At 56.0% G+C, this 57,671-nt stretch carries 49 protein-coding genes and 3 pseudogenes (1 of these 52 running past the window's edge); 32 read left to right on the forward strand and 20 right to left on the reverse strand.

The features are described from left to right. From ACOTYB_RS13590 to ACOTYB_RS13600, 3 genes and pseudogenes are all read left to right on the forward strand, one after another. Window positions 1–7,590, forward strand: a 7,590-nt coding sequence (locus tag ACOTYB_RS13590) for a beta strand repeat-containing protein (RefSeq protein WP_421765824.1), incomplete at its 5' end; no start/stop codon positions are given. A 176-nt stretch (window positions 7,591–7,766) separates the two neighbouring features. Then, window positions 7,767–9,931, forward strand: a pseudogene (locus ACOTYB_RS13595) (type I secretion system permease/ATPase). After that, window positions 9,928–11,103: an HlyD family type I secretion periplasmic adaptor subunit gene (locus ACOTYB_RS13600; protein WP_022651165.1), complete on the forward strand. Its 1,176-nt coding sequence runs from the start codon at window positions 9,928–9,930 to the stop codon at window positions 11,101–11,103. Before ACOTYB_RS13595 ends, ACOTYB_RS13600 begins: the two are co-directional and overlap by 4 nt. A 33-nt stretch (window positions 11,104–11,136) precedes the next feature. Here the strand turns inward: ACOTYB_RS13600 and ACOTYB_RS13605 are convergent, their stop codons facing one another. After that, window positions 11,137–12,021 carry a hypothetical protein gene (locus ACOTYB_RS13605; RefSeq protein WP_048210551.1) on the reverse strand — a complete coding sequence of 295 codons (885 nt, stop codon included), beginning with the start codon at window positions 12,019–12,021 and terminating at the stop codon, window positions 11,137–11,139. A gap of 285 nt (window positions 12,022–12,306) precedes the next feature. Here ACOTYB_RS13605 and ACOTYB_RS13610 point away from each other — a divergent pair, with 285 nt between their 5' ends. After that, entirely contained in the window at window positions 12,307–13,764 is a 1,458-nt protein-coding gene (locus ACOTYB_RS13610; RefSeq protein ID WP_409248913.1) for an EAL domain-containing protein, read from the forward strand. Between the two features lie 83 nt (window positions 13,765–13,847). Here the strand turns inward: ACOTYB_RS13610 and ACOTYB_RS13615 are convergent, their stop codons facing one another. The 6 genes from ACOTYB_RS13615 to ACOTYB_RS13640 form a co-directional block, all read right to left on the reverse strand. After that, complete coding sequence (locus ACOTYB_RS13615; protein ID WP_220153823.1) at window positions 13,848–14,126, reverse strand: biofilm development regulator YmgB/AriR family protein; 279 nt, start codon at window positions 14,124–14,126, stop codon at window positions 13,848–13,850. Window positions 14,127–14,149: 23 nt separating this feature from the next. Then, window positions 14,150–14,449: a hypothetical protein gene (locus ACOTYB_RS13620; RefSeq protein ID WP_003857266.1), complete on the reverse strand. Its 300-nt coding sequence runs from the start codon at window positions 14,447–14,449 to the stop codon at window positions 14,150–14,152. 118 nt (window positions 14,450–14,567) lie between these two features. Then, window positions 14,568–14,807, reverse strand: coding sequence for a regulatory protein YcgZ (gene ycgZ / locus ACOTYB_RS13625; protein WP_003857265.1), 240 nt, complete (start codon window positions 14,805–14,807; stop codon window positions 14,568–14,570). A 187-nt stretch (window positions 14,808–14,994) separates the two neighbouring features. Beyond that, window positions 14,995–15,267, reverse strand: a complete 273-nt coding sequence (locus tag ACOTYB_RS13630) for a DUF883 family protein (protein ID WP_003857263.1) — start codon at window positions 15,265–15,267, stop codon at window positions 14,995–14,997. A 184-nt stretch (window positions 15,268–15,451) separates the two neighbouring features. Further along, window positions 15,452–16,057, reverse strand: a complete 606-nt coding sequence (locus ACOTYB_RS13635) for a transporter (RefSeq protein WP_409248912.1) — start codon at window positions 16,055–16,057, stop codon at window positions 15,452–15,454. A 342-nt stretch (window positions 16,058–16,399) separates the two neighbouring features. Next, window positions 16,400–16,711, reverse strand: coding sequence for a hypothetical protein (locus ACOTYB_RS13640; RefSeq protein ID WP_045333020.1), 312 nt, complete (start codon window positions 16,709–16,711; stop codon window positions 16,400–16,402). Window positions 16,712–17,003: 292 nt separating this feature from the next. Here ACOTYB_RS13640 and ACOTYB_RS13645 point away from each other — a divergent pair, with 292 nt between their 5' ends. The 4 genes from ACOTYB_RS13645 to ACOTYB_RS13660 all read left to right on the forward strand — a co-directional run bounded on the left by ACOTYB_RS13645 (window position 17,004) and on the right by ACOTYB_RS13660 (window position 21,290). Then, window positions 17,004–17,792, forward strand: coding sequence for a phosphotransferase family protein (locus ACOTYB_RS13645; RefSeq protein WP_213761050.1), 789 nt, complete (start codon window positions 17,004–17,006; stop codon window positions 17,790–17,792). Between the two features lie 220 nt (window positions 17,793–18,012). After that, entirely contained in the window at window positions 18,013–18,288 is a 276-nt protein-coding gene (locus ACOTYB_RS13650; protein WP_032104106.1) for a metal/formaldehyde-sensitive transcriptional repressor, read from the forward strand. Window positions 18,289–18,320: 32 nt separating this feature from the next. After that, window positions 18,321–19,439: an S-(hydroxymethyl)glutathione dehydrogenase/class III alcohol dehydrogenase gene (locus tag ACOTYB_RS13655; RefSeq protein ID WP_003857251.1), complete on the forward strand. Its 1,119-nt coding sequence runs from the start codon at window positions 18,321–18,323 to the stop codon at window positions 19,437–19,439. Between the two features lie 159 nt (window positions 19,440–19,598). Next, the gene (locus ACOTYB_RS13660; RefSeq protein ID WP_023314123.1) at window positions 19,599–21,290 is read left to right on the forward strand and encodes a methyl-accepting chemotaxis protein; all 1,692 of its coding nucleotides are present in this window, start codon (window positions 19,599–19,601) and stop codon (window positions 21,288–21,290) included. 41 nt (window positions 21,291–21,331) lie between these two features. On the opposite strand, the gene ACOTYB_RS13665 is transcribed toward ACOTYB_RS13660, so the two are convergent. Continuing rightward, window positions 21,332–22,255: a LysR substrate-binding domain-containing protein gene (locus ACOTYB_RS13665; RefSeq protein ID WP_003857247.1), complete on the reverse strand. Its 924-nt coding sequence runs from the start codon at window positions 22,253–22,255 to the stop codon at window positions 21,332–21,334. 227 nt (window positions 22,256–22,482) lie between these two features. On the opposite strand from ACOTYB_RS13665, the gene hglS reads away from it, so the two are divergent. Together hglS and ACOTYB_RS13675 are read left to right on the forward strand one after the other, a co-directional pair. Further along, window positions 22,483–23,826 (forward strand): 2-oxoadipate dioxygenase/decarboxylase HglS, encoded by a 1,344-nt coding sequence (gene hglS, locus ACOTYB_RS13670; RefSeq protein ID WP_003857245.1) that lies wholly within the window; start codon window positions 22,483–22,485, stop codon window positions 23,824–23,826. A 42-nt stretch (window positions 23,827–23,868) separates the two neighbouring features. Next, a complete protein-coding gene (locus ACOTYB_RS13675) occupies window positions 23,869–25,374 on the forward strand; it encodes a carboxylesterase/lipase family protein (RefSeq protein ID WP_421765825.1) in 1,506 nt (501 codons plus the stop codon). On the opposite strand, the gene ACOTYB_RS13680 is transcribed toward ACOTYB_RS13675, so the two are convergent. After that, window positions 25,361–26,203, reverse strand: coding sequence for a LysR family transcriptional regulator (locus tag ACOTYB_RS13680; protein ID WP_022651173.1), 843 nt, complete (start codon window positions 26,201–26,203; stop codon window positions 25,361–25,363). The two genes, ACOTYB_RS13675 and ACOTYB_RS13680, sit on opposite strands and share 14 nt — an antisense overlap. A gap of 113 nt (window positions 26,204–26,316) precedes the next feature. Between ACOTYB_RS13680 and ACOTYB_RS13685 the strand changes: the two genes are divergently transcribed. The 4 genes from ACOTYB_RS13685 to rimL all read left to right on the forward strand — a co-directional run bounded on the left by ACOTYB_RS13685 (window position 26,317) and on the right by rimL (window position 30,801). After that, a complete protein-coding gene (locus ACOTYB_RS13685) occupies window positions 26,317–27,486 on the forward strand; it encodes a pyridoxal phosphate-dependent aminotransferase (RefSeq protein WP_058663397.1) in 1,170 nt (389 codons plus the stop codon). A 10-nt stretch (window positions 27,487–27,496) separates the two neighbouring features. After that, window positions 27,497–28,270, forward strand: a complete 774-nt coding sequence (locus tag ACOTYB_RS13690) for an ABC transporter substrate-binding protein (protein ID WP_409248910.1) — start codon at window positions 27,497–27,499, stop codon at window positions 28,268–28,270. Between the two features lie 230 nt (window positions 28,271–28,500). Continuing rightward, the gene (locus ACOTYB_RS13695; RefSeq protein WP_032645623.1) at window positions 28,501–30,156 is read left to right on the forward strand and encodes a glucan biosynthesis protein D; all 1,656 of its coding nucleotides are present in this window, start codon (window positions 28,501–28,503) and stop codon (window positions 30,154–30,156) included. Window positions 30,157–30,261: 105 nt separating this feature from the next. Beyond that, a complete protein-coding gene (gene rimL, locus ACOTYB_RS13700; RefSeq protein ID WP_220153825.1) occupies window positions 30,262–30,801 on the forward strand; it encodes a 50S ribosomal protein L7/L12-serine acetyltransferase in 540 nt (179 codons plus the stop codon). On the opposite strand, the gene ydcK is transcribed toward rimL, so the two are convergent. Continuing rightward, entirely contained in the window at window positions 30,796–31,776 is a 981-nt protein-coding gene (ydcK, locus tag ACOTYB_RS13705; protein WP_032658366.1) for a YdcK family protein, read from the reverse strand. The two genes, rimL and ydcK, sit on opposite strands and share 6 nt — an antisense overlap. A 121-nt stretch (window positions 31,777–31,897) precedes the next feature. Between ydcK and tehA the strand changes: the two genes are divergently transcribed. Together tehA and tehB are read left to right on the forward strand one after the other, a co-directional pair. After that, entirely contained in the window at window positions 31,898–32,893 is a 996-nt protein-coding gene (tehA, locus tag ACOTYB_RS13710) for a dicarboxylate transporter/tellurite-resistance protein TehA (RefSeq protein WP_409248909.1), read from the forward strand. Continuing rightward, window positions 32,893–33,486: a tellurite resistance methyltransferase TehB gene (gene tehB / locus ACOTYB_RS13715; protein WP_063979190.1), complete on the forward strand. Its 594-nt coding sequence runs from the start codon at window positions 32,893–32,895 to the stop codon at window positions 33,484–33,486. Before tehA ends, tehB begins: the two co-directional genes overlap by 1 nt. Here tehB and pepT read toward each other — a convergent pair. Then, window positions 33,483–34,712, reverse strand: a complete 1,230-nt coding sequence (gene pepT / locus ACOTYB_RS13720; RefSeq protein WP_048208673.1) for a peptidase T — start codon at window positions 34,710–34,712, stop codon at window positions 33,483–33,485. The two genes, tehB and pepT, sit on opposite strands and share 4 nt — an antisense overlap. 111 nt (window positions 34,713–34,823) lie before the next feature. On the opposite strand from pepT, the gene ACOTYB_RS13725 reads away from it, so the two are divergent. After that, the gene (locus ACOTYB_RS13725) at window positions 34,824–36,419 is read left to right on the forward strand and encodes an ABC transporter substrate-binding protein (RefSeq protein ID WP_220153872.1); all 1,596 of its coding nucleotides are present in this window, start codon (window positions 34,824–34,826) and stop codon (window positions 36,417–36,419) included. A gap of 133 nt (window positions 36,420–36,552) precedes the next feature. Continuing rightward, window positions 36,553–37,227, forward strand: a complete 675-nt coding sequence (locus tag ACOTYB_RS13730; RefSeq protein WP_003857221.1) for a DUF3313 domain-containing protein — start codon at window positions 36,553–36,555, stop codon at window positions 37,225–37,227. Window positions 37,228–37,261: 34 nt separating this feature from the next. On the opposite strand, the gene ACOTYB_RS13735 is transcribed toward ACOTYB_RS13730, so the two are convergent. Beyond that, the gene (locus ACOTYB_RS13735; protein ID WP_003857219.1) at window positions 37,262–38,158 is read right to left on the reverse strand and encodes a DMT family transporter; all 897 of its coding nucleotides are present in this window, start codon (window positions 38,156–38,158) and stop codon (window positions 37,262–37,264) included. A 174-nt stretch (window positions 38,159–38,332) separates the two neighbouring features. Here ACOTYB_RS13735 and ACOTYB_RS13740 point away from each other — a divergent pair, with 174 nt between their 5' ends. After that, complete coding sequence (locus tag ACOTYB_RS13740) at window positions 38,333–39,205, forward strand: helix-turn-helix domain-containing protein (RefSeq protein ID WP_003857218.1); 873 nt, start codon at window positions 38,333–38,335, stop codon at window positions 39,203–39,205. On the opposite strand, the gene ACOTYB_RS13745 is transcribed toward ACOTYB_RS13740, so the two are convergent. Further along, window positions 39,185–40,351, reverse strand: a complete 1,167-nt coding sequence (locus ACOTYB_RS13745) for a benzoate/H(+) symporter BenE family transporter (RefSeq protein WP_220153828.1) — start codon at window positions 40,349–40,351, stop codon at window positions 39,185–39,187. The two genes, ACOTYB_RS13740 and ACOTYB_RS13745, sit on opposite strands and share 21 nt — an antisense overlap. A gap of 92 nt (window positions 40,352–40,443) precedes the next feature. Between ACOTYB_RS13745 and ACOTYB_RS13750 the strand changes: the two genes are divergently transcribed. Next, window positions 40,444–40,971, forward strand: a complete 528-nt coding sequence (locus tag ACOTYB_RS13750) for a helix-turn-helix domain-containing protein (RefSeq protein ID WP_045336245.1) — start codon at window positions 40,444–40,446, stop codon at window positions 40,969–40,971. 80 nt (window positions 40,972–41,051) lie between these two features. Then, window positions 41,052–43,016 (forward strand): peptidase U32 family protein, encoded by a 1,965-nt coding sequence (locus tag ACOTYB_RS13755; RefSeq protein WP_409248908.1) that lies wholly within the window; start codon window positions 41,052–41,054, stop codon window positions 43,014–43,016. Here ACOTYB_RS13755 and ACOTYB_RS13760 read toward each other — a convergent pair. Continuing rightward, a complete protein-coding gene (locus tag ACOTYB_RS13760; RefSeq protein ID WP_045342933.1) occupies window positions 43,013–43,246 on the reverse strand; it encodes a DUF2554 family protein in 234 nt (77 codons plus the stop codon). The two genes, ACOTYB_RS13755 and ACOTYB_RS13760, sit on opposite strands and share 4 nt — an antisense overlap. A 243-nt stretch (window positions 43,247–43,489) precedes the next feature. Between ACOTYB_RS13760 and ACOTYB_RS13765 the strand changes: the two genes are divergently transcribed. Next, a complete protein-coding gene (locus ACOTYB_RS13765) occupies window positions 43,490–43,852 on the forward strand; it encodes a hypothetical protein (protein ID WP_003857209.1) in 363 nt (120 codons plus the stop codon). A 148-nt stretch (window positions 43,853–44,000) separates the two neighbouring features. Here the strand turns inward: ACOTYB_RS13765 and ftrA are convergent, their stop codons facing one another. Then, window positions 44,001–44,999: a transcriptional regulator FtrA gene (gene ftrA, locus ACOTYB_RS13770; protein WP_409248907.1), complete on the reverse strand. Its 999-nt coding sequence runs from the start codon at window positions 44,997–44,999 to the stop codon at window positions 44,001–44,003. 73 nt (window positions 45,000–45,072) lie between these two features. On the opposite strand from ftrA, the gene ACOTYB_RS13775 reads away from it, so the two are divergent. The 8 genes from ACOTYB_RS13775 (at window position 45,073) to zinT (ending at window position 53,081) form a co-directional block, all read left to right on the forward strand. After that, entirely contained in the window at window positions 45,073–45,483 is a 411-nt protein-coding gene (locus tag ACOTYB_RS13775) for a rhodanese-like domain-containing protein (protein WP_003857206.1), read from the forward strand. Between the two features lie 156 nt (window positions 45,484–45,639). Then, window positions 45,640–46,743, forward strand: a complete 1,104-nt coding sequence (locus ACOTYB_RS13780) for a cobalamin-independent methionine synthase II family protein (RefSeq protein WP_023314139.1) — start codon at window positions 45,640–45,642, stop codon at window positions 46,741–46,743. A 200-nt stretch (window positions 46,744–46,943) separates the two neighbouring features. Next, complete coding sequence (gene urtA, locus ACOTYB_RS13785; RefSeq protein ID WP_220153829.1) at window positions 46,944–48,215, forward strand: urea ABC transporter substrate-binding protein; 1,272 nt, start codon at window positions 46,944–46,946, stop codon at window positions 48,213–48,215. Window positions 48,216–48,237: 22 nt separating this feature from the next. After that, on the forward strand, window positions 48,238–49,812 hold the full coding sequence (gene urtB / locus ACOTYB_RS13790) for an urea ABC transporter permease subunit UrtB (RefSeq protein WP_220153830.1): 1,575 nt from the start codon (window positions 48,238–48,240) through the stop codon (window positions 49,810–49,812). Beyond that, window positions 49,812–50,885, forward strand: coding sequence for an urea ABC transporter permease subunit UrtC (gene urtC / locus ACOTYB_RS13795; RefSeq protein ID WP_220153831.1), 1,074 nt, complete (start codon window positions 49,812–49,814; stop codon window positions 50,883–50,885). Before urtB ends, urtC begins: the two co-directional genes overlap by 1 nt. Then, on the forward strand, window positions 50,885–51,682 hold the full coding sequence (gene urtD, locus ACOTYB_RS13800) for an urea ABC transporter ATP-binding protein UrtD (protein WP_015570541.1): 798 nt from the start codon (window positions 50,885–50,887) through the stop codon (window positions 51,680–51,682). The genes urtC and urtD overlap by 1 nt, the downstream gene beginning before the upstream one ends. A gap of 9 nt (window positions 51,683–51,691) precedes the next feature. Then, complete coding sequence (urtE, locus tag ACOTYB_RS13805) at window positions 51,692–52,390, forward strand: urea ABC transporter ATP-binding subunit UrtE (RefSeq protein ID WP_220153833.1); 699 nt, start codon at window positions 51,692–51,694, stop codon at window positions 52,388–52,390. A 52-nt stretch (window positions 52,391–52,442) separates the two neighbouring features. Further along, complete coding sequence (gene zinT / locus ACOTYB_RS13810; RefSeq protein WP_003857190.1) at window positions 52,443–53,081, forward strand: metal-binding protein ZinT; 639 nt, start codon at window positions 52,443–52,445, stop codon at window positions 53,079–53,081. A gap of 46 nt (window positions 53,082–53,127) precedes the next feature. On the opposite strand, the pseudogene ydeE reads toward zinT, so the two are convergent. Continuing rightward, a pseudogene (gene ydeE / locus ACOTYB_RS13815) lies at window positions 53,128–54,343 on the reverse strand (efflux MFS transporter YdeE). Window positions 54,344–54,535: 192 nt separating this feature from the next. Between ydeE and eamA the strand changes: the two are divergent. Next, window positions 54,536–55,435, forward strand: coding sequence for an O-acetylserine/cysteine exporter (gene eamA / locus ACOTYB_RS13820; protein ID WP_045349922.1), 900 nt, complete (start codon window positions 54,536–54,538; stop codon window positions 55,433–55,435). Window positions 55,436–55,473: 38 nt separating this feature from the next. Here eamA and marB read toward each other — a convergent pair whose 3' ends face one another. Genes marB through marR form a run of 3 tightly spaced genes read right to left on the reverse strand, consistent with a single transcriptional unit; the run spans window position 55,474 to window position 56,557 of the window. Further along, window positions 55,474–55,689, reverse strand: a complete 216-nt coding sequence (gene marB / locus ACOTYB_RS13825) for a multiple antibiotic resistance protein MarB (protein ID WP_003857184.1) — start codon at window positions 55,687–55,689, stop codon at window positions 55,474–55,476. Window positions 55,690–55,721: 32 nt separating this feature from the next. Next, window positions 55,722–56,102, reverse strand: a complete 381-nt coding sequence (marA, locus tag ACOTYB_RS13830) for an MDR efflux pump AcrAB transcriptional activator MarA (RefSeq protein WP_001303241.1) — start codon at window positions 56,100–56,102, stop codon at window positions 55,722–55,724. A 20-nt stretch (window positions 56,103–56,122) separates the two neighbouring features. Further along, entirely contained in the window at window positions 56,123–56,557 is a 435-nt protein-coding gene (marR, locus tag ACOTYB_RS13835) for a multiple antibiotic resistance transcriptional regulator MarR (RefSeq protein ID WP_003857182.1), read from the reverse strand. A 256-nt stretch (window positions 56,558–56,813) separates the two neighbouring features. On the opposite strand from marR, the pseudogene ACOTYB_RS13840 reads away from it, so the two are divergent. Next, window positions 56,814–57,472 (forward strand): annotated as a pseudogene (locus tag ACOTYB_RS13840) (MarC family NAAT transporter). 43 nt (window positions 57,473–57,515) lie between these two features. On the opposite strand, the gene ACOTYB_RS13845 reads toward ACOTYB_RS13840, so the two are convergent. Next, window positions 57,516–57,671: the 3' end of a sugar transporter gene (locus tag ACOTYB_RS13845; RefSeq protein ID WP_126525204.1), read on the reverse strand. 1,041 nt of this gene lie beyond the right edge of the window; only the last 156 of its 1,197 coding nucleotides appear in the window; its start codon lies off the right edge, out of view — the gene reads right to left on this strand; it ends in the stop codon at window positions 57,516–57,518.

A 57,671-nucleotide genomic window follows, 5' to 3' on the forward strand; every position in this document is an offset into this window, starting at 1 on the left:
ATCAGCGGCTCCGCCACCGGCGCGGCGGCGGGCGATAAGGTCACCGTCACGATCGGCGGCCAGACTTATACCACCGTGCTGGACGCGGCGGGTAACTGGAGCGTGGGCGTCCCGGCAAATGTGATTTCAGGCCTCAGCGACGGTACCGCGACCATCACTGCATCAGTCACCGACGCGGCGGGCAACACCGGCAGCGGCACGCATAATGTGACCGTCGATACCGGTCTGCCGTCGGTCAGCTTCAACGCCATCAGCGATGACAACGTCCTGAACGCCGTTGAAAAAGGCCAGGATCTGAGCGTCAGCGGCACCAGCGCCAACCTGGCGGAAGGCACCCTGGTCACCGTGACCCTGAACGGTAAAAACTACACGGCGACAACTGCGGCAGACGGCACCTGGAGCCTGACGGTTCCGGCTGCGGATCTGACCGGTCTCGGTCAGGCCAGTTACACCCTGAACGCGACGGCCACCAACGGCGTGGGCAACAGCGTGAGCAACACCGCGAACCTGCTGGTAGATACCGCGTTGCCAACCGTCACCATCAACACCATTGCGGGCGACAACGTCATCAACGCGGCGGAAGTGGCCGCGGGTCAGACCCTCAGCGGCAAGGTAGCGAACGCGGAGGCGGGCAATACCGTCACCGTGACCATTGGCGGCAACACGTACACCGCGACAGTGCAGAGCGATCTGACCTGGTCCGTGAACGTGCCGGAATCCGTCCTGACGGCGCTGGGCAACGGCGACCTGACGGTGTCTGCGACTGTGACCAACGGCCACGGCAACACGGGAACGGGCGAGCGCGATATCACTATCGACGCCAGCCTGCCGGGGCTGCGCGTGAATACCGTGGCGGGCGATGACGTGATCAACAGCATTGAGCATGGTCAAAACCTGATCGTCTCCGGCACCAGCGACGGGCTGGCGGCAGGCACAACGCTCACCGTGACCGTGAATGGCAAGACCTATGCCGCGTCGGTACTGGCAGACGGCTCCTGGACCGCGGCGATCCCGGCGGCAGACGTCGCGGCCTTCGCAGCAGGTACCGTCACCGTGACCGTGGCAGGCCAGAGCGCGGCGGGCAACCCGGTCTCCATCAGCCATGACGTGACCGTCGATCTGGCGGCGGTGGCTATCAGCATCGATGCGATTGCCACCGACGACGTGATTAACGCGGCGGAGAAAGGCGTGGATCTGGTGCTCTCCGGCAGCACCTCGAACGTGGAGGAAAACCAGACCGTTACCGTTACCTTCGGCGGCAAGACGTACACCGCGAAGGTGGATGCTGACGGTAACTGGACGGCCACCGTGCCTTCCGCCGATCTCGCGGGCCTGAAGGACGGTGACGCCAGCGTGCAGGTGAGCGTCACCAACGCGCACGGCAACAGCGCCTCGGCGGGCCGCGAATACAGCGTGGACGCGACTGCGCCAACCGTGACCATTGATACGGTAGCCGGCGACAACGTGATCAACGGCAGCGAAGCGGCTGCGGGCGTGGCCATTTCCGGCACCACCACGGCTGAAGTCGGTCAGACGGTCACCGTGACGCTGGGCGGAAACAGCTACACCGCACAGGTTCAGCAGGGCGGCGTCTGGAGCGTGAACGTGCCGGGCACAGACCTTTCCGCACTGGCGGATAACGGTTACACCGTGCAGGCCAGCGTGAGTGACGCCGCGGGTAATCCGGGCAGCGCGGGGAAAGCGATTACGCTTGATACCACGCCGCCGACCGTCAGCTTTAACGTTGTGGCGGGCGATGACGTCATCAACAGCGTGGAGCACGGGCAGGCGCAGATCGTCAGCGGCACCGCAACCGGCGCCAGCGTCGGCGATAAGGTGGTCATCACCATCGGTTCGAACCAGTACACCACCACCGTTGACGCCAGCGGCAAATGGAGCGTGGGCGTTCCGGCCAGCGTGATTTCCGCGCTGACCGACGGCACCGTGACCCTTAGCGCGACTATCACCGACAGTGCGGGTAACAGCAGCACCCAGACCCACGACGTGGTGGTAAATACCGCATCGGTCGCGCTGACCGTCAACACCCTCAGCGGTGATGACGTGATCAATGCGGCAGAAGCGGGCGCGTCGCTGGTCATCAACGGCTCCAGCGCGCAGTTCGCCAGCGGTACGCAGGTCACTATCACCCTGAATGGTAAGAGCTATACGGCCACTATCCAGAGCGATGGCTCCTGGACAACCACCGTACCGGCCGCCGACGTGGGCACCCTGGCCGACGGCGCGAGCTACCAGGTTTCTGTTTCGGCGCAGGACAGCGCCGGAAACAGCGCCTCGGCGACGCACACCATCAGCGTGGACACCACCGCGCCGGTGATTAGCGTGAACACGTTGTCGGGCGACGATGTGCTGAATGCGGCGGAAGCGCAGCAGCCGCTGACCGTGCACGGATCTTCCAGCGCGGAGGCGGGTCAGACCGTTACCGTGACGCTGGGAGGAAAAACCTACACTGCGCTTGTCGGCAGCGACGGCACTTGGACGCTCGACGTGCCGGCAGCCGACCTGGCCGCCCTGAGCCAGGGCGCGCTGACGGTCACCGCTTCGGTCAACGATAAAGCCGGTAACAGCGGCCAGACGACGCATACCTTAACGGTCGATACCATCGCGCCAGCCGTCACCATTAGCACCGTGGCCGATGACGATATCGTCAACAACGCCGAGCAGCTGGCGGGGCAGACCATCAGCGGGACCACCACCGCGGAACAGGGCCAGACGGTGACCGTCTCCTTCAACGGCCACAGCTATCAGGCGACCGTGGCGGCGAACGGCTCCTGGTCGGTCTTCGTGCCGGGGCGTGATTTCCTTGGCCTGAGCGACGGGGATTACACCATTACGGCTACGGTGAGCGATAAGGCAGGTAACCCGGGCAGCGCAACGCACGACGTGACGCTTAACGGCGACGTGCCGACCATCGCCATTAACACCTTTGCGCAGGACGATATCGTAAATGCCGCCGAACATGGCACGCCACTGGTTATCAGCGGCACCACCGATGCGCCAGCGGGCCAGACGGTGACAATTACGCTTAACGGTAAAACCTACACGGCTACCGTTCAAAATGACGGCACCTGGAGCTATACGGTCGGCAGCGCAGACGTGACCGCGCTGGCGGACGGCGGTTCGTACGTGATTAACGCGCAGGTGAGCAACGCCATCGGCAACAGCGTCAGCGATAACCACACCGTAACCGTGGATCTCACCGCACCGTCGATGGGGATCAGCATTGATTCCCTGCAAAACGATACCGGCCTCAGCGCGAATGACTTCATCACCAACGACAGCCAGGTGGTGGTGAATGGTTCCCTGACCGCGCAGCTCGGCAATAACGAGAAGGCGCAGATCAGCCTTGACGGCGGCGTCACCTGGATCGACCTGACCGTCACCGGCACCACCTGGCGCTACACTGATGGTCGCACCCTGACGGACGGTACGTATCAGTACCAGGTGCGCGTGATTGATAACGCGGGCAACGTTGGGGCAACGGACAGCCAGGACGTGGTAATCGATCTGACGAAGCCTGCGGCGGCGACCATTACCGTGGATTCCGTCTCGCAGGATACCGGCCTGTCCGACAGCGACTTCATTACCAGCGACAACCAGATCAGCCTGAAAGGGACGCTCGGCGCGGCCCTGGGCAGCGGCGACCACGCCCAGATCAGCCTGGACGGTGGCGCGACCTGGACTGACGTGAGCGTTAGCGGCCTGAGCTGGACGTATATTGATGGCCGTACGCTGACCGACGGGGATTACAACTACCAGCTGCGCGTGATTGACGAGGCGGGGAATATCAGCGCCACCACCAGCCAGGTGGTGACCATTGATACCGTCGCGCCGGACGCCAGCAAAACGATCGCTATCGACAGCATCAGCGACGATACCGGCCTGAGCAGCAGCGACTTTATCACTCGCGACCCGTCCCTGACCCTGCACGGCTCACTCGGCGCGACGCTGGCCGACGGCGAATATGCCCAGATCAGCATCGACGGCGGCGTCACCTGGCAGAACGTGATCGTCACCGGCAACAGTTGGTACTACGTGGACGGCCGCACGCTGGGTAACCAGACCTATGACTACTACGTTCGCGTAGTGGATGCGGCGGGCAACGTGGGTGCCAGCGCTCATCAGCAGGTGACGGTCGATACGGTCGCGCCGGATGCGGCGATTACGGTGACCGTGGATAACATCACCGTCGATACCGGTTTCGATAACAATGACTTCCTGACCAGTTCGACCTCGTACACGCTCAACGGGACGCTCGGGGCCGAACTCGGGGCGGGTGAGTATGTGCAGGTGAGCATGGATGGCGGCACCACCTGGGTTTACGCCACGGTAAGCGGTACCCAGTGGCGCTATACCGACGCGCGCACCCTGGCCGACGGCGACTACCGCTATCAGGTGCGGGTTGTCGATCAGGCGGGCAACGTCGGGGCCACCACCACGCAGGACGTGACGGTGGATACCCAGGCGCCGCAGTACGGCATCACCATTGACAGCATCAGCGAAGATACCGGGCAGTCCGGAAGCGATTTCATCACCATGGACACCTCGCTGACGATCAACGGTTCGTTGGGCAGCGCGCTGGCCAGCGACGAGCGCGTACAGATTAGCCTCGACGGCGGCAATACCTGGATTGACGCTACCGTCACTAACCAGCGCTGGAGCTATACGGACACCCGCGATCTGGCGGACGGGGATTACAACTACCAGGTGCGGATCATCGACCAGGCGGGCAACGTCGGCTCAACCACTTCGCAGGTGGTAACGGTTGATACCACGCCGCCTGACACGGTGGGAACGGTGGTCAGCTATACCGACGGGGAAGGCGAACGTCAGGGCAGCTTCGGCGCTTCGGTGGCAACAGATGACAACTCTCCAGTGATTAACGGGACGCTTAACCGTGCGCCGGACAATGGCGAGATCGTGCAACTGTATCGTGACGGTGTGCTGCTGGGACAGGTGACGATGAACGGCGCCGCCAGCTGGTATTTCCAGGACAGTGGTCTGAATGACGGTAATCACGTCTATATGCTGCGTGTTACCGATCTGGCAGGTAACTTCACCGACTCAGATGATTTCGTGCTGAAAGTGGATACGAGCATCCCGACCACCACCGTGACCATTAACCCTCAGACGACGACAGATAGCACCCCGATTCTGAGTGGACTGGTATCGGCGGGACTGACCAACGGCGAGTACGTGGTTATCACCGTGAACGATAAAACCTACACCTCAGAGACTGGCGGTGCGGTCGTGGTCGATCCGGAGAACAACACATGGTATTTGCAGCTCCCTGACGGCGATGCGCTGAGCGTGAAGAATTATGATGTTACGGCACAGGTGAAAAGCAGCGCCGGCAACGGTAATACCGCTGGGTTGACCACCGGTAGCCTGATTGTAGGGAGTGAAGAATCATTGACGCCGGCCTGGTCATTTACCGCCGCGAACTACTCCTATTCTGCCAGCTATATGCTGGGTTCGGATGGGCTGTGGACGATTATGGCCAACCAGCAATTCGCATCCGCCAATACCAGTAGCCGTAACGCTTACACCGTTTCAGGCAATTTCTCAATGACGGGGAGTTACACAACCGGTACTTACGCGGATATCAACCGCGACGGGCTGGCTGACGTGCTGGCGGAAGGGACAAGTTACTCGTACATGGTGCAGCTGATTAACAATGGAGACGGTACATACACCTCCAGTACGCTGACCAATATGGGGGCTGCGGTGTGGTATGGCGCGGTGGTCGCCATTGACATCAAGGGCGATGGTTACACTGACTTTGTCATCGGCGATGCTGGCGGGCCTGATTCCAGCACCGTTATGCTCAATAACAACGGCACGCTGACGGGCAGTTCGAAGTCCGGTACGTACTCCAGTTTCGTATCGGGATCAACGGTAGGTAACTACAACAGTCTGATTGAAACGTCCGGTGTGGATTTGAACAACGACGGAAAAGTGGATATTGCCCAGCATACGACCAACGGGGGCAACAACTATGCCCTGTCGACCATGTTTAACCAGGGCAATGGCTCATTTACGTGGGGGCAAAACTTCACCAATACCATGTACAGCGGCTATGGTTCCGCCGCAGCGTCCAATGCCGTGAGTATGACCTGGGCCGACTTTAACGGTGATGGTTACATGGACCTGTATATGAGCATGTCCCGTACCTCCAGCGGAACCAGTCAGGGCGGGGTGTTAATGCTGAACGACGGTAGCGGCAACCTTCTGGCCGGCACCGCGGTTGGAACGGCGACCACGGATAAGTTTGTGGGTAACGTCAGCGTGGCGGTGGACTGGAACCTCGACGGTCACATGGACATCATCAAGCTGGCGAATAGCGGGCAGTCTTATCTTTACACCAATGATGGACTGGCAGGTACTGCAAGCTTTACTGCTTCGAAATTCAGTACCGTTACGTCAACTCAGGTATCCGGCGCGGCTCTGCTTGATTACGACTGGGATGGCGCACAGGATCTGCTCATTTTCCGTCAAAACGGTACGGTTTTACTGGAGCGGAATACCAATACGGTCGCACCAGGTACGGCCTTGCATCTGAAGATTGTCGACAGCGAAGGGATTAACGCCTTCTTTGGCAACACTGTCCAGCTGTACAACGCGGCAGGCCAGCTGGTCGCCAGTGAAATCATCAACGCCCAGTCCGGGATTGGCATTAACGATTCCTCGTCGCTCATCAGTTTTTACGGCCTGGATCCCAGCGAGACGTATCACGCGGTGCTGGTTCGTGCCGTTAACGGTGTTTCGAGTAACGTAACCTGGGACGGGCTGACGGCAGGAGACGGTAAAGAAAGTTACGCCCTGACGGCTGAAGCTGCTACGGGCGGTCACCAGGGCACCCTGACAGGTACCGGCTACAACGATACCTTTATCGCTGAAGCAGGGACGTATACCTACAACGGTTCCGGTGGCTGGACGACGACCTCTGAACACGACACGTGGAGCAGTACGGGCGGCATGGATGTCGTGGATTATCGCAACGCCACTTCCGGCGTCACCGTCGATTTAGGACGCTCTACGGCGCAGAGTACCGGATTCGATACCGCGACACTGGTGAATATTGAAGGCATCAACGGCTCCGACTATGACGACGTGATCACCGGCAACAGCGGTGATAACCAGTTCGAAGGCCGGGGCGGGAACGACACCTTCAACATCGGCAGCGGCGGTCACGATACGTTGCTCTATAAGCTGATCAACGCGTCTGACGCGACGGGCGGCAACGGCAGCGATGTGGTGAACGGCTTTACCGTCGGCACCTGGGAAGGGACGGCGGATACGGACCGTATCGACCTGCGCGACCTGCTTTCCGACAGCGGTTATACCGGCACCGGCTCGGCGAGCTACGTCAACGGCGTGGCGACGCTGGACAGCAGCGCGGGCAACATCGCCGACTACATCCGCGTGGTGCAGAACGGCAGCAACACCGAGATCCAGGTTGACCTGGACGGCACCGGCGGTCAGTTCTCGCCCACCACGCTGGTGACGCTGAACGGGGTGCAGACAGATCTGGCGACGCTGCTGGCGAACCACCAGCTGTTAATTGCGTAAAACACTGCCGCGGGGAGCGATCCTCGCGGCTTTTTGCGTTTCTTTACACGAATAGCCATAACCCTATATTTCACAAGATTATTTTGCGGGCTCGTTTAGACAGTGTTCGATTTCTAATCATCCCGGAAAGGTATCATTTCAGTGCGAAATCATCGCCCTGAACAGGACGTAGCATTATGAAGACACATCCACAGTACGAACCCTGGTTGCAGGGCATGCTCATCATCGCGAAATATTATCGGCTGGATTTTTCGGCGGAGCATGTTCGGGTCACGATTAACCATGAAAGCCAGTCGCCACGCCAGCTGGTGCTGGAGGAGATGGCGCGCCAGCTTGGGCTGGGGATGCGGTGGGTGGCGGCGGAAGCCCTATCGCTCGATCCCTGGCGTTTACCGCTGCTGGCGGAGTTTACCGGCGGGCAAATTGCGGTCATCAACCGTATGGACAACGATGGGAACGTCAGCGTGCAGTTTAGCGGCGACGGCGGCCTGGAGACAACGCTGACGCGGGACGAGCTCGGTTCGCGGTTAAAGGGGCTGATGGTGCTGCGTCCCCTGGAGTCCACGCCGGATGCGCGCGTGGATGATTACATCAAACCCTATGAGAAAAACTGGTTCTGGCAGCTGGCGCTGAAAGACTGGCGTCGTTACAGCGATATTATGCTGGTGGCGCTGGTCGCCAACGTGCTGGCGCTTTCCGGCATGGTCTTCTCCATGCAGGTGTACGACAGGGTGGTGCCGTCCCAGTCGGAGGCCACGCTGTGGGTGCTGTTTGGCGGCGTGATGATTGCCATCGTGTTCGAATTCATCATGCGCATGCTGCGCGTGCACATTTCTGACGTGGTGGGGAAGCGCGCCGATCTGCGCATCTCTGAACGCGTCTTTGCCCACGCGCTGCGGATTAAAAACGGCGCACGCTCGAAATCAACCGGATCGTTATCGCGCAGATCCGCGAGCTGGAGTCGGTGCGCGAGCTGATCACCTCGACGACCATTGCGGCCCTCTCCGATCTGCCGTTCTTCCTGCTGTTCGTCTTCATTCTGTGGATGATTGGTGGTCCGCTGGTGCTGGTGGTCCTGCTCGCCGTGCCGCTGTTGCTTATTCCTGGCCTGCTGGTGCAGCGCCCGCTGGGGAAACTCTCCAGCGAAGGGATGCGTGAATCGGCGATTCGCAACGCCACGCTGGTGGAAGCGGTGCAGGGGCTTGAGGACATCAAGCTGATGCGCGCTGAGCAGCGGTTCCAGAACCAGTGGAATAACACCAATGACGTTGCCGCCAGCGTCGGCATGAAGCAGCGCTGGCTGACGGGGCTGCTGCTAACCTGGACCCAGGAGGTGCAATCTATCGTCTACGCCGTGGTGCTGCTGGTGGGGTGTTACCTGGTCATCAGCGGTGACATGACCACCGGTGCGCTGGTGGGCACCTCGATTCTGGCGTCCCGGACCATTGCGCCGCTGTCGCAAATTTCTGGCGTGCTTTCCCGCTGGCAGTCAGCAAAGGTGGCCCGCAAGGGACTGGATGACCTGATGCAGCGCCCGATTGACGATCCCCAGCACGGAAAGAAGGTGCATAAAGCCCACCTGCGTGGTGATTATCGGCTGGACGACGTGGGGTTTTATTACGACGAAGAAGAGAAGCTCACCGTGCTGAATATCAGCAAACTACGCATTCGCGCCGGGGAGCGCGTGGCGGTGCTCGGGCGGAATGGTTCGGGGAAAAGCACCTTGCTGCACCTCCTCGCGGGAATGCAGGAGCCGCAGCAGGGCAGCATTTTGCTGGACGATATTGCTCTCAATCATCTTGACCCGGCCGACGTGCGCCGCGATATGCAGTTGCTCAGCCAGCAGGCGCGGCTGTTCTTCGGCTCCGTACGCGACAACATCCTGATGGGTAATCCGCTGGCGACAGACGAGGAAATCCATCAGGCGCTGGTCAACAGCGGCGCGCTGGAGTTTGTGCGCAAGCAGAAAATGGGGCTAAACACCATCATCAACGAGGGCGGAACGGGGCTTTCCGGCGGGCAACGTCAGGCGCTGCTGCTGGCGCGCGCGCTGATCACCTCGCCGAATATTCTGCTGCTGGATGAACCCACCGCCTGGCTGGATGAGGTCAGCGAGAAGCAGTTTATCCAGCATCTGCACCAGTGGCTCGGTAAGCGCCGGACGCTGGTGGTGGCGACGCATCGCCTGCCGATTCTGGACCTGGTTGACCGCATCATCGTCCTGGAAAACGGCAAAGTGGTGATGGATGGCCCTCGTGATGCCATTTTACGCCAGCACGGAATGGCCCCGCAGCAGGCGCCGCAGCGTACGGTTAAACTGAAAACGGAGGGCGTGGCATGAATGATTTCTCCCGCTTTAATAGCCGACTGAAGGAGCCCCGCCTGCCGCGTTCGTCGCTGGTGGCATGGTCGCTGTTTGCCCTGCTGGTGGTGTTTATTACCTGGGCCAGCCTGTTCCAGCTGGATGAGGTCACGACGGGCAGTGGCAAGGTGATCCCGTCCTCCCACGAGCAGGTGATCCAGTCCCTGGAAGGGGGGATTATTCACAGTCTGATGGTGCGCGAAGGCGACATCGTCGAGCGTGGTCAACAGCTTGCCCAACTGGACCGGACGAAAACCGAGTCCAGCGTGCTGGAGAGCGAGTCTCGATTAAACGCTGCAATGGCGACGGCCGCGCGTCTGAATGCTGAGGTGAACGACACTGGGCTGACATTCCCGGCAGAGCTGGATGACGACGTTGAGCTGGTCAAACAGGAAACGGCGCTTTATCAGTCACGTCGCGAAAGCCTTGAAAAAGGGCTGGCGGGTTTACGCCAGGGAGCGGATCTCGTGCAGCGTGAACTGGCATTAACGCGCCCGCTGGTGACGCAGGGGGCGGCCAGTAAGGTCGAAGTCTTACGCCTTGAACGCCAAAAAAATGAGCTGGAGAGCAAAATCACCGAGATGAAAAACCAGTACTACGTTCGCGCCCGCGAAGAACTGGCGAAAGCGAACGCAGAAATAGAGGCGCAGCGTTCGGTCATGAAAGGACGCGAAGATTCACTCACCCGCTTAACGTTTAATGCGCCGGTGCGTGGCATCGTGAAGGATATTGACGTGACGACGGTGGGCGGGGTGATCCCGCCGAACGGCAAACTGATGAGCCTGGTACCGCTTGATGACCAGATGGTGATAGAAGCGAAAATCTCGCCGCGCGATGTCGCGTTTATCCATCCCGGGCAAAAAGCGCTGGTGAAAATCACCGCCTATGATTACTCGATCTACGGCGGGCTGGAAGGGGAGGTGACGATGATTTCCCCGGATACCCTTCAGGACGAGGTGAAACGGGATGTTTATTATTATCGCGTTTATATTCGTACAGACAGTAACCATCTGACCAACAGGCAGGGCAAGGCGTTCCCGGTGTTCCCGGGCATGATAGCCACAGTTGATATCAAAACCGGCAGTAAATCCGTCATTGATTATCTGCTGAAACCGTTGAATAAGGCAAAAGAGGCGCTGCGCGAGCGGTAAAAAAGGCGTTCAGCAAACCGAACGCCCGTCAGATCAGAGTGTAGGCGTCATGTTGACAGCATGGCGTCGTTCTTTTGGTACCACATTGATGTAATGTGTGACATACGCAAAATATAATCCGGCATAATTTTCGACAAGCTCGATAAAGGCCGGATAAATTGACATCCGGCCATCGCAGCGATCTTTAAGATAACCTGCCTCCTGCGCCGATTTGATAATGCGGTTGACGTGAATACGCGAGACGAAAAATTCTTTTGCCAGCGTGCTGGCTGAATACGCTATTATGGCACCGTGTGCTGTTTTGTTTTTAATGGCCTGCAAATAGAGATAGAGCATAATCATTCGTCCACCATCCTTATCAATAAATAAACCCACCTCCGGAAGCACTTTCCTGAATGTTAATCCGCGGAAAAGGTACTCTGCGGCGCGCCGGAAAAAGTTGTGCCTCAGAATGTCATTGTCCAGAAGGTTAACATTAATGTCGAATGCCGGATAAAGAATGCTGACAGGCGTAAACGCCCCGGACATATAGCGTTTAAGCTCATCGAGTCCTTTTTCCGTCGGCGCAATTTTTGTTTTTCGGCGATCTTCACTACAGCGCCAGGTCTTAATTCGCCCGGTAGTTTTAAGTATGGTAATGATCGCGATAACACTGTTAGGGCTGGCGATATTATAACGGGTGCATAGCGCCTTAATCTCTGAAACTGACTCAGCCTGATTGCCAAAAACAAAACAACACATGGACAGTATTATGTTGAAGCGTGATTCCTGAAGCATCGTTTTGTAGAATAAGGGTTGTTTTTTATAAATGGCATCATTAATTCTGTAGTGTTCTGTTATAGCTTCACCAAATCGCGGGTTGTTTTTAATGACATCCCTTCGATGTAGCAAAGCCCTGGATGAGATGTGATTATCCATAGCATTTTCTCTTTTTGTCTGGGCCGATAAGATGAAGTGTCCGGTCTTCTTTTTCGGAATTTTCATTATACCTCGAGAAATGCATATTTACTGTCGTTATATGAAAAGAAAGTAATATTTATGCTGCATATGGATGAGTCGGTTGATTAACGCAAAAATGTTCCTGTGCATAACATTGATAACTGTTTATTAACCAAACAGGGTGCGGTAAAATTATTCAATGCGACAAAGAGTATTGGCTTTAATTACAGATGGGAATACTATTTGCATTCTCAGGAGCAGGTTATGTCTCAAAATTTACCTTTTATACAAGGTACGTGCTACAAGCAACGGTTTGTTATTTCAGCCTGCGGTTTCACCTTCGAGGGGTATAGCCTGCTTCTGAAGTCACGTGGCGTAAACGCCACGCGGCTCCATTTTGAAGAGGATGAAGTTTGCTCAGGTGATGTTCATAAAATGATGCAAAATCAACCACCTGAAGTTGCTGTTTTTCTTGGTCGCGACGTCGCTGCCTTTCTTGAAAGCCTGAAGCAGTTGGTATCGGTGCTGAATGCGCTGCCGGTTATTTGTAGCGTGACGCTGTATGGCGCAATACCAGAGAGATGGCTTTATGCCACGTTGTGTAGTCTCGTTAATAATACCAAATCGTTATCGATGATCAGGATAGCGAATATTTCAGACGTAATGGACTGTGCAGACAACATTTATGACGTGCATACCGATTCGTCACGCATATTGCGTGATGGACCCGAGAAAGAAGGTAAAGAAAGTCTGAATGGTTTAACAAAGCGCGAATTAACCGTATTGCTGAATTTTTATCGGGGTATTTCGATAAAAGAGCAGTCTGCGAGGTTAGGGTTGTCAGATAAAACCATTTATACCCATAGAAAAGTGGGGTTGGATAAATTATATCTTATCAGGGTGTGGTTTAGCGATGCACGTGTTTTCAGAGATGAAGTCTGTGCAGTAAAAAATAATCCGCAGGGGTTTTCGGATGCGGAAATTGATATTTTGCAGGCGTTACATAAGCGGGAAATCTTTGCGGCTTATCAAATTATTACCGATGGCGATAAAAAAGGAGTAGGCTTTGAAATTCTGCTGCGCTGGCATAAAAACGGTCAGGTTCTGAAGGCTGCCCAATTTCTGGGTGGGGTGAAAAATGGCGAAATATGGCTCAAGCTGACGGCGTTAGTCATCCACGCGGCCGTGTCAGGTATCAACAGATACAATGGGAAATATTATTTTTCGGTTAATATTCCGCCTCCACTGGCTACCGGGAACGCGCTGCCGGGAATGGCGAAAAAAGCCGTTGAGATGTTACTGAAGCCGCAGTGGGCCGGGAAACTTGTCTTTGAATTAGCTGAAGCGATTGATGTGACAAAGGATCCAAATATTCCTGTCACTCTTCAGCGTTTACGCGCCGAGGGGTGTCGGCTGTTTCTGGATGATTGCTTTTCCAGACATTACGCTATGTTACCCATCCGACAGATTAATGTTGATGGATTGAAGCTTGACCGCGATATAGTTGAGCACTTTGTTGCTAACGACAATGACTATAGCATTATTAAAGCGATACAGATATACAGCGACATGACGGGAAGGGAATGCGTTGCGGAAGGCGTCGATAGCGAAGAAAAATTTGAAAAACTTGTCGCGTTAGGTGTTAAACGCTTTCAGGGATATTATCTTTCCCGGGCGGTTAAAGAAGAAGAGCTTGATCGAATGGTACGGCTATTTAGTTAATGGGTTCACTATGCTGGTGGTACGACAGAGAAACTTTTCTACCACCAGCAAAAACAGTCACTCACCAGCGCAATAATCTGTTATCAGATATCATCGCGCGTAAAACCGACAACAATTTCAAGCGTATTTCGAATGACATCGCAGGCTTCGGGCTCCTCGGTAATTTCGAGGGCGTGAATCAGTTGCAGGATAATCTCTTTATTAGAGAGATTGTCACCGGTCAGCATAATACAGCGTATTGCCGAGCCCAACACTTCAACCTCACCACTGAGAAGTTTTCCTGCATTAAGAAAATGTTCCGCCAGTCCTTTATCGTGCAAGGCTTCAAAATTATACGTCTGCTGCATAATCGCTTTACTCATGGTGGTCACCGTTTCGGTTAAAATTAGTGTTTCTTGTCTGGGGTCAAAAGCGTGTTGTGAGTAAAGAGAGATCGCATGCGACCCATGTCATAATTGCCCATCACTCTTCCCCGGTCGTGCGAGACGCCGGTTACACGCTGGCGCACTTCATCTTCAGCGGCAATCAATGCATTTTTACGTTCATCATTTGATTCAACGTTAGCCATCGCCCGCAGGCGATTAGCAAGAGACACAAAGGTAATAGGTCCGTTCTCTTTCAGTATGGATAATACGGCCTCACCGATAAGGTCATCCTTAAGTCGTTCAAATTTAGTTCTATGCATACCTTCAATCTCACTCTGCTACACGCGGCAGGCTGTAGCATGGGGTTAGTCATCGCATTCAGAAGCTCTATTCTCACTCAGCATGACTAACTTAGTAAGTTAAAAAACAGTGTTCAGGTTAACGCTCGAAGAAGAGGGCTATCAAACCGTTGTAGTGCGCTTTCTCAACGTCAGACGTGGATTCTTCAATTCTGCGCAACAGCTTTGTACAAATTGTCATTCTGCTCAGTTGTACATTTTCTTTGATGATCTCACTGACGATGGCACCAAGGGTTTCCTGCTGTGTTGGGACGTTATCCTTGTTAAAATACAAGGTTATAGCGCTTTCTGCTGTAGAGGGAGCATGGTTGCGACGCATAATTTTTCACCGTTAACAAACAATTTTGTAACATCACTGGCATCGAATTTATACTATATGGTCGAATCTGTACATCAAAATTGTACAACTTTTTCGTATGGATTGAGCTTTTATCAGGAGAACTATCAAGATTAGGGGGGAAGAGAAGGAAAGAGGGGGAAAAGAAAAGGCCCCGGAGGGCCTGAAATTATTTACGTCCCAACAGAAGTCCCAGAACGATACCTACCGCACCCGCAGCGATTAAGCCCGTTAACGGGTTATTTCTGACGGCTTCAGTAACATCCGAGACGGCATCACTGGCCTGGGCAGCATATTTTTTCGCTGCACCTTTCACCTGGTGTTTAGGGGAGTCAACGAATTCACCAAACTGCTGCTGCGCAGAGCCGGATAATTCATCAAGTTTGTTTTTGGCTTTATCGCCAGCGTATTGTGCATTTTTATCAGTGTCGAAATCAGACATTCCAGCCTCCTTTTGTTGATAGTCTAAGGATAGACGCTGATTTCAGGCGTGAGCGAGAATTCGCTGAAATCGACGCCTGATTGCCCCTTTTTAGGATATGTCTTTCTTACATGACAAACCTAACGTCCTTAGGATGTTGTTGATCACTATTTCCCTCGCCGTCTCTCTACGCAGTGCGAAGAGATTATTTTTGTCGTGCGTGAGCGGGAAAGGTAACGTAATAACCAAGGGATGCGGCCAGGCACAGCATATAACCGAACGATTCCGAACCTTCCTCCACGGCGTTTTTCACGACACGCATATAGCCATGCTCCAGGATGGCGTGCCACAGCACCTGCATTCCAAAGAGGCGGGAGAAGACCAGTACAGCCAGCAGGCCGCTCAACAGAATACCGTACCAGGGGGATTGGGTATATTTTGCCAGCTGTTCCAGGGTAGCACGAAAATGCATAACGGGGCGAATTAACGCCAGCACAGCGGTAATCAGCGCGAACCACACCCAACTCCCATGAGAAATGAGATCAAAAAGCGCGTCCAGCTCACGAATTAGCATTGTCAGGAAAAATCCGCCCGCCAGAATATTACAGTAACGCATGGATTCGTACATTTTCGCCAGACGAAAATGGAGAAAGACAATACTCGCTAATACCGTTTCCTGCATAATTTCGGTCAGTGATAATTCCGGAATATCATGGCCGACAAACCGCATATCAACCCAAAGACACAGTACAATAAGTGCGCAAGCGGCCGCCGCGCCAACGAAGAATAAAAAGCTCTTTAGTACAATCATTAACACCACCATTTTGTTTGTAGCGGGTATGTTAGGTGACGAGAATGTTATTTCTGTTCACAATGTGCCATATAAGCGCGGATTTTTAACATTTTGAGCTAAATAGGGTTGGTCACGAAGAGACGAAAGCGTAAATATCGTCAACATCGTCTGTGCTGTTAAGGCGGGGCAATGTCATTGCGGAGGGTGTCATCAGGCAAGGGGATGTTAGGGTATTGGGGGACCAGCGAGAGGTGGAAAACACAGCTGCGGAACTATCTTGTCGATGTTTTCTTAAGAACGTACTCTGATAGAGAAAGCGTTCAGCTCCACAGAAAAAATGCTGTTTCTCCACCCTGGCAATCATTTTTCTTCTGTGTACTCACCTTTTGATTTTAGTTTATCTCTAACCAGGTTGGCGCAACTGGTTGCATTCTGTAAACTCTGATCGTTTACAATAGAGGGCCGAGATTTTAAAACTTCGTTGTAAGCTTCTTTAACTTTCGGACTGACTGTTGCAGCATACCTATCGGGTGGGAAGTTACCCAAAGGTTCTTTGTCACCGCTTAAGGCCTTAGCACAAGCATTATTAATTTGGTCATCAATGCTTAATTGATTAGCGTTAGCAGATAACGAAAAAGATAAAACCAAAGAGGCGAGAACAATTCTTTTCATACTTATTCATTCCTTAATGATGAGGCGTTGTGACCCTAATTCAATATGTTGCACTCGACTTATTTTGTTTACTACAGGCTAAATGTTATCAAAAATAAATATACCCAACATGTATTAGTCTATTCTTTTTCTTATTCTTATGATACCTACATTCTTTAGTGGGGGGTAGTGTGAGTGCACAAGTCTTTAAAAGTAGGATTTTTAAGGAATGATGACGTTTTATGACTTCATCTGTACCACACTTGCATTACACTTAATAACAACCAACATGTGAATTTTTAAGGGACAGTACATGTCTGCCATGGATTTATCCAAAATGGGCACTGCCAAAGTGGTGCTGAATACCAGTGATTGCAATCATATAGTTATAGAAAAGTGGCCTGTCAGCGATGTTGAGTGGGCCTTTTATCTCTACGCGGCAACAGAGCTTAACCAGGCAGGGATTGCTACTCCAACGCTTTTCTCTGCTGATGCCACCTTACGCCAGTTAAAACTAGAGTATATTCCGTATAAGGTTGATCAGACCGCGGTGGCAAATGATTATGCCTTAGCTATGCTGGGGCGCCTGCATCGCTATCCTGCAAATTCGGAATGGCTCTATCATACGCATACGTGGACAGAAACAGCGCTTGAAAACGCTCTCATGCTTTTGGCATTACCTGAATTAAATGTCCGGCAGCTTCGACGATTTCAGCAGAATAGTAATGCGTTATTCGCCTGCCAAAGCCTGGTTTCAGGCGACAGCAACGCAGGCAACTGGGGAAGAAGAGAAAACGGTAATTTAGTTCTTTTTGATTGGGAAAGGTTTGGCAAAGGGAGTCCTGCTATTGACCTGGCTCCCCTCATAAGGGGAATGGGGACAAAACAAGAATTTATAGACCTTGCAGAACGCTATTGCCAGCTATCCTCCCATCAAAATATCAGGGAGCTGGCCAGAGAAATTGCAGTTGTCAAAGCCTGGATTGTCACGGAAGTGATTGTCCTGCTTCATATGCGGCGAAAGAGTACTTTTCCCTTGTATCTCAACTGGTACAGAGAGCATCTTCCCGCCTGGTTAGACAACGTGGAAAAAATGTTATGAAGCATGATTTCTAAAAATTATGCTTTTCTAGCAATACCTACTTTTCGCGCCTGAGGCACGTGATTGCCCACTTCTGATATATCAGCGAGTCACCAATATTAACTCCAGACACTGATTTTTCACATTACCTACGGCTCTACTTAAAACCCACAATAAACTTCATGTTTACATAAAATCGTATTAACAGATACAATACCCCCCTATAGTATCAGGAGGGCGTATGCCGCATTCACCCGAAGATAAAAAACGTATTATGACCCGCGTCCGCCGCATTCGGGGCCAGGTTGATGCCCTTGAACGCGCCCTGGAATCGGGCGATCCCTGTCTCGCCATTTTGCAGCAAATCGCCGCCGTGCGCGGCGCTGCCAATGGCCTGATGGGGGAAATGGTTGAAATTCACCTCAAAGATGAGCTGGTGACGGGGGAGACCACCCCGGATCAGCGGGCTGTGCGGATGGCGGAAGTCGGCCATTTACTGCGCTCTTATCTAAAATAAATCCACACACCTCACAACAAGGGAAAGACATCATGAAATCTCGCGCAGCTGTCGCGTTCGGCCCAGGCCAGCCGCTGAAAATCGTTGAAATTGATGTTGCTCCGCCGAAGAAAGGCGAAGTGCTGATCAAAATTACCCACACCGGCGTTTGCCATACCGATGCGTTTACCCTGTCCGGTGACGATCCGGAAGGCGTATTCCCGGCGGTGCTCGGCCACGAAGGGGGCGGTGTGGTGGTGGAAGTGGGTGAAGGCGTCACCAGCCTGAAGCCCGGCGACCATGTGATCCCGCTCTACACCGCAGAGTGCGGTGAGTGTAAGTTCTGCAAATCCGGCAAAACTAACCTCTGCCAGGCCGTGCGCGCCACGCAGGGTAAAGGCCTTATGCCGGACGGCACCACCCGTTTCTCCTATAACGGCGAGCCCATTTATCACTACATGGGGACCAGCACCTTCAGCGAATACACGGTGTGCGCCGAGATCTCACTGGCGAAAGTGAATCCGCAGGCCCCGCTGGATAAAGTCTGTCTGCTCGGCTGCGGTGTCACCACCGGTATCGGCGCGGTGCATAACACGGCGAAAGTGAAAGAGGGTGACACCGTGGCGGTGTTCGGCCTCGGCGGGATCGGTCTGGCAGTCATCCAGGGCGCGGTACAGGCGAAAGCTGGCCGCATCATTGCTGTGGATACCAACCCGGAAAAATTTAAGCTCGCAGGTGAGATGGGCGCGACCGATTTCATCAACCCGAAAGACTACGACAAACCGGTTCAGGAGGTGATCGTTGAGCTGACCGACGGCGGCGTGGACTTCAGCTTCGAATGTATCGGCAACGTCGATGTGATGCGCTCAGCGCTTGAGTGCTGCCACAAAGGCTGGGGCGAGAGCATCATTATCGGTGTGGCCGGCGCGGGTCAGGAGATCAAAACCCGTCCCTTCCAGCTGGTGACAGGGCGCGTATGGCGCGGGTCGGCATTTGGCGGCGTGAAAGGCCGTACCCAGCTGCCGGGCATGGTTGAAGATGCGATGGTCGGTAAAATTCAGCTCGACCCGTTCATTACGCACCGCCTGCCGCTGGAGCAGATCAACGAAGCCTTCGATCTGATGCACGAAGGAAAATCTATTCGTACCGTTATCCATTTCGGCGACAACTGATTATTCTGCCAGCGGTTTTTTCCGCTGGCATTTCTTCCCTGATCTTTTCTAAAGTGTGACCTGTCTGGCGCTTTTAACCGTAATCTAATTCTACGCCGTGCCGATGACTCTTTTACAGGCGTGTTTTTACGCATCTTACCTATAAGAGAGTCGACGGTCATGGACAACACAACATCGATGCAGGCGCAGCATAAGCTGAGTTTCTTGCATCACATCCGGCTGGTTCCGCTGTTTTCCTCCATTCTCGGTGGCATTATTCTCCTGTTTGCATTGAGCTCGGGTCTGGCAGGCTATTTCCTGCTCCAGGCCGATAACGATCAGCAGGATGTTACGGCAGAAATCCAGGTGCGCACCGGGCTGTCAAACAGTTCCAACCATTTACGCACCGCCCGTATCAACATGATCCACGCGGGGGCGGCGAGCCGTATCGCGGAGATGGAGGCGATGAAACAAAACATCGCTGAGGCTGAGACCCGCATCAGGCAGTCGCAGGATGGATTTGCCGCCTATATGAAGCGCACTATTCGCACACCGGCTGATGAAGCGCTGGACGGCGATCTGAAAGCCCGCTATGACGCCTACATCGCCGGTATGCAGCCGATGCTGAAATATGCCAAAAACGGCATGTTTGAAGCCATTATCAACCACGAAAATGAGACCGCGCGTCCGCTGGACGATGCCTATAACGCGGTGCTGTTGAAGGCGATAAAAATCCGCACCGAACGCGCCAACGCGCTGACGGCGCAGGCTCACACCCGCACCCGGCTGGGGCTGATGTTTATGTTCGGCGCGTTTGGCCTGGCGCTGGCGCTGGCGGTGATCACCTTTGTGGTGCTGCGCCGTACGGTGATAAACCCGCTCCAGCGAGCCGCTACGCGTATCGAAAATATCGCGAAAGGCGATTTGACCATGCCGGACGAACCGACCGGGCGCAGTGAAATTGGCCGCCTGACGCGCGATCTGCAAACGATGCAGCACGCGCTGGTGACCACCGTAGGCACCGTGCGGCAAGGGGCGGAGGAGATCTACCGGGGAACCAGCGAGATCTCCGCGGGTAACACCGATCTCTCTTCCCGTACTGAGCAGCAGGCGGCGGCGATTGAACAGACGGCGGCCAGCATGGAGCAGCTCACCGCGACGGTGAAACAGAACGCCGATAACGCGCATCATGCAAGTAAACTGGCAGAAGATGCCTCCGGGAAGGCCAGCCGCGGGGGGCAGATGGTCTCCGGCGTGGTGAAAACCATGGGTAATATTTCCACCAGCTCGAAGAAGATCTCTGAAATTACCGCCGTGATTAACAGCATCGCGTTCCAGACCAATATTCTGGCGCTCAACGCGGCGGTCGAGGCGGCGCGTGCGGGTGAACAGGGACGCGGCTTTGCGGTCGTGGCGAGTGAAGTTCGCACCCTGGCAAGCCGCAGCGCAAACGCGGCGAAAGAGATTGAAAGCCTGATTAATGAATCGGTATCGCTTATCGATCAGGGTTCCGGGGAGGTGGTTGCAGCGGGCAATACCATGAATGAAATCGTCGAGGCGGTTAAACGCGTCACCGATATCATGCTGGAGATTGCAGCGGCGTCCGATGAGCAGAGCCGCGGCATCGTTCAGGTGAGCCAGGCGATTTCCGAGATGGATAAGGTGACGCAGCAGAATGCCTCGCTGGTGGAAGAAGCTTCTGCGGCAGCGGCTTCGCTGGAGGAGCAGGGCGCACGTCTGACGGAAGCCGTTGGCGCGTTTCGTCTCAACGGGGCGCGTGCAGGACGGGCTCCAGCCGCTGCAAACGCAGCGAAACCCGCGCCTTTAACCCCGGCGGCGGTCGTCTCAGGTGATAACTGGGAAACGTTCTGAGTAAGACAGACCCGCCCTCGCGGCGGGTTCTGCGTTTATGGTCAGAGAGGCATTGATTTACGAATGGCGCTTAACAGCGTTTGGGCACCTTCAGAGAGCGGGGCATCTACCCGCGTCAGGATCCCAATCGGTTCTCCCGCGCCGGGCGATGTTACCGGCAGCGCCGTAAGCACGCCGCGTCGCAGATCGTCCTTCACCGCGCCGGACGGCACAAACCATACGTAGTCATAATCCACCGTAAGCTGGCGCGACAGCGACGCCGAGAGCGTTTCAATACACCCGGAAGGCAGCGTGCAGCCCTGCATTTGCAGCAACGCTTCCGCATTCTGACGCGGAACGGTTCCTTTTGGTGAGACCACCACCGGCCACTCCATCACACGGCTCAGGGTCACGGTGTCCTGCAACAGGGGATGATTCGGACGCACGACCAGCTTCAGCGATTCCAGGAACAGCAGCTCGTAGTTCAGGCCGCTCATCAGTTCCGGATCGGACATCCGCCCAATGCCCAGATCCAGCTCGCCTGACTTCAGGCCCGCCAGCAGCATGGTGTTATTCATGGTCGCGACCTGAAGCGTGGCGTGCTTTTGCTGACGGTGGAACTGGCCGATCGCCGCAGGCAGTATGCCCAGCGCCGCCGTTGGCAGCGCGCCCACGCGCACGATGTCGCTGGCCGGCTCCTCTTTACGGTTTAACGCCTGACCGGCGGTATTGAGGGCATCGAGAACTTTAACGGCATGCGTCAGGAACTGTTCGCCCACGAGCGTAAGCTGAGCCCCCAGACGGCCGCGATCGAACAGGCGGGTTCCGGTAAGCTGTTCCAGTTCGTTCAGCGTTTTGGAGAGTGCAGGCTGACTGAGGTTAAGGGTTTCAGCCGCTCGCCCCAGCGTTCCCTGTTGAGCGACGGCCACAAAAGTATGCAAATGGCGCAAGCGTATGCGCTGACTGAACAGACCATTTTTTTCCATAGGCGATGTTAAAAACAGAGCGACGCGGGTGACAAGTTAAGATGTTTGAATTTGATAACCTGATAGCAAAATATTTTTAACATTTGATCTGTTTGAGTTACAACCGTTTTTCGAAAATGCCCACGCTTTGACCACTCGTCTGCCTGGATCACAATTCGTAAATTCTTCCCAACGAAAGGAACGGGCTTCTCTACACTCCAGGTAGTATTCACTGGAGGCATGACATCATGGCGAACACCATCACGGCTGATGATATTCGGGAACACTTTTCGCAGGCTATGTCGGCGATGTACCAGCAGGAAGTTCCGCAGTACGGCACCTTGCTGGAACTGGTGGCGGACGTTAACCTGGCGGTTCTGGAAAATAACCCACTTTTACATGAACAACTGGCGAACGCAGACGAACTGGCGCGCCTGAATGTTGAACGTCACGGTGCGATCCGCGTTGGCACCGCGCAGGAGCTTTCCACCCTGCGCCGGATCTTCGCCATTATGGGCATGTACCCGGTCAGCTACTACGATCTCTCCCAGGCGGGCGTGCCCGTCCACTCGACGGCGTTTCGTCCGACAGACGATGCGGCGCTCTGCCGTAATCCGTTTCGCATTTTTACCTCGCTGCTGCGCCTGGAGCTGATTGAAAACGTTGCGCTGCGCGAAAGGGCGGCGGAGATCCTCTCCCGGCGCAACATCTTTACGCCGCGCTGTCTGGAACTGATCGACCTGCATGATGCGCAGGGACACTTTACCGAGGCACAGGCGCGCGAATTTGTGCAGGAAGCCTTAGAAACCTTCCGCTGGCATCGCCATGCGACGGTCGATCAGGAAACCTATCTGGCGCTGAGCAACGAACATCGCCTGATTGCCGACGTGGTCTGTTTCCCGGGGTGCCACATCAACCATCTCACGCCGCGCACGCTGGATATCGACCGGGTGCAGGAGCTAATGCCGAAGTACGGCATCGAGCCGAAAATCCTGATTGAAGGCCCGCCGCGCCGCGAGGTGCCGATCCTCCTGCGTCAGACCAGCTTTAAGGCGCTGGAGGAGCCGGTGCTGTTCGCGGGGGAACACAAGGGCACCCATACCGCGCGTTTCGGTGAGATTGAGCAGCGCGGCGTGGCGCTTACGCCGAAAGGGCGCGAGCTGTACGACAGCCTGTTAAACCAGGCCGGGACCGGCAAAGACAACCTGACCCACCAGCTTCACCTGCGCGAGATCTTCAGCGCCTTCCCGGACAGTGAAATGTTCCTGCGCCGTCAGGGGCTGGCTTATTTCCGCTACCGTCTGACCCCGACAGGTGAGGCGCATCGTCACGCGTTTCGTCCCGGCGACGATCCGCAGCCGCTGATCGAACGCGGCTGGGTTGTGGCACAGCCCATCACCTACGAGGATTTTCTGCCCGTCAGCGCGGCGGGGATCTTCCAGTCGAATCTTGGCAATGAAACGCAGGCGCGCAGCCACGGCAATGCCAGCCGCAATGCCTTCGAAGCCGCGCTCGGCTGTGCGGTGTACGACGAGTTTTCGCTTTACGAGGAGGCGGAAGCGCGCAGCAAACAGCGTTGCGGTTTGCTCTGAAACCGTTACTCTGCAAGGGTGTGATGGAAAAAGAAGGTTGGTATGGAAAATCCCTCTGCCCCTGTGGTTGAAACGCGCCAGGGCGCACTGATTGGTTTTACTGAAGGCGATACCCATGTGTGGTGTGGCATTCCCTATGCGGCACCCCCTGTTGGCCCGTGGCGCTGGCGCTCCCCGCGTCCCCCTGCACGCTGGGATGGCGTGCGTCCGGCGACGGCGTTCTCCGCCTCCAGCTGGCAGAGCAGCGAAAGCTGCCAGGAACTGGGCGGCGGCGATCCCGGCCAGTTCTCTGAAGACTGCCTGTACCTTAACGTCTGGTCGCCAGTGGCACGCGCCGATCCGCTTCCGGTGATGGTCTGGCTGCACGGCGGAGGATTTACCCTCGGCGCTGGCGGGCTGCCTCCGTATAACGGCAGGGCGCTGGCGAAGCGTGGCACGGTGGTGGTGACGATCAATTACCGTCTCGGCCACCTCGGCTTTTTTGCTCATCCGGCGCTGGAGGGGGAGGAAGAGCGCGTGGTGCATAACTTCGCACTGCTCGATCAGATCCAGGCCCTGGAATGGGTGCGCGATAACATTGCCGCGTTCGGCGGCGATCCTGAGAACATCACCGTATTTGGCGAGTCGGCCGGTGCGCGCAGCGTGCTGTCGCTGATGGCTTCCCCGCTTGCAGGAGGACTGTTCCATAAAGCCATTGTGCAAAGCGGGTACACGCTGCCCGACACCCCGCGCGAGCAGGCCATGCATAAAGGCGAAGCGATTGCCGCCCATTTCGGCCTGCACAATGCTACCGCGGAACAGCTTCGCGCGATCCCGCCTGAGGCGTTCTGGCCGCTGACCTCGCCGTTGAATATCGCCCCTGCGCCCATCGTGGGGGATTGCGTTTTGCCTGAGGCCATGCTCGACGTTTTCTTCGCGGCCCGCCAGCATCCTGTACCGGTGATGATTGGGTCGAACAGCGACGAAGCCAGCGTGATGTCGGTATTCGGGGTCGATCTGGCCGGGCAGATCCAGAAGCTCCGCCGTGAGCGGCGCTTTGGCCTGGGGCTGATAAAGCTGCTTTATCCTGGCGTGAAGGGCGATGAGGAACTCGGCAGGCAGGTATGCCGCGACATGGCCTTCACCACCATGGGATACGTGGTAATGCAGGCCCAGCAGCGGGCGGGCGGCCTGTGCTGGCGATACTGGTTTGATTATGTGGCCGAAGCGGAGCACGCGACGTACATCAACGGCGCCTGGCACGGCAACGAAGTGCCCTACGTCTTCGATACCCTTGGACAGGTGGAACCTTCGCGGCAGTATGTGAATGAACGCGATCTGGCCCTCGCCGCTCAGGTGGCGGACTACTGGGTGAGCTTCGCCCGGGATGCGGGGGCACGCGATAGCCTGGCAGGGCCCACGCGCTGGCCCGCCTGCCGGAAAGGGCGGGACGTGCTGTTACGTATTGGTGTGAATAAACATGCAGGTTTTCGGCTTGAAAACCGCTTCATGCGTGCCCGTATGAGCCTCTTCAAACGGGTGATGAAACACCACGTCAGCCTCGACTGAGCAGACAGGCGCGAAACGCATCCAGCCCGTTTTCAGGGCCGGGTGCGTCGCGTAATACCAGCCGGTAGCTCGCCCCCGTTTTTATGCTCGTGTCAAAAGGGCGCATCAGCCGTCCGGCGCGCACGTCCTCCTCCACCAGCGTTTCATCCGCGATGGCGATGCCCAGTCCCTGAATGGCGGCGGTAATGGCGAGATCCATGGTTTCGAAGTGTTGATTTTTGAGCATAGCTGGCGGCGGACCCGGCTGTTTCGCCAGCCACAGCGTCCAGTCCGTTTTGTCCCGCGTGGGGTGAAGGAAGGTGAGTGCTTCCAGCGCAGAGCCGGCCCGTAGCGGGCTCATCACCGGGGTTAAGGCCTCTTCGAACAGCAGATCGCCGGCGCTCATGTGCGTCCCAAACACAATCGCCGCGTCACAGGATTCGGTTTTGAAATTGACGTTGTGATCGGTGGTGGTGGTCAGCGCAATCTGGAGTTCCGGCTGTTCGCGCTCCACCTGTAGCAGACGCGGCACCAGCCAGCGCATCGCGCAGGTAGGCGCTTTCAGACGGATTACGGTCTGGTGCGTTCGCGCCTGTTCAGCAACGTTCAGCAGGTGCTCAAAGGCAGATTGCAGCTCCGGCAGCAGGGCGCTTCCCTGTGAGGAGAGACGCAGGCCGCGGGCATGGCGCTCGAACAGCGGGAAGCCGAACCAGCTTTCCAGCGAGGCGATTTTACGGCTTACCGCCCCCTGCGTCAGACAAAGCTCCTTCGCGGCATGGGTAAGATTCAGGTGACGCGCGGTCACGATGAACGTCTCTACGGCATTAAGTGGAAATGAACGACGCGACATATCTCACCTTAGCTATGCATTTTTGTCATGGCTATTATGACAACAATTCGATTGTCCCGGCAATGAAGTTGTTGTTTGAATAGTTATGCATTCACCACGAGAAGGGACAGAGGATGACTTTGAAAACGCCGGTGCAGACACGATCCAAATTGCCCGATGTAGGAACCACCATTTTTACCGTTATCGGCCAGCTTTCAGCCCGGCATAACGCCATCAACCTTTCTCAGGGTGCGCCGAATTTTTCCTGCGACCCAAAACTTATCTCCGGCGTGACCCGCGCCATGGAGGCAGGGTATAACCAGTACGCCTCCATGACCGGTCTGCAACCGCTCAGAGAGCGCATCGCGGACAAAATTGCCACGCTCTATGGCACACGCTATGACCCGGCGAGTGAGGTGCTGGTGACCGCCAGCGCCAGCGAAGGGCTTTACTCAGCCATCAGCGGGCTGGTTCATCCTGGAGACGAGGTGATCTATTTCGAGCCCTCCTTTGACAGCTATGCGCCGATTGTCCGTCTGCAAGGAGCGACGCCGATTGCCATTAAACTGACGGTACCGGATTTTGCCGTGAACTGGGATGAAGTACGGGCGGCTATAACCCCACGCACGCGGATGATCATCGTCAATACGCCGCACAACCCGAGCGGACAGGTGTTTTCAGCCGCCGATCTGCACCAGCTGGCAGCGCTGACGCGCCACACCGACATCATCATTTTGTCTGACGAAGTGTATGAGCACGTCGTTTTTGATGGCGAACCGCACCACGGAATGGCGACGCACCCGCAGCTGGCGGAGCGCAGCGTGATTATTTCTTCTTTCGGAAAAACCTATCACGTCACCGGCTGGCGCGTGGGTTATTGTGTGGCACCCGCGGAACTGATGGATGAGATATGTAAAGTCCATCAATTTTTAATGTTCTCGGCCGATACGCCGATGCAGTACGCGTTTGCCGAACACATGACCGATCCGCAAACCTGGCTGTCGCTGGCGGCGTTTTATCAGCGCAAGCGCGATCTGCTGCAAAGTTTGCTCGCCGACTCACCGTTCAGGCTGCTACCAAGTGCCGGTTCGTTCTTCCTGCTGGCGGATTACAGCGGCTTTAGCGACGAGCGCGACAGCGAGATGGTGAAAAGGCTGATTGTCGAGTACGGGGTTGCCACCATTCCGCTGTCGGCGTTTTATGCCGATGGCACGGACAATAAGTTAATCCGTCTCTCTTTTGCGAAAGATGAGGCGACGTTACGGGCAGGTGCCCAGGCCCTTTGTCGGGTTACACCACGTTAAGGAATTTGAGATGAAATTACACGCGTTAGTTGTCGGCATGGGACTGTTGTGTTCATTCTCGTCGTTTGCCGCCACCGAGTTGCGATACGGGCTGGAAGCGGAATATCCACCGTTTGAAAGCCGCAATGCGTCAGGGGAGCTGGAAGGGTTTGACGTAGAGCTGGGAAATGCCATCTGTAAAGCCGCCGCGCTGAAGTGCAGCTGGGTTGAAACCTCGTTTGATGCGCTGTTCCCCGGTCTGGTGGCGAAAAAGTTCGACGCCATAAACTCGGCGATGAACATCACCGAGCAGCGTCGCAAAAGCATTGATTTCACCCAGCCCATCTATCGCATTCCCTCCCAGCTGGTGGGCAAAGCCGGTTCTGCGGTAGAGGCTACCCCCGAAGGGCTGAAGGGCAAAACCATCGGCGTTCTCCAGGGTTCAATTCAGGAAACTTACGCCAAAGAGCACTGGGAAAAGCACGGTGTCACCGTGGTGTCTTATAAAGATCAGAATATGGCCTGGGGAGATCTGCTGAATGGCCGCATCGATGCCTCGCTGGTCATGTCAGCGGCCGGGCAGGCAGGTTTCCTCAGTAAGCCGCAGGGTAAAGGGTTTGGCTTTATCGGCAAACCGGTGTCGGACGACACCATCCTCGGCAGTGGGATCGGCTTTGGGCTGCGTAAGGGGGATGAGGCCACCAAAAAGCAGCTTGATGCCGCAATTGATAAAGTACGTGCCGACGGCACGATCGCTAAACTGGCTGATAAGTACTTCCCGGGTATCGATGTCAGCGTAAAATAACCGCCTCGTTGGTCCCGGCTGTCGATGTCCAGTCGGGGCATTTTTATACATAACTTTACCCCTTTTTCAGGCCGTTCTGGTCGACAGAAAATATTTCTCGGTTTGTTCAGATAATCACCCGCCAACAATTGGATTCTTAACCGTTTTTGTTTAGGCTGTGCGTTCTTTCTTGCCGTCATTTCGCTGCGCGCGAAACTCATTCACACGACCATAAGGACGTTTTCTCAGGCATGAATCGCAGACGTTTTCTCAAAGGTTCCCTGGCAATGGCTGCCCTGAGCGGCACTTCTGGCCTTGCTTCTCTGTTTTCCCAGGCGGCGTATGCTGCTGACTCCGACATTGCCGACGGTCAGAGCCGTCGCTTTGACTTCTCTGTTCTGCAATCCATGGCGCACGATCTGGCGAAAACCGCGTGGGGCGGTGCGCCGCGTCCGCTGCCGGAAACGCTGGCCACCATGACGCCGCAGGCGTACAACGCCATCCGTTACGATGAGAAGCAGTCGCTGTGGAATAACATTGAAGGCCGTCAGCTGGACGCCCAGTTCTTCCATATGGGGATGGGATTCCGCCGCCGCGTGCGCATGTTCTCGCTGGATCAAACCACCTCTCAGGCGCGTGAGATCCACTTCCGGCCTGAGCTGTTCAGCTATGGCGATACGGGCGTGGATACCAAACAGCTTGAAGGGCAGAGTGACCTCGGCTTCGCCGGATTCCGCGTCTTTAAAGCGCCGGAACTGGCGCGACGCGATATCGTTTCGTTCCTGGGCGCGAGCTACTTCCGCGCAGTGGATGATACCTACCAGTACGGCCTTTCCGCGCGCGGGCTGGCGGTAGATACCTTTACCGACACCCCGGAAGAGTTCCCGGATTTCACCTCCTTCTGGTTTGAAACCGTTAAGCCGGGTGATACCACCTTTACCGTCTATGCGCTGCTGGACAGCCCGAGCATTACCGGTGCCTATAAGTTTGTGATCCACTGTGAGAAGAGTCAGGTGATCATGGACGTCGAAAACCATCTCTATGCGCGCAAAGACATCAAGCAGCTCGGCATCGCACCAATGACCAGCATGTTCAGCTGCGGCAACAACGAACGCCGCATGTGCGACACCATACATCCGCAGATCCATGATTCAGACCGCCTGGCGATGTGGCGCGGTAACGGGGAGTGGATCTGCCGACCGCTGAACAACCCGCAAAAGCTGCAATTCAACGCCTACCTGGATAAAAACCCGAAAGGCTTTGGTTTGTTACAGCTTGACCGTGACTTCTCCCATTACCAGGACGTCATGGGCTGGTATAACAAGCGACCAAGCCTGTGGGTCGAGCCGCGCAACAACTGGGGGAAAGGATCCATCGCCCTGATGGAGATCCCGACAACCGGCGAGACGCTCGATAACGTGGTCTGCTTCTGGCAGCCGGAGAAACCGGTGCAGGCGGGTGATGAGCTGGACTTCAAATACCGTCTCTACTGGAGCGCGCAGCCGCCGGTGCGTTCCCCGCTGGCAAACGTCTACGCTACCCGTACCGGTATGGGCGGCTTCCCGGAGGGCTGGGCGCCGGGTGAAAATTACCCGAAAGTGTGGGCCCGTCGCTTTGCCATTGACTTCGTCGGGGGCGATCTGAAGGCCGCCGCACCGAAGGGCATTGAGCCGGTGATTACCCTGTCCAGCGGTGAAGCGAAGCAGGTGGAGATCCTCTATGTCGAACCGTTCGACGGGTATCGCATTCTGTTTGACTGGTATCCAACCTCTGACTCCACCGAGCCGGTGGATATGCGCCTGTTCCTGCGCTGTCAGGGCGATGCCATCAGCGAGACCTGGCTGTACCAGTACTTCCCGCCCGCGCCGGACAAACGTAACTACGTTGACGACCGGATCATGCGCTAGTCCTTATGGGTTTGTGCCGGGTGGCGGCTTCGCCTTACCCGGCCTGCTCTGGACGCATTTGTAGGCCGGGTAAGCGTTAGCGCCACCCGGCAATTAAGAGGCACTATGTCTTCAGAAATCATCCCCGTTAACCAGGAAATCGAGCTTCGCGCCGTCGACGAGCGCTATACCACCGATCTGCATAACCTCGTAATCAAAAACAAAACCTGGCTGCAAACCGCCTTCGACTGGGCGCAGCATGTCGGCAGCGAAGAGGACACGCGCCGCAACGTGCAGAGCAATCAGATGTTGCACCAGCGCGGTTACGCCAAAATGTTCCTGATTTTCATGAAGGACGAGCTGGTGGGCGTGCTGTCCTTCAACGCGATCGAGCCTGCGAATAAAACCGGGTACATTGGCTACTGGCTTGACGAGGCGCATCAGGGGCAGGGTATTCTTTCTCAGGCGCTCCAGACGTTTATGCGCTATTACGTTGAGCGCGGCGAGATCCGCCGTTTTGTGATCAAGTGTCGCGTGGATAACCAGTGCAGTAACCGGGTGGCGCAGCGCAACGGTTTCACGCTGGAAGGTTGTTTGCGGGAAGCGGAGATGCTCAACGGGCGTTACGATGACGTGAACCTCTACGCCAGAATCTTCCCGCTATAGCGCCCCCAGCAGCGGCGTCCGGGTGATCCGCGTGTCGCCGTTGATCACTTTGGCTCCCCGGACGTGAATGCTTTCACCCTCCAGCGCCTCGATAACCGCATCGTCCGTTATTTCCACCTGATGCTCGATCAGGACATCGCCGCTGATACGCGCCCGCCCCTGAATAACTACTTTGTCATCAATCAGGATCGGCCCGCCGCGTAACCACGCCTCGCCGCCTATTAATACGTGGTGTTTAATGACGCAGTTGCCTTCTACGAGGGCGTTTTCCGCGACCTGTGAACTGTACCGCACGGTCGGGATGGCATCATCCTCCAGACCGGCCAGCAAACGGGCGTTGCCGTACACTTTGGCGCAGTCGCACACCCAGACGTTATTCAGCGCGTTGCCCTCAAGAATGGCGCGTTCGAACACCTCGGCACGGTGCTCAACAAAGGCCCAGGTCACCATGGCATCGCCGTAGATTTGCGCCTGATGCACAATACGCGACTGGCTGACCGTGGCTCGGTCATAAATTTGCAGGATCTGCTCACGGTCGGGTGTCAGCCCTTTGGCTGCAATCACCAGGCTGTTATGCAGCACCCGCGCGTCACCCGCGATACGACATTCCCCGCGTACGGTGGAGTGCTGAATGGTGACGTTGTCACTTATTACCGCGCCGTGACTCACCTCAGCCGCGTCAAGCCAGCCGTTGCCGCCAACGTGTGCGCGGTGGCTTACGATGCAGGGTTGGGTGAGGCGGGCGTTACCGGATATCCTGGCCCCGGCAAACACCACGCTGTTTTCATCGTAAACCCAGCAATCCCCGTCCTGGGCGAGCGCGTGTTCATCCTCAACCCAACCGCCTTTAGTCCCGCTGGTCACATCGTTAAAATCCTTCACGGCAATAATTTGTCTGAGAGGCGTTGTGCACGGTGTTGATCCGTCCTGCCAGCGCCAGAGACGCGTTTCATTGCTAAGCCGATATTTTGTCATCGTGTTATCCCTGAAAAGCCTTTCAATAAACGTAGCAAAGTTTTGGTTTTTCGAAGTGCTGGCGTCCGCTCAGGAAACCCCTTAAAATGGCATTTAAAATACATTTTAAAGTTTAAAAAAAATGCATAACCAAAACCAACGCTTTCTTAACTTGCCCGCCGGGTATTTCGGTATGGTCCTCGGGACCATAGGCATGGGGTTCGCCTGGCGTTACGCCGGCACCATCTGGCCGGTGACGCGCTGGCCGGGCGAGATCCTGGTGGCGCTGGCGGTGGCGATCTGGTTCCTTCTAGGCGTGGCGTTTCTTACCCGTGCGGTACGGTTTCCACATAGCGTGCTGGCCGAGATGCGGCATCCGGTAATGAGCAGTTTTGTCAGCCTGTTTCCTGCCACAACGCTGCTGGTGGCCATCGGCTTTGTGCCGTGGCATCGCCCGCTGGCGCTGGGGTTGTTTAGCGTGGGCGTGGTGATCCAGCTTGCGTATGCCGCCTGGCAAAGCGCCGGGCTGTGGCGCGGCAAGCATCCGGAAGAAGCCACGACGCCGGGACTCTATCTGCCGACGGTGGCGAACAATTTTATCAGCGCGATGGCCTGCGGTGCGCTGGGCTTCCACGACGCGGGGCTGGTGTTCCTTGGTGCCGGGGTCTTTTCCTGGCTGAGCCTGGAGCCGGTCATTTTACAACGCCTGCGCAGCGCGGGCGAGCTGCCCGCTGCCCTTCGTACCTCGCTCGGGATCCAGCTTGCGCCTGCCCTGGTGGCCTGTAGCGCCTGGTTTAGCGTCAACGGCGGCGAAGCGGACACCTTCGCCAAAATGCTTTTCGGCTATGGCCTGTTGCAACTCCTGTTTATGCTGCGTCTGATGCCGTGGTATCTGTCGCAGCCGTTCAACGCGTCGTTCTGGAGCTTCTCGTTCGGGGTGTCGGCGCTGGCGACCACCGGTTTACATCTTGGGCAGAGCAGTCCGTCAGGGTTCTTTCATGCCCTCGCTGTTCCCCTGTTTATTTTCACCAACGTCATCATCGCGATGCTGCTGGTCCGTACTTTTATCTTGCTGATGCAGGGCAAACTTCTGGTGCGCGCTGATAAGGCACTGCTTATGCAATCTGAGGAAAAATAATGACTGTCGATGAAAACTACTTTACTGAGAAATATGGGCTGACCCGCACACACTCAGAGGTGCTGCTCAGCGCGGACATTGTTAAGCCGGGAAAAACGCTCGATCTCGGTTGCGGAAATGGCCGTAACAGCCTCTACCTCGCTGCCAATGGCCATGACGTGACGGCGTGGGATAAAAACCCGATGAGCATCGATAACATTGAGCGCATTAAGGCGGCGGAAGGGATCGCGAATCTGCAAACGGCGATTAAGGATCTGAACAACCTGACCTTTGACGGCGAATACGACTTTATTCTTTCCACCGTCGTGTTGATGTTCCTCGAAGCGAATACCATCCCTGGTCTTATCGCCAATATGCAGCGTTGCACCAGACCAGGCGGCTATAACCTGATCGTTGCCGCCATGGATACGGAGGAATATCCGTGCACCGTCGGCTTCCCGTTTGCCTTCAAACCCGGTGAACTGAGCAACTACTACGAAGGCTGGGAGCTGATCAAGTACAACGAAGAGGTAGGGGAACTCCACCGTACCGATGCCAACGGGAACCGTATCAAGCTGCGCTTCGCCACCATGCTCGCACGCAAGCCCGCTTAACGCGCGGCCAGCAGACAGAGTTGCAGGGCAGTGCGACAGGAGGCCTCGAACGACGACAGCGGTAAAAACTCAAACTTCGAGTGGAAGTTATGGGCGCCGGTGAAGAAGTTCGGGGTGAGCAAGCCTTTAGCTGACAGGGCCGCCCCGTCCGTGCCACCGCGCATGGGGATCGGTTTTGGGGTGATGCCGAGCGACTCCATCGCCTCGAACATCAGGTCGATCGCGCGGCGGTCTTCGCCAATCGCATTGCTGATATTGCTGTAGGTATCTTCAATGCGATACTCCACGTTTGCCGTGGGATGCTGCGCGGCTATTTGCGCCGCCACATCGGCAATTTGCTGCTTGCGGGCGGCAAAACCGTCTTTGTCAAAATCACGAATGTTGGCTTTCAGCACCGCTTCGTTTTGCCCGGCCTGGATGCCGTTAAACCAGATATAACCTTCGCGCCCCTCGGTGCATTCCGGGGTTTGCCGGCGATCGAAATGGCTGATGAAATCCGTTGCCATCAGCAGCGGATTGACCAGCACCCCTTTGGCGGACATCGGGTGCGCCGTGACGCCGGTAAAGCGAATTTCAGCCGCCGCCGCGTTAAAGTTCTCGTAAACAATTTCGCCCAGCTCGCAGCAGTCGATAGTCCAGGCAAAATCGACGTCGAAGCGCTTTAAATCCAGCGCTTTCGCGCCGCACAGGCCAATCTCTTCATCGGGCACAAACGCCACCACAATATCGCCATGCTTGTGCTCAGCGGTGAGGTTTTCCAGCACCGTCATGACCACGGTGACGGCCGCTTTATTATCTGCGCCTAATACGCTGGTTCCGTCGCTGAAAATAATCTCCTCATCAGGATAAGCCAGAATTTCCGGGTGCTCTTTTACGCGCAGCCAAATATCTTTCTCTTTATTCAGACAGAGATCATCCCCCGTAAAGGTTAATATTTGTGGATGAATATCCGGGGATAAACCGACGTCGACGGTGTCGATATGGGTAATAAAACCAATACGCGGCGCGCCGGGAATATTGCCTTTTTTCACGGCGGTAACGGTGGCGAACTCATCAATCACAATATCGTCTAACCCCAGCGTTTCCAGCTCCTTCGCCAGCTCCCGCGCCATGTCGTGCTGGCCCGGAGTGGAGGGCAGGGTTTTGACTTTCGGGTCGCTCTGGCTGGTGATGGCGAGATAGCGGAAAAAGCGTTGGGTTAATTGTCTGGAGAGTTCCGAGCCCATAGTGTTTCCTTCTGTATTTATTTTTCATGTGTTTGCGCCATCACTTTAATGTTATTTATGAAATGGCAAAAGAAGTAATTAGCCGTCGAATTAAAAAGACAGGAATAAATGATGAAAAGCACATTCACAATGATAACGCTGGCGCTTGCTGCACTGACGGTCAGTTCCACCGTCGCGGCAAAAACGCTGGTGTATTGCTCCGAAGGATCGCCGGAAAATTTCAATCCTCAGCTCTATACGTCGGGGACCAGCGTGGACGCCAGCGCCGTACCGGTTTATAACCGTCTGGTCGATTTCAAACCGGGCACTACCGAACTGGTGCCGAGCCTGGCGGAAAGCTGGGAGGTAAGCGAGGATGGCAAGGTCTACACCTTCCACCTGCGCAAAGGGGTGAAATTCCACAGTAATAAGCTGTTCACGCCGACGCGCGATTTCAACGCGGACGACGTGATTTTCTCGTTTATGCGCCAGAAGGATGTGAATCATCCTTACCATAACGTCTCCAACGGCAGTTATTCCAACTTCGAAAGTCTGGAGTTCGGCAGCCTGATTACCGCCATTGATAAAGTTGACGAGCGCACCGTGCGCTTCACCCTGGCGCATCCGGAAGCGCCGTTTGTCGCTGACCTGGCGTGGTACTTTGCCTCCATTCTGTCGGCGGAGTACGCCGATGCCATGCTGAAAGCGGGCACGCCAGAAAAGGTCGATATGCAGCCGATTGGCACCGGGCCGTTTAAGCTGTCGCAATATCAGAAGGATTCCCGCATCCTCTTTACCGCTTTCCCTGACTACTGGCAGGGAAAATCGAAGCTGGATCGTCTGGTGTTCACCATCACGCCGGACGCCTCGGTACGTTTTGCCAAAGTCGAGAAGAATGAGTGTCAGGTGATGCCGTTCCCGAACCCGGCGGACCTGCCGCGTATGAAGGCTAACAAAGACATCAACCTGATGAGCAAGGCCGGTCTGAATACCGGTTTCCTGGCGTTTAATACGCAAAAGCCGCCGCTGGATAACGTAAAAGTGCGCCAGGCGCTGGCGATGGCGATTAACAAACCGGCCATCATTGAGGCGGTTTTCCACGGCACCGGCACGGCGGCGAAAAACCTGCTGCCGCCTGGCGTCTGGAGTGCCGACAGTGAGCTGAAAGACTACGATTACGATCCAGAAAAAGCGAAAGCGCTGTTAAAGGAGGCGGGGTTTGCCAACGGCGTAAGCATCGATCTGTGGGCCATGCCCGTGCAACGGCCGTATAACCCGAACGCGAAGCGTATGGCGGAGATGATCCAGGCGGACTGGGCGAAAGTTGGCGTGCAGACCAAAATCGTGACCTACGAATGGGGCGAATACCTGAAGCGCGTGAAGGGCGGGGAGCATCAGGCTGCGCTGATGGGCTGGACAACGGCGACGGGGGATCCAGATAACTTCTTCGGCCCGCTGTTTACCTGTACGTCCGCCAACGGCGGGTCGAATTCGGCGAAATGGTGTTATAAGCCGTTTGATAACCTGATTGCCGAAGCAAAATCGATAACCGATCGCGAAAAACGCGTGGCGCTGTACAAGCAGGCGCAGCAGATGATGCACGATCAAATGCCGGCGGTAATGATTGCTCATTCAACGATTTTTGAGCCAGTCCGTAAAGAGGTCACGGGCTATGAAATTGATCCCTTCGGCAAACACCTGTTCTGGCAAGTGGACCTGAAAGAGTAATTTTCACTGCCCGGTTTCGGTCGGGCAGTTTTTTCGCTATTTGTGCTGTCTTCGTCATTTTTTGCCACAACACATCGCCCCATTTTTTGTTATAACTTCAAGTGCATACTTGCAGATAACATGGAATACCATCATGCGTACTCACACTTTTTTTAAAGTTGCAGTGCTTTCTGGTCTGTTGGCCCTTTCAGGCTGTGCGTCAAAAGTCGCAGCCCCCGATCAATATTCAGGCTTTTTAAAAGATTACTCAGGCTTGCAGGAGATGAAATCTGCAACCGGGAAGCCAACCCTGCGTTGGGTTGATCCTTCTTATAATGAGGCGAATTATGACAGCATTATCTGGACGCCGATAACCTATTACCCGACGCCAAAACCGACCACTCAGCTTGGGCAAAAAACGCTTGATGAGCTGTTGAATTATACCAATACCAAACTGAAAACCGCGATTGGCCAGCGTAAGCCGATTGTGACGACGCCGGGCAAACATAGCCTGATCTTCCGCGGCGCCATCACGGGTGTGAGCTCAGACAAAGAAGGTTTGCAGTTCTATGAAGTGGTGCCTGTCGCGCTGCTGGTTGCGGGTACGCAGATGGCCACGGGCCATCGTACCATGGATACGCATCTGTTCTTCGAAGGTGAGTTAATCGACGCGGCTACGAACAAACCGGTGATTAAGGTTGTTCGTAAGGGGGAAGGGAAAGAGCTGGCGAACGAGAATACGCCAATGGGCTTCGGCACCCTGAAGCAGGTTGTGGATGACATGGCAACGGATGCCACTATGTTTGATGTTCATCAGACAGCAAATTAATAAAAAAAGGCCTGCATTTTCGCAGGCCGTTTTTTTATGCCGTCCGCAGGCGGCGGAACCAGGTTTCCGGCTTCGTAAACATCACCATATTCCCCCCCAGTATCAACAACAGGCCGACGATCCCGTTGAGATGCCACACGTAACCCTCGTACACCGTTGAAATCGACAGCGCCACCAGCGGGAACAGCAGGGTGCTGTAGGCGGCTTTACCGGGACCAATGCGGCCTACCAGCGTAAAGTAGGCGCCGAAGGCAATCACCGAGCCAAACAGCGCAAGATAGAGCAGCGCCCCCATATAGCTCACCGTCCATTCCGGCATAAAGTTATCGCCTCTGAAGAGGGCGATAAGTCCCATCACGACGGTGCCATACAGCATCGCCCAGGCGTTGGTGGTCATGGTTTCCAGCCCGTTTCGCTGATGACGCATGCTGATCATATTCCCCAGCGAGAAGCCGTAGGTGCCGAGGGCGGAAAGCCCGATGCCCGTAAGCAACGACGCACTCCAGCCGCTGGCGAGCAGATCGTTCCAGAACAGGGTAATGATCCCGATAAGCCCCAGCGCTGCCGCCGTCCAGAAGCGTGCGGGTGGACGCTGGCCGAAGAAGATAAAGCTGTTGATGGCGTTATACAGCACGGCCATCGAGAAAATCACCGACTCAAGGCCGGTATTGATATGGGCGGCGGCGGTGTAAAAGCACCAGAAGTTGAAACAGAAAACGCAGCAGCCCTGAAGCATGCAGTAGAGATGATCCCGCAGCGCCAGCCTGCGCAGGCGGCGAAGGGCGACCAGGACGATCATCATCGTGGCGCTGGCCACGGCGAAGCGCCAGAAAATGGAGACCGGCGCTGCAACCGGCCCCTGTTGTAAAAAAATGGCGATCCAGGTCGTGCCCCAGATAACAACAACCAGCCCATAGAGTAATGCGTTCATGGTGTCTCTCTTCTCATACCGCGAAAAACAACAGTGTGGCGAAAGAAGAGGGACCCGGCTTTCATCGCCTTGCGCCGGACTTGCAAATTCTTGCGCTTTTTTCTCGCACAATGGCTGGTAACAGGCTGCAACACTTCTTAGACTGACAGTCTGATTAATCACCTGTTTACGGCCATGTCTCTCGTTTACGACACCTTTGAAACGTTACGCCAACAAAATGCGGTGCTGCGGGAAACCGTCGCGCTCAATACTGGCATTCAACTGGCGGCGTGGTACAACAAGCACGACACGATCACCGTGAAAAGCAACCATCACACCCTTAGCCTGTACGTGGCAGATGGCTATGAAAGCTATCAAAAAACGCCGGGTGGCTGGAAAAATGGCGGTGGGCCGGATCGTTTTTGTCTGATGCCGGAAGAGAGCGAATCCACGTGGGATATTCGTGACGACCTGTCGTTCGTGCACCTCTACTGCACCGATGAACACCTGCGGGACGTGGGGGAGAAAATCTGGGATAAACGACCGCTATCGCTGACGCTGGAGGAAAAAATATTCGGCAGCGATCCGAAAATCACCGCCCTTTATCGCCAGTTTTTGCTCGGCTGCGACTGGCAGCAAAACGCCAATCAGCTCACCCTGAGCACCGCGTCGACCTTATTGCTGACGCATTTAGTCCAGCACTATTCCAGCGTACAGTGGAAGCTGCCGGTAGTGACCGGCGGGTTATCGCCGTTTGTGCTGCGCAACGTGCTGGCCTTTATCGAGGAAAACCTGGCGCAACCCTTAACGCTGGCGGAACTGGCGGGCCAGGCCGCACTCAGTGAGTATCACTTTGCGCGGATGTTCCGCCAGTCGATGGGCCTGGCGCCGCATCAGTACGTTATGCAGCGCCGCATGGAGAAGGCCAAAGCGATGGTGCAGCACACGACCACGCCGCTCACCGACATCGCGCTGGCCTGCGGATTTAACTCCGCCAGCCATTTCAGTAACCGTTTTCGCAGCATGACCGGCATTACGCCGTCACAGCTACGCGCGGCGAAGGCGTGAGAAGACGGCGTAACAGATCCCTCCCAACACCAGCCCCCAGAAGGCGGAGCCAATCCCCAGGAGCGTGACGCCGCTGGCGGTCATCAGGAAGGTGACGATCGCCGCGTCGCGCTCTGCTTCATGATTCAGTGCCTGATACAAACTCCCGCTGATAGTGCCGAGCAGGGCCAGCCCGGCCAGCGTCTGGATGCCGCTCAGCGGCAGGGCGGCCATCAGCCCCGAAATCGACCCGCCGAACACCCCCGCCAGCAGATAAAACCCACCTGCGGCCGCCGCAGCCAGCCAGCGTTTACTGGCATCCGGGTGGGCGTCCGGGCTCTGGCAGATGGCGGCGGTGATGGCGGCGATGCATATAGAATAGACGCCGAAGGGGGACAACAGCAGCGCCAGCCCGCCTGTGGCAACGATCAGCGGTGAGACCGCCAGCGGATAGCCCGATGCCTGCATGGTGGCGAAGCCGGGCGCATTCTGCGACGCCATGGTCACCAGGAAGAAGGGTAAGCCGATGCTGATCAGGCTGGTGAAGGTGAACGCAGGGGCAATGAATTCCGGCATGATGACCGATAACGTCATCCTGTTCGTGACAACGTCACCTCCAGCCCAGGCAACGAACACGCCCACCAGCAGCGTGGCGACAATGGCGTACCGGGGCGCTACAGCTTTGGCCACCAGCCAGGCGGCCAGCATACTGCCGCAAAGAAAAATGTGTCCCTCAAGATTGCTGAATGCCTTCAGGCCAAACTGTAACAGCACGCCCGCCAGCATAGCGGCGGCAAGCGAGTGCGGGATCAGTTTCATCAACCGGGCAAACAGGCCGGTGACGCCGCACAGCAGAATCAGCGTATTCGCGAATATAAATACCCCGATGGTTTCCGCCAGCGTCACGCCATCCAGGCTGGTGGCGAGCAACGCCGCGCCCGGAGTCGACCAGGCGGTCAGCACGGGGGCTTTATACCACCACGACAATGCCAGCGTGCTGATCCCCATCCCGAGCCCTAGCGCGGTCATCCATCCGGCGATTTGCTGTGTACTGGCGCCAGCCGCCGCAGCCGCCTGCCAGATAATGGCGGCAGAGCTGGCATAGCCCACCAGAACGGCAACAAAACCGGCCAGCACGGCAGGAAAGAGAGAGGCAGTCGATCGCATGGAAACTCCGTTGTGCGTTATAACGTCCGGGATAAGGTATCACTGTGCGCTATAACGTACAAGTGGTATGCTTTGCCGCAACGGGAGGAACTATGGATATCACTCAACACCTGGCAACCACACTGAAAGCGCTGCGTCAGGCGCGGGGCTGGAGCCTGTCAAAACTGGCGGAAGAGACGGGCGTGTCGAAAGCGATGCTTGGGCAAATCGAACGCAATGAGTCCAGCCCGACGGTCTCTACCTTGTGGAAAATCGCCACCGGGCTGAACGTACCTTTTTCGGCGTTTATCACTCCAGAAAGCGAACCGCAGGCGGTGTTCGATCCGCAGCAGCAGGCGATGGTGGTGAAACCGCTTTTCCCCTGGGATGAACAGCTTAAGTTCGACCATTTCTCCATCACCCTGTCGCCCGGCGCGCTGAGCGAGTCCACGCCGCACGAAGCCGGGGTGATCGAACATGTGGTGGTGATAAGCGGTGAGCTGGATATGCAGATCGACGGTGTCTGGCGCACAATATACGCTGATTCCGGCGTGCGTTTTGCCGGCGATAAACCGCACGCGTACCGCAACAGCAGCGCCCGGACGGTGCATTTTCACTCCCTGATCCATTATCCCCGCTAAAGCGTCGCAAAACGGTTTCACTGACACAGACTTCTGACTACAATAGCCGCCATTTTGACCATAACGGATAACGACGAAGTATGCGCCTGCACTCCCATCATCTTGAACTGCTAAGCCCGGCCCGCGACGCCGCCATTGCCCGTGAAGCCATTCTTCACGGTGCGGATGCCGTCTACATTGGCGGCCCTGGCTTCGGTGCCCGGCATAACGCCAGCAACAACCTGCGCGACATTGCCGAGCTGGTACCGTTCGCTCACCGTTTCGGGGCGAAGGTGTTTGTGACCCTGAACACCATTCTTCATGATGATGAGCTGGAGCCCGCGCAGCGTCTGATCACCGATCTCTACCAGACCGGCGTTGATGCCCTGATCGTTCAGGATATGGGCGTTCTGGAACTGGATATCCCGCCGATTGAGCTGCACGCCAGCACCCAGTGCGATATCCGCACCGTCGAGAAGGCGAAGTTTCTTTCGGACGTCGGGTTTACGCAGATTGTGCTGGCGCGCGAGCTGAACCTGAACCAGATCCGCGATATCCATCAGGCGACCGACGCGACCATTGAATTCTTTATCCACGGTGCGCTGTGTGTGGCCTATTCCGGGCAGTGTAATATCTCTCACGCCCAGACGGGGCGCAGCGCTAACCGGGGCGACTGCTCTCAGGCCTGCCGTCTGCCGTATACCCTGAAAGACGATCAGGGCCGCGTGGTGGCATTCGAAAAACACCTGCTGTCGATGAAAGATAACGATCAGACGGCGAACCTCGGTGCGCTGATCGATGCTGGCGTACGCTCCTTCAAAATTGAAGGGCGCTACAAGGACATGAGCTACGTCAAAAATATCACCGCACATTATCGTCAGATGCTGGATGCCATCATCGACGATCGCGGTGATCTGGCGCGCGCCTCCGCCGGGCGTACAGAGCATTTCTTTATTCCGTCTACGGACAAAACCTTCCACCGCGGCAGCACGGACTATTTCGTGAATGCCCGTAAAGGGGATATTGGCGCGTTCGACTCACCGAAGTTTATCGGCCTGCCGGTGGGTGAAGTGCTGAAAGTGGCGAAAGATCATCTTGACGTTCAGGTGACAGAGCCGCTGGCGAACGGCGATGGTCTCAACGTGATGATCAAACGTGAAGTAGTGGGTTTCCGCGCCAATACGGTGGAGAAAACCGGCGAAAATCGCTATCGCGTCTGGCCGAACGAAATGCCTGCCGATCTCTACAAAGCCCGTCCTAATGCGGCGCTTAACCGTAACCTGGATCACAACTGGCAGCAGGCCTTGCTCAAGACCTCCAGCGAGCGCCGCATTGCGGTGGATATCGCGCTGGGGGGCTGGGAAGAGCAGCTGATCCTGACCATGACCTGCGAAGACGGCATCAGCGTGACGCATACGCTCGACGGCCTGTTCGAGGTGGCGAACAATGCGGAGAAAGCGCTCAACAACCTCAAGGATGGCGTGGCGAAGCTGGGGCAGACCATTTATTACGCGCGCAATATTGAGGTGAATCTGCCGGACGCGCTGTTCGTGCCGAACAGCCTGCTGAACCAGTTCCGCCGTGAAACGGCCGAGATGCTGGATGAAGTACGCCTGGCAAACTATTCGCGCGGCAGCCGTAAGGCCGAAGCGGTGCCTGCGCCGGTCTACCCGGACACGCATCTTTCTTTCCTCGCGAACGTATACAACCACAAAGCGCGTGCGTTTTATCATCGTCACGGCGTGCAGCTGATTGACGCCGCGTATGAAGCGCATGAAGAGAAGGGCGATGTGCCGGTGATGATCACCAAACACTGCCTGCGGTTTGCTTTTAACCTTTGTCCGAAACAGGCGAAAGGCAATATTAAAAGCTGGAAAGCGACGCCGATGCAGCTGGTGAATGGCGATGAAGTGCTGACGCTGAAGTTTGACTGCCGTCCGTGTGAAATGCACGTTATCGGCAAAATGAAGAATCACATCTTCAAAATGCCGCCGCCGGGAAGCATTGTGGCCTCCGTCAGCCCTGACGATTTGATGAAGACCCTGCCGAAGCGTAAAGGCAGCTAACCCGCAGAGTGGGTATCCGGTTTGCGCGATTTCTGCCAGGTATGGTGCTCGCGCAACCCCTCCGCAGACTCCTCAGCCGCGCTGCGTAACTCGTCGCTGTCAGCTTCATGACGAAGCTGATGGTCGGCGTTTTTCACATACACAAATTCATGCCCTTTGTGCTCCGCGATAATCTGTCCTGAGAACAGGGCGCTAATCACCAGCAGTAGCGAAAATTCTTTTCTGAACATCATTTATCCCCTGAAAATACGCTACGGTCATCGTAGGGATAATTTCATAGAGTAATTATTCGACTCTTTAAATTTGAGAAAATAGAGTGTCAAAAATTGTGGTCGCAATAAAACGCGCTTAAGACTATTCTTAAAAGCCATATCGACGTTGTAAACTCCCATTTCTGGTATGCAAAGAGAAGCTAGATTTATTGGGAAATCATTTACAATAAGATTTTTCTGGCTAAGGATTGGATCGAATAAATGAAAAAAATAATCGTGCTATCACTTCTGGGCGTAGTGGTTGCGGTGGGTGCTGCGGCCAGCATCTATTCAAATGAAGAACCAGAATATATTCAGTCAGCAAAAAGCCGTGTCGGATCGTATTTAACCAGCGATTACGGACGTGTCGAATGTAATAGCACCCAGGTAAGTGAAGATCGCTGGGAGCTGGGCTGTACCAATAAGGCGAGAGGCAAAACCTTCCAGTTCGCCGTTTACCCACCCGAGCAGGCACCGTATGGGGTCTCACGTGCGTTTTATCTCGAAGCGATTAATGATGATGCCCGCCAGAGTGCAGATCAGGGGCTGATGCGTTATCTGCAAATTAATACCAAAGCGGGTTAATCGATTCGTTTATGCTTCGTTGAGGCTCACAGTGGTAGATTGCTGGTGATCCACATCCCGGTAGGGAATACCGGAGCGTAGATACCAAAATACAAATCTATCCATGCAAGCATTTACCGCCAGATTATGGCGGTTTTTTTTTGCCCGTTTATCGTACCGGCTGTAAAAATTGTTTGCGATATTGCGCGGGCGAAAGCGCAAATTGCTGCCGGAAATGGTGGCGCAGCGTGGCGCTTTGTCCAAATCCGGTTTGTTCCGCAATATTATCAATGCTGAGCCGACTGTTTTCGAGATAATCTTTTGCCCGCTGCAATCGCGCAGTCAATAACCAGCGCGCGGGCGTTGTCCCGGTCGCGTCCTGGAAACGGCGCAGAAAGGTGCGTTGACTCATACCCACCCGCAGGGCCAGCGATTCGACGGTATGGGAAACGGCCAGATGCTGGTGAAGATAATCGAACAGCTGGCCCAGGCGCTGGCTCTCCCGCAACTGAGCCACCGGTCGGCTAAGTTGCTGGGTTTGCGAGCCGTCCCGATGGGGCGGGATCACCAGTCGACGCGCCACGCGGTTTGCTGCCTCCATACCGTAATTCCGGCGCACCACGTGCAGACACAGATCAATCCCCGCGGCGCTGCCGGCGGAAGTGAGAATATCGCCTTCGTCCTGGTAGAGCACATCTTCGACCACGGTGATGGCGGGAAAGCGTGTTTTCAGAGCTTGCGTGTAGCGCCAGTGGGTGGTTGCCTTCCGCCCGTCAAGCAGGCCTGAGGCTGCCAGAACGAAAACGCCAGAACAGATCGAGAGTAGCTGGCAGCCGCGGGCACGCGCCGCGCGGAGCGCCTGGCAGAGCGCTTCGGGTACGGGTTCATCCAGCCCTCGCCAGCCGGGTATAACAACCAGATCCGCCGTTTCAAGCAGACGCAGATCGCCGTCGGCCAGAATACGGATCCCGCCCGTTGCCCGGAGCTCGCCGCCATCCACGCTCGCCACGGCGAACTGATACCAGTCATCGCCCATCTCCGGGCGCGGCAAGCCAAAGATTTCTACCGCCACGCCAAACTCAAAGGTACATAAACCGTCATATGCCAGCACGACCGCGCGCGGCGAGGGATGTCTTAAGTTTGTCATCTTTTTGCTGTTTTCTGGCATAGGCGGACGCATTCATGTTCTGAATTAAGGGATAGAGTAGTGTTAACACAAACACCACAAATGAGGAAGATTCATGAGCTATGTTACTGAATTTCCGGCTGCTGAGCCGCAGGAAGCCGTGGGGCATTTTCTGCGTCGTCTGAGCGTCGAGACGGACTGCGCCGATGTCCATCACGCGGTATCCAGCGGTGAGCAGGACTTTGTTCTGCTGCACGTTGTCGGGAAGCCTGAACATTTTGCCCGGCGGCATCTGCCCGGCGCGCTGCATTTACCCTGGAGCCAGATCACCGCCGAGCGGATGACAGCGTGGCCAGAGGGCACGCTGTTTGTCGTCTATTGTGCAGGCCCGCACTGCAACGGGGCGGACAGGGCGGCGCTGAAGCTGGCGCGTCTGGGTCTGCCGGTTAAGATTATGCTCGGGGGCATGACCGGCTGGGAAGATGAGCGGTTCGCGTTTGCAGGATCTTCATCGCCCGCCCTGTGAACATGAATTTATTTCAACACAGATGAAATTTTCTCGTTTGTCGGCGGCGAGCCGGTATGACATCTTTTTAGGACGTTTAGACATCCAGAAGTCTAAATGTTCAAGAGATGAATTATCACTGTGGGCAATTAACGCCGACAGACAGAGGAGATTTCCATGCAGCGACACCACGCCCCGTACCGCGCCGATGTAGTCGGCAGTTTTTTACGCCCGGACTCTGTTAAACAGGCCCGTCTGCAATTTGCCAGCGGTGAGATCGATGCCGGTCAGCTTCGCGCGGTTGAGGACGAGGCCATTCGCCATGTTGTCGAACAGCAGTGCGCCTGCGGTCTGCATGTGGTAACGGACGGTGAATTCCGCCGCGCCTGGTGGCACTTTGACTTCTTTGACGGGCTACAGGGCGTAGAGCGTTATGATTCGCAGCAGGGCATTCAGTTCAACGGGGTGCAGACCAAAGCCCACGGCGTGCGCGTAACGGGCAAACTGGGCTTCGGCGATCATCCTATGCTGGAAGATTTTCGCTACCTCAAAAGCATCAGCGGTAACGCACAGCCGAAGATGACCATTCCGAGCCCGAGCGTGCTGCACTTCCGCGGTGGCCGCAAGGATATTGATGCCACGGTCTACCCGGATCTGAAGGATTACTTTGACGATCTGGCGACAACCTGGCGCGATGCCATTCGGGCCTTTTACGATGCAGGCTGCCGCTATCTGCAACTGGATGATACCGTCTGGGCCTACCTTTGTTCAGAAGACCAGCGCCGCCAGATCCGCGAGCGCGGTGACGATGCAGACGAACTTGCCCGAACCTATGCCCGGGTGCTGAATAAGGCGCTGGAGGGCAAACCGGACGACCTGACCATCGGGCTGCACGTCTGCCGCGGCAACTTCCGCTCAACCTGGATTTCCGAAGGCGGCTATGAGCCGGTGGCGGAGGTGCTGTTCGGCACGGTGAACGTCGACGCGTTCTTCCTGGAGTACGACAACGACCGTAGCGGCGACTTTGCGCCACTGCGTTTTGTGCGCCCGGGTAAACAGCAGGTGGTACTGGGGCTGATCACCACCAAGCACGGTGAACTGGAGAACCCGGAAGGGGTGAAAGCGCGTCTGGAAGAGGCTGCGCGCTACGTGGCGAAAGAGCAGATTTGCCTCAGCCCGCAGTGCGGATTTGCCTCCACGGAAGAGGGTAACAGCCTGAGCGAAGCCCAGCAGTGGGATAAAATTCGCCTGGTGACGCAAATCGCCAGCGACGTCTGGTAACGCCGTTCACAGCGCTGCATTATTACAGTGCAGCGCTGTACCATTCTGAGTCGTTTACCGTAAATCCTCTCTTCGAACCCGTTTAAATCCTGCCTCTGCAACCTGGCACCCTTTTTGCTCTCCTGAAACTGACGTTACTTTTTCTGCGTCCGGGCGGTAACGGACGTCTTCGCACAGCTTTCTTTTTCAGGAGTGAAAATATGCACCGTCGTACCTTTATAAAAGCGTTCGCCTTGTCCGCCTCCGTGGTCGCCATGGGGGTCAGTTTTGGCGTCCAGGCCGCAGAGACCATTAAAGTCGGGATCATGCACTCACTCTCCGGCACGATGGCCATTTCAGAAACGCCCCTGAAAGATGTCGCCCTGATGACCATCGATGAAATTAACGCCAAAGGCGGCGTGCTCGGGAAAAAGCTGGAGCCGGTGGTGGTTGACCCGGCCTCCAACTGGCCGCTGTTTGCCGAAAAGGCCCGCCAGCTTCTGAGCCAGGATAAGGTCGCCGTGGTGTTCGGCTGCTGGACCTCCGTATCGCGTAAATCAGTTCTGCCGGTTTTTGAAGAGCTGAACGGTTTGCTGTTCTATCCGGTGCAGTACGAAGGTGAAGAGATGTCACCTAACGTCTTCTATACCGGCGCGGTGCCTAACCAGCAGGCGATCCCGGCGGTGGAGTACCTGATGAGCGAGGACGGCGGCAGCGCGAAACGCTTCTTCCTGCTGGGAACGGACTACGTTTACCCGCGCACCACGAACAAGATCCTGCGCGCCTTCCTGCACTCGAAAGGCGTGGAAGATAAAGATATTGAAGAGGTCTACACCCCATTTGGTCATAGCGATTACCAGACCATCGTCGCCAGTATCAAGAAATTCTCTGCGGGCGGTAAAACGGCGGTGGTCTCCACCATCAACGGTGATTCCAACGTGCCTTTCTATAAAGAGCTGGCGAACCAGGGGCTGAAAGCCACGGACGTGCCGGTTGTGGCGTTCTCGGTGGGCGAGGAGGAACTGCGCGGCATTGATACCAAGCCGCTGGTGGGTAACCTGGCGGCGTGGAACTACTTTGAATCCGTCGATAACCCGACCAACCAGACCTTTGTCGCGGCCTACAAAGCCTACGCGAAAGCCCATAAGCTGCCGAATGCCGATACCGTCGTCACCAACGATCCGATGGAAGCGACCTACGTCGGCCTGCATATGTGGGCGCAGGCGGTTGAAAAAGCGGGGACAACCAACGTGGACAAAGTGCGCGCGGCAATGGCGGGCCAGTCGTTCAACGCGCCGTCCGGCTTTACGCTGACCATGGATGCCACCAACCACCACCTGCATAAGCCCGTCATGATTGGTGAAATCGAAGGCAACGGCCAGTTCAACGTCGTCTGGCAAACCGAACAGCCGGTACGCGCTCAGCCGTGGAGCCCGTTTATCGCCGGGAATGACAAAAAACCTGACCAGCCGATGAAAACCGCCAGCAACTAAGCCACCACCAGGGAGAGACGTCATGAACGCCATGCGCATGATGATTGCGATTGTGTGGCTTACCGGACTGCTGCCAGGGATGGTGCAGGCATCGGATGCCGATGATTTCGTTGCCGCTAGCCGCAGCCAGCAGACCGCCATGCTGACCCGCTGGGCAGCCACGCCGGAACCTGCACGTTTGCCGCTGCTTAAAGCGCTGCAACAGGAGAACCTCTACACCGACACCCAGAAGAAGGCTTTTACCCGCATCGACGGCGAAATGGTTGCCCTGGGCGCGGCAAAGAGCGCCGAAGGAACGACCAAAGCCGTGCGGCTGACCAACCGGCTGCGCGTGTTAACCGTCACGGCGCTGGCGACGCATCAGCTTGTCAGTGACAGTGTCACCGAAAGGCGTCATGCCGCGCGGCAACTTCAGCGTGACGCCCAGCCGGATATGCTCGGGTTTCTGCAACAGCGGGCTAACCGCGAAACGGATGACGTCACCCGACAGTCGCTGAGGCTGGCGCTGGCAAATCTTCAGCTGGCGAGTCCGCAGGCGGAAACGCGCCTCAACGCGGTTGAACTGTTGGGACAGTCTGACGATCCGGACGTTCAGGCCACGCTGACGCCGTTCACCCGGGCGCAAACCGAGCCGGACGCACGGGTACGTGCCGCCGCCGCTGAGAGCCTGGACCGTATTCAGCACCGGCTGATGTGGGGTGAACTGCTGGGGCAGGCCTTCATGGGCCTGTCGTTGGGGTCGGTACTCTTGCTGGCCGCGCTCGGGCTGGCTATCACCTATGGTCTGCTGGGGGTGATTAACATGGCCCACGGCGAAATGCTGATGCTCGGGGCGTATGCCACCTGGATGGTGCAGCAGGTGATGGCGCAGTGGATGCCTCAGTGGCTGGCGCTTTATCCGGTGGTGGCGCTGCCGGTGGCGTTTTGCCTGACGGCAGGTATCGGGATGGTGCTGGAGCGCACGGTGATCCGCCATCTGTATGGCCGCCCGCTGGAAACCCTGCTCGCCACCTGGGGGATCAGCCTGATGCTGATCCAGCTGGTGCGCATGACCTTTGGCGCCCAGAACCTTGAGGTCGCTAACCCGGCCTGGCTGTCCGGCGGGGTGCAGGTTTTCGCCAACCTGACGCTGCCGTGGAACCGTATTGTGGTGCTCGGGTTTGTGCTGATGGTGCTGTTCTTCACCTGGCTCATTCTGAACAAAACGCGTCTGGGTCTGAACGTGCGGGCGGTGACGCAAAACCGCAGCATGGCGGCCTGCTGCGGCGTCCCCACCGGACGGGTAGATATGCTGGCGTTTGGCCTCGGGTCCGGCATTGCCGGGCTGGGCGGCGTGGCGTTGTCCCAGCTGGGGAACGTGGGACCGGAGCTGGGCCAGGGATACATCATTGATTCGTTCCTGGTGGTGGTGCTCGGCGGCGTCGGCCAGCTGGCCGGTAGCGTCGCGGCGGCCTTTGGTCTGGGGATCTTCAATAAAATTCTTGAACCGCAGATGGGCGCCGTGCTGGGCAAGATCCTGATTCTGGTGGCGATCATTCTGTTTATCCAGAAACGTCCGCAGGGGTTATTCGCACTTAAAGGGAGGGTGACAGACTGATGAGCCAGCCATTGACCTTAACACTGGCGCGCAGGGCACCGCGCACCGCGCAAATCTTCGGCAGTCTGCTGGTTGCGGCGCTGCTGGTGCTGCCTTTTCTCGCGCTGTTGCCCGCCACCCATCCGCTGGCCGTTTCCACGTGGATGTTGACGCTCATCGGCAAGATCCTCTGCTACGCGGTGGTCGCCGTGGCCCTCGATCTGGTCTGGGGCTATGCCGGTATGCTCTCGCTGGGGCACGGCATATTCTTCGCCCTGGGCGGCTATGCGATGGGCATGTACCTGATGCGCCAGGCGGCCGGAGACGGGCTGCCCGCGTTTATGTCGTTTCTCTCGTGGAGCGAACTGCCCTGGTTCTGGTGGGGAACGCAGCATTTTGCCTGGGCACTGGTGTTAATTGTGACGATACCCGGCCTGCTGGCGCTGGTCTTCGGCTGGTTTGCTTTCCGCTCGAAGATCAAAGGGGTCTATTTCTCCATCATGACCCAGGCGCTGACCTATGCGGGCATGCTGCTGTTCTTTCGCAACGAAACCGGCTTTGGCGGCAATAACGGCTTTACCGGCTTTACCACGCTGCTCGGATTTTCCGTCACGGCGACCACCACGCGGATCGCGCTGTTTCTCGCAACGGTCGTGCTGCTGCTTCTGGCCCTGGGCACAGGCTACGCGCTGGCGAAGAGTAAATTTGGCCGCATTTTAACGGCGGTGCGCGATGCGGAAAACCGTCTCACGTTCTGCGGCTACGATCCGCGCGGCTTCAAGCTGCTGGTCTGGACGCTTTCCGCCGTGCTGTGTGGCCTGGCGGGGGCGCTGTACGTTCCGCAGGTGGGCATTATCAACCCGGGTGAAATGTCGCCAACCAACTCGATTGAAGCGGCCATCTGGGTGGCGCTGGGCGGCCGCGGCACGCTGGTGGGCCCGGTGATTGGCGCGGCGCTGGTCAACGGTGCGAAGAGCTTTTTCACCGTGGCGATGCCGGAGTACTGGCAGCTGTTTCTGGGGCTGATTTTCATCGCCGTGACGCTGTTTTTACCGCGCGGCGTGTTCGGTCTGTTACGTAAGGGAGAGAATTAATGCAGCCCTCTGAAGGACTCTTTACCCGCCAGCTACCGGGCGACCGTTACCGCGAGCAGACCGATCCGGTGTTGCAGCTCGAGGCCATTAACGTCAGTTTCGACGGTTTTCAGGCGTTGACCGATCTCTCGCTGAATATCGGCGTCGGAGAATTGCGCTGCATCATTGGCCCTAACGGAGCCGGTAAAACCACGCTGATGGACGTGATCACCGGCAAAACCCGGCCAAAAAGCGGGAAAGCTATTTACGATCAGTCCATCGATCTGACTGCCCTGGAACCGGCGGCCATCGCCCGTCAGGGCATTGGCCGTAAGTTCCAGAAGCCGACCGTGTTTGAAGCGTTGACCGTAGGGGAAAACCTCGAAATCGCCATGAAAGCCGACAGGTCCGTCTGGGCGAGCCTGCGGGCCACGCTCAGCGGCGAGCAGCGCGACCGCATTGATGAGATGCTGGTTTTGCTGCGGCTTGGCAGCGAGCGCGATCGCCGTGCCGGACTGCTTTCCCACGGACAGAAGCAGTTTCTGGAGATCGGCATGCTGCTGGTGCAGGACCCGCACCTGTTACTGCTGGACGAACCCGCCGCCGGTATGACCGACGCCGAGACGGAATACACTGCCGAGCTGTTCCGCACCCTGGCAGGCAAGCATTCGCTGATGGTGGTTGAGCACGATATGGGTTTCGTTGAGACCATCGCCGACCACGTCACGGTGCTGCATCAGGGGCGCGTACTGGCGGAAGGTTCGCTTCGCGAGGTACAGGCCAATGAACAGGTGATTGACGTCTATCTGGGACGCTAAGGAGAGGGGATGTTACAGGTTAGCGAACTGAATCAGTACTACGGCGGAAGTCATATTCTGCGCGGGGTGAGCTTTGAGGCGGTCGTCGGGGAAGTGACCTGCCTGCTGGGGCGCAACGGGGTGGGCAAAACCACGCTGCTGAGGTGCCTGATGGGGCTGATCCCGGTGAAAGCCGGGGAGGTGGTCTGGCAGGGAAAGAGCATCACTCACAGTAAACCGCACCAGCGGGTACAGTCCGGCGTGGCGTATGTTCCGCAGGGGCGGGAGATTTTTCCGCGTCTGACCGTAGAAGAAAACCTGCTGATGGGGCTGTCGCGCTTCTCCGCGGGAAACGCAAGGAGCGTACCGGAGGAGATTTGGCAGCTTTTCCCGGTGCTGAAGGAGATGAAGCACCGACGCGGAGGCGATCTTTCCGGTGGTCAGCAACAGCAGCTGGCGATTGGTCGCGCGCTGGCGAGCCGTCCACAGTTACTGATTCTGGATGAACCCACGGAAGGTATTCAGCCGTCGGTGATTAAAGAGATTGGGCAGGTGATCCGCAGCCTGGCGAACCGGGGGGATATGGCGATCCTGCTGGTGGAGCAATTTTATGATTTTGCGGTAGAGCTGGCCGACAGCTATCTGGTGATGTCGCGCGGCAGCATCGTCCAGCAGGGGCGCGGGGAGAATATGGAGCGGGAGGGCGTTCGCGGGCTGGTTGCGATCTGAAATGTTATAATATAACATCCCTGTTCTTATAAAACGGAATGAGGATTTTGCTGTGGCTGCACAACCTGGAAAAATTGCGCTGACTTTGGGAACGCTGCTGGTAAGCGGCTCGCTTTTTGCCCATTCGCACGGTCATCAGATGACGGAGGCGGAACAGAAGGCGGCAAACGGCGTCTTTGAGGATAAAGACGTCAGGGACAGGAAGCTGTCTGACTGGGACGGAACATGGCAGTCTGTTTACCCGTTCCTGCTTGATGGTTCGCTGGATCCGGTTTTCGAAAAGAAAGCGCAGAAGGGAGAAAAATCTGCTGCCGAGGTGAAGGCCTACTACCGCAAGGGTTACGCGACGGACGTGGACGCCATCGGCATTGAAAACAACGTGATGGAATTCCACCGAGGCAAAACGGTGAGCAGCTGCCGCTACGACTACAGCGGCTACAAAATTCTGACCTATGCGTCGGGGAAAAAAGGTGTGCGCTACCTGTTTGAGTGCAAGGATAACGCGAGCGAGGCGCCTAAGTTTGTGCAGTTCAGCGACCATATCATCGGGCCGAAAGCCTCTTCACACTTCCATATCTTTATGGGCAACACCTCCCACGAGGCGCTGCTGAAAGAGATGGATAACTGGCCGACCTACTACCCGAATGAGATGTACAAAGAGCAGGTGGTGGAGGAGATGTTGCACCACTAAGGTGTTGGTTTTGCCGGGGGACGGCTTCGCCTTACCCGGCCTGGGATTAGGGTTTTCCAGGTCGGGTAAGCGCAGCGCTACTCGACACGCTATCTTCACTTTTCACGCGCATCCCGCGCAATATCATCAGCCAGGCCGCAATGATGGCGGCCATCATAATGATAAATAATGACCAGTGCGGCAGATGGGTCAGGATGAGCCCGGTGATCATTGGGTTCGCCGCCGCGCCCAGCCAGCCCAGCGCTTGTGCGGAGAAGTAGCTCGCCTTCATGCCCGGCGGGGCGATATTGTCGATCAGCATGTATTCACCCGGTGCATAAATAATCTCACCCAGGGTGAAAATCGCTGCCGCGATCCCCCAGTAAATCAGGTTCTCGCCGGAAAGCATAAACCCCCCCAGCCCGAGGATGAAAAAAAGCGTCGCGGCGGTCATTAGCGGACGGATATTGCTGGCGGTGATCTTCCGTCCAAGCGCATATTGCAGGGTGACGACCACCGCCGCGTTGACGGGCAGCACAACGGCCACCACCTTTTGCGAAATCACTGTCCGCATGTGCAGCGAGGACATACTGGGAAATGCAGGTGGCAAACGATCCACCCACATACGACGCCAGCAGCCCGGAAAGCGTGTACCAGAACAGCGCCCGGTCTTTCAGCAGCACCGAGGGTTGCCATGGCATTTTCTCCTCAGGGCTGTCCGAGGCTATGCTTTTCTGCACAAAGAAATGGATAAACCCGAGCGGCAGTGCGGCGCAGAAGGCCGCCAGCCAGAACGGCAGTTGCAGGCTGTACATCACAAGCAGGGTGCCGATCGGCGGCCCAATCGTCCAGCCGATGTTCAGGAAACTGTAGTTGAGTGAGAAAACGTGCGCCTTTTCGCTGGAGGTCAGCACGTCGGCAAACCATGCTTTCAGCACCGTTGAGAAGACGGAATAGGCGCAGTTAATCAGGGCAAAGAACAGCACTACCAGCGTCACGTTATTCACCAGCGGAATGGCCACAAACCCGGCGATAAAGGCGACGATGGCGATCAGCATATAGCGTTTTTTGTCGAATTTATCCGCCAGGATGCCAAACCCCAGGCTAAACACCACGCCAATGGTCAACGCCACGGTAAGGGCATAGCCAATATTCTCCACGCTCATATCGTACACGCGTGTAAGATATATGGTCATAAAGGGCAGCGTTGCCCCGCGGCCAATTGTTAATAACAATGACGATGCCAGCAGCGCTGCGGTTGAGCGCCTGATTGATGGTTTCATTTTCCTGCCCGACAAATGCTTATGCTTTTTTGTTGTGTTATTACAGGATTATCATGGGATCGGCAGCTTGTATAGCACCCAATTTATCCGCAAGTGCTTCTCTTCAGTACCAGAATTAATGATCTTCTCGCGGGGCTATTTTTTCTGTTACCTTGAAGTGTTTACAAAATTTTAATATTTCAGGGGCGGAAAATGACGCGGAAAGACGGGCTGTTAGCGTTGCTGGTTGTCGTGGTGTGGGGACTCAATTTTGTGGTCATCAAAATGGGGTTGCACAACATGCCTCCATTGATGCTGGCGGGTCTGCGCTTCCTGCTGGTGGCGTTTCCGGCGCTGCTGTTCGTCGCCCGCCCGAAAATTCCCCTCAAGCTGCTGCTGGGCTACGGCCTCACCATCAGCTTTGGTCAGTTTGCGTTTCTTTTTTGCGCTATTAAATTCGGTATGCCTGCGGGCCTGGCTTCGCTGGTGCTTCAGGTGCAGGCGTTCTTTACCATCATTCTCGGCGCGTTTGTCTTTGGCGAACGCTTGCAGGGCAAGCAGCTGGCGGGCATTAGCCTTGCGGTCTTTGGCGTGCTGGTGCTGATTGAAGGCAGCCTCAACGGTCAGCATGTCGCGCTGCTGGGCTTTATGCTCACCCTGGCGGCGGGGCTGAGCTGGGCGTGCGGCAATATCTTTAACAAGCTGATAATGCAGCACGAGGCGCGTCCGGCGGTCTTATCGCTGGTGGTCTGGAGCGCGTTGATCCCCATCGTACCGTTTATGGCCGCGTCATTTATTCTGGAGGGGCCGCAGGCGATGCTGAAAAGCCTGGTGGAGATCGACCTGACGACTATTTTGTCGCTGATCTACCTGGCGTTCGTTGCCTCAATCATTGGCTATGGTATCTGGGGATCGCTGCTCGGACGCTATGAAACCTGGCGCGTGGCGCCGTTATCGCTGCTGGTACCGGTGGTCGGGCTTGCCAGCGCCGCACTGTTGCTGGATGAAACGCTCAGCGCGCTGCAACTGTGTGGCGCAGGGCTGATTATGGCCGGGCTGTATATCAACGTCTTTGGCTTGCGGGTGCATCGGGCGACGCGGGTGCAGAGTTAAGGCAGAAAAAAGCCCCGCATTAGCGGGGCAAAAACGAATTACAGGTCGTGGTTGTAATACGGCACGCCTAATTCGTCGGATTTGTCGCTGCCAGCGCCCATGTGATTGAAGTCCCAGGGCGACTGGTTTTGCGTGGACGGCATAATCATGGTGTCACGATTATTTTGCTGCCCCGCACTGGGGGTTTGCTCCGCGAAGCTCTGGCCGGAAACCAGCACCAGCAAGGTGAGGGCGGCGGAGGCGATAAATTTCATGATTTCCTCGGTTACGTCTTAACAGGCGATGATTAACTGCAATGTTTTAGCGGATACAGATAACGGGATTCACCCGGCATACTGGTAATACGGTACTTATGAGGCGGCACGTCAAAGTAGTTCTTGAACGTACGCGTCAGGGTTTGTTGCGATTCAAATCCGTAACGTTCCGCCAGATAGAGGATCGGCTCATTGCTTTCTTTCAGTTTTTGGGCAATCTCCGTCAGCTTGCGGCTGCGAATATATTGTCCTAATGAATGGCCGGTCTCTTTTTTAAACATCCGTTGCAGGTGCCATTTTGAGTAACCTGAACGCTCAGACACTTTCTCAAGGGAGAGCGGAGATTCCAGGTTATCTTCGATCCAGTCCAAAATGCTATGAATGGTGATAGCGTCAGTATTGCGTCTGGACATCGTCATACCTCTTTTTCTGTTTACGGCAGGATTTTCTTGAGTAAAAGCTCAAGCGTTGCCACTTCATCCGCCGTTAAGTTTTTTGTCAGTTCCTGGTGCAGTGTTTGTCCTACTAATTGATGACATTGCTCACACATGGCCGCGCCATCGCTGGTCAGTTTCACCAGTACGCCACGTTTGTCATTTGGGTTAGGGCTTCGTTCTACCCATCCTTTACAGACGAGACGATCCAGCATGCGGGTTAACGCACCCAGATCGACAGAGAGCACCTTTTTCAGCTCAACCGGCGTGATACACACTTCGCAGCGAATGGAACACAGCACTTTAAACTGTGTTGCGGTGATATCCAGCGGTGACAGATAGTCATTGAGCAGGCGATCTTTTTTCTGATTAACCATATGAATAAGACGACCCAGTGGGATTATGTCGTTAAAGAGGTCACTGGTGCTTTTCACAATGGTTGCCCTGGCAAGTAGTTTAGTCACGGCAGATATTATTGCTCAGGCAAGTATAAGTCAACTGAATGAATCGGCCGATGCCACGAAATGCTAAAACGCTTCAGGAACTCATTCTGTACGCTTTTAAATCATACAGATAATCTGGGGTTATGAATTACGAGAGACAATTATGGTTACGCTGCGCGGATGGCTACGGACGAGGATTTGCCCCTATAATTGCGATGTTGAATAAGGATAAGGACTGCGGTGCATTATGTTGGATTTGATTAAAGCAGTGGGGCTTGGGCTGGTGGTGTTGCTGCCGCTGGCGAACCCGTTAATGACGGTGGCGCTTTTTCTGGGGCTGGCGGGGAACATGAACAGCGCGGAGCGCAATCAGCAGTCGATGATGGCCTCTGTGTACGTCTTTGCCATAATGATGGTGGCTTATTACGCCGGGCAACTGGTGATGAATACCTTTGGTATTTCGATTCCCGGTCTGCGTATCGCTGGCGCGTGGCCTTTATTGGTTTCCGGATGCTGTTCCCGGCGCACAAAGCGCACGAATCCCCGGAAGCCAAAAGCAAATCGGAGGAGCTTGAAAGCGAACCGAGCGCCAACATCGCGTTTGTGCCGTTAGCCATGCCGAGCACGGCAGGGCCGGGAACGATTGCGATGATCATCAGTTCCGCCTCAACGGTGCGTGATGGGTCGACATTTCCGCACTGGGTTATCACCGTTGCGCCGCCGATCATTTTTGCGCTTATTGCCATTATTGTCTGGGGGTCATTGCGCAGTTCCGGGGCGATTATGCGCTGGGTGGGCAAGGGGGGGATTGAAGCTATCTCCCGTCTGATGGGCTTCCTGCTGGTCTGTATGGGCGTGCAGTTTATTATTAACGGCGTGCTGGAGATTGTTAAGACGTATCATTGAGAACGTTGCCGGGTAAGCGCAGAGCCACCCGGCACAACAAACGTCAACCGTGGCTGGTCTGTTCTTCCATCGCGACCGGCCATTTACGGAAGATAAGCACCGACCAGATCAGCGCGATCAGCGCCGGAATCGCCCCGAGATAGCCAATGGCCGACATCGATACATGCAGGCTGATCTGATTTCCCACCAGCGCACCGGC

This window comes from Enterobacter cloacae complex sp. IR5450, from assembly GCF_049238665.1.
Classification (GTDB): Bacteria; Pseudomonadota; Gammaproteobacteria; order Enterobacterales; family Enterobacteriaceae; genus Enterobacter; species Enterobacter hormaechei_C.

Bases quoted from the DNA above. Each gene is read 5' to 3' on its own strand.
- ACOTYB_RS13600 (WP_022651165.1), top strand. From the start codon at position 9,928: ATGAATGATTTCTCCCGCTTTAATAGCCGACTGAAGGAGCCCCGCCTG.
- ACOTYB_RS13605 (WP_048210551.1), bottom strand. From the start codon at position 12,021: ATGGATAATCACATCTCATCCAGGGCTTTGCTACATCGAAGGGATGTC.
- ACOTYB_RS13610 (WP_409248913.1), top strand. From the start codon at position 12,307: ATGTCTCAAAATTTACCTTTTATACAAGGTACGTGCTACAAGCAACGG.
- ACOTYB_RS13615 (WP_220153823.1), bottom strand. From the start codon at position 14,126: ATGAGTAAAGCGATTATGCAGCAGACGTATAATTTTGAAGCCTTGCAC.
- ACOTYB_RS13620 (WP_003857266.1), bottom strand. From the start codon at position 14,449: ATGCATAGAACTAAATTTGAACGACTTAAGGATGACCTTATCGGTGAG.
- ycgZ (WP_003857265.1), bottom strand. From the start codon at position 14,807: ATGCGTCGCAACCATGCTCCCTCTACAGCAGAAAGCGCTATAACCTTG.
- ACOTYB_RS13630 (WP_003857263.1), bottom strand. From the start codon at position 15,267: ATGTCTGATTTCGACACTGATAAAAATGCACAATACGCTGGCGATAAA.
- ACOTYB_RS13635 (WP_409248912.1), bottom strand. From the start codon at position 16,057: ATGATTGTACTAAAGAGCTTTTTATTCTTCGTTGGCGCGGCGGCCGCT.
- ACOTYB_RS13640 (WP_045333020.1), bottom strand. From the start codon at position 16,711: ATGAAAAGAATTGTTCTCGCCTCTTTGGTTTTATCTTTTTCGTTATCT.
- ACOTYB_RS13645 (WP_213761050.1), top strand. From the start codon at position 17,004: ATGTCTGCCATGGATTTATCCAAAATGGGCACTGCCAAAGTGGTGCTG.
- ACOTYB_RS13650 (WP_032104106.1), top strand. From the start codon at position 18,013: ATGCCGCATTCACCCGAAGATAAAAAACGTATTATGACCCGCGTCCGC.
- ACOTYB_RS13655 (WP_003857251.1), top strand. From the start codon at position 18,321: ATGAAATCTCGCGCAGCTGTCGCGTTCGGCCCAGGCCAGCCGCTGAAA.
- ACOTYB_RS13660 (WP_023314123.1), top strand. From the start codon at position 19,599: ATGGACAACACAACATCGATGCAGGCGCAGCATAAGCTGAGTTTCTTG.
- ACOTYB_RS13665 (WP_003857247.1), bottom strand. From the start codon at position 22,255: ATGGAAAAAAATGGTCTGTTCAGTCAGCGCATACGCTTGCGCCATTTG.
- hglS (WP_003857245.1), top strand. From the start codon at position 22,483: ATGGCGAACACCATCACGGCTGATGATATTCGGGAACACTTTTCGCAG.
- ACOTYB_RS13675 (WP_421765825.1), top strand. From the start codon at position 23,869: ATGGAAAATCCCTCTGCCCCTGTGGTTGAAACGCGCCAGGGCGCACTG.
- ACOTYB_RS13680 (WP_022651173.1), bottom strand. From the start codon at position 26,203: ATGTCGCGTCGTTCATTTCCACTTAATGCCGTAGAGACGTTCATCGTG.
- ACOTYB_RS13685 (WP_058663397.1), top strand. From the start codon at position 26,317: ATGACTTTGAAAACGCCGGTGCAGACACGATCCAAATTGCCCGATGTA.
- ACOTYB_RS13690 (WP_409248910.1), top strand. From the start codon at position 27,497: ATGAAATTACACGCGTTAGTTGTCGGCATGGGACTGTTGTGTTCATTC.
- ACOTYB_RS13695 (WP_032645623.1), top strand. From the start codon at position 28,501: ATGAATCGCAGACGTTTTCTCAAAGGTTCCCTGGCAATGGCTGCCCTG.
- rimL (WP_220153825.1), top strand. From the start codon at position 30,262: ATGTCTTCAGAAATCATCCCCGTTAACCAGGAAATCGAGCTTCGCGCC.
- ydcK (WP_032658366.1), bottom strand. From the start codon at position 31,776: ATGACAAAATATCGGCTTAGCAATGAAACGCGTCTCTGGCGCTGGCAG.
- tehA (WP_409248909.1), top strand. From the start codon at position 31,898: ATGCATAACCAAAACCAACGCTTTCTTAACTTGCCCGCCGGGTATTTC.
- tehB (WP_063979190.1), top strand. From the start codon at position 32,893: ATGACTGTCGATGAAAACTACTTTACTGAGAAATATGGGCTGACCCGC.
- pepT (WP_048208673.1), bottom strand. From the start codon at position 34,712: ATGGGCTCGGAACTCTCCAGACAATTAACCCAACGCTTTTTCCGCTAT.
- ACOTYB_RS13725 (WP_220153872.1), top strand. From the start codon at position 34,824: ATGAAAAGCACATTCACAATGATAACGCTGGCGCTTGCTGCACTGACG.
- ACOTYB_RS13730 (WP_003857221.1), top strand. From the start codon at position 36,553: ATGCGTACTCACACTTTTTTTAAAGTTGCAGTGCTTTCTGGTCTGTTG.
- ACOTYB_RS13735 (WP_003857219.1), bottom strand. From the start codon at position 38,158: ATGAACGCATTACTCTATGGGCTGGTTGTTGTTATCTGGGGCACGACC.
- ACOTYB_RS13740 (WP_003857218.1), top strand. From the start codon at position 38,333: ATGTCTCTCGTTTACGACACCTTTGAAACGTTACGCCAACAAAATGCG.
- ACOTYB_RS13745 (WP_220153828.1), bottom strand. From the start codon at position 40,351: ATGCGATCGACTGCCTCTCTCTTTCCTGCCGTGCTGGCCGGTTTTGTT.
- ACOTYB_RS13750 (WP_045336245.1), top strand. From the start codon at position 40,444: ATGGATATCACTCAACACCTGGCAACCACACTGAAAGCGCTGCGTCAG.
- ACOTYB_RS13755 (WP_409248908.1), top strand. From the start codon at position 41,052: ATGCGCCTGCACTCCCATCATCTTGAACTGCTAAGCCCGGCCCGCGAC.
- ACOTYB_RS13760 (WP_045342933.1), bottom strand. From the start codon at position 43,246: ATGTTCAGAAAAGAATTTTCGCTACTGCTGGTGATTAGCGCCCTGTTC.
- ACOTYB_RS13765 (WP_003857209.1), top strand. From the start codon at position 43,490: ATGAAAAAAATAATCGTGCTATCACTTCTGGGCGTAGTGGTTGCGGTG.
- ftrA (WP_409248907.1), bottom strand. From the start codon at position 44,999: ATGCCAGAAAACAGCAAAAAGATGACAAACTTAAGACATCCCTCGCCG.
- ACOTYB_RS13775 (WP_003857206.1), top strand. From the start codon at position 45,073: ATGAGCTATGTTACTGAATTTCCGGCTGCTGAGCCGCAGGAAGCCGTG.
- ACOTYB_RS13780 (WP_023314139.1), top strand. From the start codon at position 45,640: ATGCAGCGACACCACGCCCCGTACCGCGCCGATGTAGTCGGCAGTTTT.
- urtA (WP_220153829.1), top strand. From the start codon at position 46,944: ATGCACCGTCGTACCTTTATAAAAGCGTTCGCCTTGTCCGCCTCCGTG.
- urtB (WP_220153830.1), top strand. From the start codon at position 48,238: ATGAACGCCATGCGCATGATGATTGCGATTGTGTGGCTTACCGGACTG.
- urtC (WP_220153831.1), top strand. From the start codon at position 49,812: ATGAGCCAGCCATTGACCTTAACACTGGCGCGCAGGGCACCGCGCACC.
- urtD (WP_015570541.1), top strand. From the start codon at position 50,885: ATGCAGCCCTCTGAAGGACTCTTTACCCGCCAGCTACCGGGCGACCGT.
- urtE (WP_220153833.1), top strand. From the start codon at position 51,692: ATGTTACAGGTTAGCGAACTGAATCAGTACTACGGCGGAAGTCATATT.
- eamA (WP_045349922.1), top strand. From the start codon at position 54,536: ATGACGCGGAAAGACGGGCTGTTAGCGTTGCTGGTTGTCGTGGTGTGG.
- marB (WP_003857184.1), bottom strand. From the start codon at position 55,689: ATGAAATTTATCGCCTCCGCCGCCCTCACCTTGCTGGTGCTGGTTTCC.
- marA (WP_001303241.1), bottom strand. From the start codon at position 56,102: ATGTCCAGACGCAATACTGACGCTATCACCATTCATAGCATTTTGGAC.